This is a genomic window from Bacillus sp. ILBB4, from assembly GCF_035064545.1.
GTDB lineage: Bacteria > Bacillota > Bacilli > Bacillales > Bacillaceae_H > Priestia.
The window spans coordinates 288,015-344,396 of sequence record NZ_JAIQVD010000005.1 but is presented as its reverse complement, the minus strand read 5'-3'; the positions used below and the strand labels follow the sequence as shown (position 1 = coordinate 344,396).

Genomic DNA, 56,382 nt, shown 5'->3' with positions numbered 1-56,382 from the left:
GATCATGAATGGATTACATACAGTCCAGGAGTTGTATTTGCCCTGAGTATGGCTATCCAAGCATTTACGGAACCCGGAGATTCAATTTTAATTCAGCCTCCAGTCTATACTCCATTTTTTAACATGATAAAGGTAAATGATCGAGAAGTTGTTGAAAATCCGTTAAAACTTGCAGGCGATAAATACGAAATTGATTTTGCAGATTTAGAGCAAAAATTTGCAGAAGGCGTAAAATTAATGATTCTTTGCAGCCCTCATAATCCAGTAGGACGCGTGTGGACAAAAGAAGAACTGAAGAAGCTTGCCGATCTTTGTGAAAAATACAATGTATTAATTGTTTCAGATGAAATCCATTCTGATCTAATTTACCTGCCTTATAAACACATTCCCATTAGCATGGTGAGTGAAGATGCAGCCAATCGAACCATTACGTGTATGGCCCCTAGCAAAACATTTAATATACCGGGACTTCAAGCTTCAGCTATTATTATTCCAAACGAGAAACTGCGCACACAGTATGTTCAACAACAGCAAAAACAAGGGTTTTCTAATTTAAACACATTCGGAATAATTGGGTTAGAGGCGGCTTACAGTGAAGGTGAGGAGTGGCTAGAAGCACTGCTTGTATATCTGAAGAAAAATGTAGATCTCGTGACGCGTTTTATAAGTGAAAACTTGCCTGAACTGCGAGTGGTTCAGCCCGAAGGAACTTATTTACTATGGATTGACTGCAACAAGCTGTATTTATCAGAAGAAGAATTACATGAACGCTTATTAGAAAAAGGGAAAATTGCCGTAGAAAAAGGCGAAAAATACAGTTCCACATATGGAAAAGGTTTTATCCGCTTGAACATTGGCTGTTCACATGAACAGCTTCAAGAAGGATTAAATCGCTTAAAAGTAGCTTTAACGTAAAAAACAGCGTTCTTTCCCACGAAAGAACGCTGTTTTTAATGTTTTTTTGAAATAACTCCGCAGGCGATTCGCTTGCCAGAATTACCTGATGGCTCTGTCATTCCGTCATCACCTTGTTCGGTAATAACAAGGGATGAACCATCCATACGCTTAACGAGCGATGTCTTTCCTTCTTTTAACGTGACTTGAGGAACCATATCTGTTCCTGTATACGTCTGATCGTCTTCTACCACAATATTTTTCATATCACCTAAATGCGGTCCTTTTGGATTTAACAGTCCGTGTTTCTTTTTATCAGGATCAAGGTGATTGCCCGCACTTTTAAAGTTAGGAGCTTTGCAAATTCCCATTTCATGAATATGTACGCCGTGTTCGCCAGGTGGAAGTCCGCTTAAATTGTACGTAAACTCAATTCCATCGGCCTGTTCTTTCAACTTGACTGTACCGATGCTATCTCCATCTGCGTTATAGACTTTGACTTCTTTATTGGATATTTCTTTTTCCATACACCCCGTTAACAAGAAAAAAGGCACGGTTCCAATGAGTAGTAGTTTTTTCATGTTGCCCTCCAATCGCATATGCACTAGCGAAAGTTTTAGATGTCTTTCCATAGATTGTCCAGCAACATATTATTTTAAACGCTTACATTTTATTTGCATTTCATTACAGTGATTTCTTATTATCCTGTTCTTTTAGCTTTGCTTCTAACTCCTTCGTTTTTTCTTCTTCTTTTTTCGAAATCTTAATGATTAAACGCCATACTGCAACTGCTGCTAGCACAAAAATCGCCATAGTAGCAAAAGCAGGAATATATTCTCTTTTATCTTCCGGAAAATAAAGCAAAAACATTAAATACATCATGTACAACATCCTTTCATAGAAACGGTAGAGGGTTTTGATTTATACTGGTGATAACAAACACTTTACTTAAAGGAGATCTGGCAATATGACATTTACAATTGGTCAAACCGTTACGGCACTTTATAAAACTGGGAAATACATCGGTGAAATTACACAAGTTCGAGATCTGCATTATGTTGTGCGGATTCAAGCTGTGTTAAAGCATCCAGAACAAGGTGACTTACATAACCCTGGACAAGTGGACGTACCTTTTTTTCACGAGCGAAAAGCACTTGCATTTCGAGAGCAGGCCAATATTCCTCAAAAAATGGTTCATCTCTATGAAGACAGCGTTCCCGATTATAAAAATTCACTAAAAAAAGCGCTTGAATTAAAGATAGCTGAACAACAAGCCAAAGATAGCCCTTTTGCTCAAGCAAGTATTGCCTGTTTAGAAGAGTTAAAAAAAGAGTACGGTATTCATTAAGTAAAAAGCCAAATTCACGTAGAAGTGATTTGGCTTTTATAATGCAAATTTATTTAATACTTTTGAAAAATCGATTCGATCTCCTATGGTCGTTGGCTCTGGTTTTTGAAGGTACCGCTTATCTTTTTCTACAAGCTTAAAGATGTTGAGTGTCGTCATCGCATCATCAAGCGCGCAGTGGTGCTTTCCAGTTCCTTCTTTACCATACTCTTGCACAGCTTTCCAAAGGCCAGTTTGATTTTGATCTCCAAAAAAGCGCTTATACTCCATTGAAAGATCAATTTCTTTACCTGCAAAAGGAAATGGCACCTTATTTTTTTGACAGCACTGCCTTAATACTTTCATATCCATGTTCCCCCATGTAATAATCGTGCTGTGTTTATACATGCCCAGTCGCTGTACAAGCTGCTCTAGCGTAATGCCTTCATTTACTTGATTTTGTTCGATATGGAGAAATGATTTACAGCGCTCAGTTAATTTTGTAAAGTGTGTAGGCTGTACGTAAGAGGAGAAACGATCAATGATTTCTTGATTTTTAACAAACACCAAACCAACTTCAATGATTTCCGGAAAAAAGCCTTTTGGAAAACCCTTATACTCTGGCATTGTAAATTCAAAATCAATGAATAAATACTGAGAGTTCTTATCCAATATTATCACCCCTTTGTAAAATAAACCGCCCTACTATATTAATGCTATTATAGCACGATTGAACAATCGGAAGGTCTATTTTCTGTTCTTATTTTTAATATTATGAATATTCTAGTTGCTGAATAAAAAGAATACTTTACTACTACTATATTCTAGAGCATGTCTCTATGCGCAGGGTAATTGTCACGAATAGACATAATTTCGCTTATTTTTTTACCTATTTTTTCACTTTTTTATGTATCCGCTCTTCCAAATTCTCTTTAAACTCTAACATGAGTGTGTGAGGTGGCTCCTTCTCACTCCAAAAGCATACCTCACACCTTCTAGACTAAGCATTCTTATGTTTAAGCTTTAGGTAGAATAGCAAGCGTACATCTGGATATACAGATTAAATTCTCTTCTTCATCTTGAATTTTCACTTCCCAAACCGCTGTTTTTTTTCCTTTATGTAAAGGAACGCCTATAGCTGTAACGATTCCGTCTTTTTTCCCTTTGATATGATTGGCATTAATTTCTAAACCTACGCAGATTTCTTTTTCGAGATCTACACTTTTAATGGCACCTAGACTAGCCACAGTTTCAGCTAACGCCACCGATGCTCCTCCGTGTAAAAGCCCGAATGGCTGACGCGTTCGCTCATCAACAGGCATCGTCGCTTCGACTCTTTGTTCACTCGCACTAATAATCTCAATTCCTAATGCTTCTAACAGCGTATCTTTTGTTTTCATATCCATACCTCCCTTTGTATCTAGTATACAATAACGGTTTTGCTACAACATATACGAACCCTCTACATATACATAATAAAAATCCGTTTTCTAGGAGGATTCTTATATGAAATCATTTGCTCCCTTGTCTTACTATTGGCCACCGTACTACATGCCTCACCCTTATACATACAGGGTACCTAACTTACCTGAGGCGGACATCGCGACATTTCAGCAATCTCTTAAAGTTATTCCCTCTACCATGCAAAGCGCTACTATATTTATTCAAAGAGCTAATACTTCGCCAAATTTAATAAAAAAAATAAAAGCTGCTGCTCAAGAATCCAAAATGAGTGAAGTAAAAAGACTCATTCTTTCCACTGGTGTTAAGACAAAAATCGATGTTTTTTATACTCCAGACTATATTAAAATTACGTTTATTCATCCCGATAACCAATTTGACTGCTGTCACGTATCGTTAAATATTAGATGGTAAAATACAAGGAAAAAAGTCTTATTTTCTTCAAAAAAAGATGTACATGTTGTTTCGTTCCGAATATTATAATATATGCCATTTTTGTATGTAAAAACAAATTACACGATAATTGTATTTAGGATACAAATATGATATTGTATTTGGAAATATATTTTTTCTTTAGGAGGGATGACATGATGAGACATGTTACGCTAGTAGAAATTTTCACGCATCCTATCGCTCAAAAATATTTAACTCGATCTGGCGTTGCGCATGCTGTATCCGTCGCCTATCATGCGTTTCGTCTATCCGTACAGCATAATGTAAACCCCGATTTAGCTACAAAAGCAGCGCTGCTTCATGATATTGGCCACTACGAATGGTACACAAATGGTCAGTGGGATTATGAGAAGTATCGTCAAAATGATATTCACGCTATTAAAGGGGCTGAACGTGCACATAAATTACTCATTCGTTTAGGTGAGGAACCTCAGGCGGCAAAAGAAATTGCTTTAGCTATTTTACTACACACAGACTCATATTTGCCTGAAGGAACAATTCAACAACGCCCTCTTCAAAAAGTAGTCAAACTAGCTGATGAAGCTGATGAAGAGCCAGGCGGCAAACACCATTACCGTGAAATGGAATATAATCTGGCTGTAAAGAAAATTAAGGAGCTTGATGAGAAAGTGCTTGAACTTCTACATTCCAACCAATTTAAACAGTTAGGCTGACAGGATTAACTCCTTTCATAAGAGTTAATCCTTTTTATTATTTCTCCTCATAATTCCCTGCAAATTACTCATACTACTTATTGATTCTCATTTTTTGTTAGTTAGGAGGAAGAAGAATGTCTAAAAACGCTAGAGGTTACGTGCAAGATTCTTGCACATCATTAAATCAGGCAAAAGCAAGCCTTGAACAAGCTCTTCAAACAGTAGAGAAAGATTCAAATCGTGAACGTATTGAACAATCTCTTCAGGCTGTAGAGCAAGCATTAGGAGCTTGTGACAGCACTGCTTCTACTCTTTCTCAAGCATGAAAAAAGCAGCCGGTTTTGATCGGCTGCTTTTTTTCATTATAGGGCCTCTATTTACAAGATAACCGAGGCAATCCACCCAAAAATAATAAGTGGAATGTTATAGTGAAGAAAAGTTGGTACACACGTATCCCAAATATGATCATGCTGACGATCGACTGCTAATCCAGATGTGGGTCCAAGCGTACTGTCTGAAGCTGGTGAACCAGCGTCTCCAAGCGCTCCCGCTGTACCAACAATACAAATCGTTGCCATTGGACTCATACCAAGTTCTAAGCAAAGAGGAACAAAAATCGTCGCGATAATTGGAATGGTAGAGAAAGAAGAACCAATGCCCATTGTCACTAAAAGCCCGATGACAAGCATAAGAAATGCACCTAGCATTTGGTTGCCGCCAATAAGAGCAACAGAGCCTTTTACAAGCGCTTCTACATCTCCAGTTTCTTGAAGAACTTTTGCAAAACCAGAGGCAGACAACATAACAAATCCGATGAAAGCCATCATTCTCATTCCGTTCGTTAATACTGGATCTGCTTCATTCCACTTCAAAGCCCCGCTGAAGTAAACGACAACAATCCCTGCAAGCGCTCCGAAAATCATAGAATCTACTAAGAGCTGCACAGTTAAAGCCGCTACAATCGCAAGTAAAGCTACAATAATTCCTCTTGTTGTTTAACCTGTACGCTCCTCTGTGCCTTGGTCAATGTTAATGTCTTCATAAGTGCGCGGCTTGCGGTACGAAATAAACACAGCAAACAATAAGCCCACTACCATTCCTAAAGCTGGAAGAGCCATCGCGGTGGTAATATCTCCTTTATCAATTGTTAATCCACTTTCTTTGATGTTAGTAAATAAAATGTCGTGATAAATCTTACCGAATCCTGCCGGCAAATACATATAAGGTGTAACCAATCCAAATGTAATAACGGTTGCGACTAATCGGCGATCGATTTTTAACTGATTAAATACTTTCAATAGAGGTGGAATTAAAAGCGGAATAAATGCAATGTGAACCGGAATAACGTTTTGAGAAAAACATGAAATAATAAGGATGATCAATAAAATCAGTACTTTTGACAGTGACTTCTTTTTCGTTTCTCCTTCTTTCCCTACTATTTTTAACGCTAGCTGAACAACGGCATCAGGCAGCCCTGTCCGCGAAACAGCCATTGCAAATCCTCCAAGCAAAGCATAGCTTAATGCAACAGAAGCACTGTTTCCAAGACCATCTGTGTATATACTTACTGTATCTATGAGGCTGATACCGCCAACAAGTCCTCCAATTAGCGCTCCGACTGCTAAAGAAAAGACAACGTTGATACGCAATAAGCTCAAAATCAGCATCACGAGCACAGCTATTAATACTGCATTCATTTTGAAACCTCCATTTTTCTTTTCACTTTATCTCATTAAAACATTAGAGAGATAAACAACATGTTCATTATATTAGGTATAGAAAAAAAGTCAATCATCTTACTAAATAAACGTTTGTTTAACTTCTCTACACCCTTAACAATATAAGGATTTTTCTAAGTAATCTTTTCTTGCTAAAAAGAAAAAACATTATGTAAACATATTAAAAAGAAGCATCATCGATGCTTCTTTTTACGTTTCTTTCTATCACTGCTATACTTTTTTCATTAATTGGCTTCAAATGAACAAACCATTGTAGCTAGTGTTCGCACCATCACGCCTGTTGCACCTGAAGGTCCTAACTCATGAGAAGCAGCGGATGTTGCAGTTCCAGCAATATCCAAGTGAACCCATGGTGTTTGCTCTGCAAACTCACCAATAAAAGTTCCTGCCATAATTGCGTGCCCCTCTCGTCCAGGAGAGTTATTTAAATCTGCTACCTTACTTCCCCGAACACGCTTTTTGTCTCGTTCTGTAATAGGCAGCTCCCAAATCGGTTCGCCTGTCTCAATGCTCGCTTTCGCTATTTGCTGCAATAAAGCAGAATCATTCGTCATTGCCCCAGTTGTATGTGTACCAAGAGCTACAATTACACCACCCGTTAATGTCGCCACGTCTACTAAATAATTTGCTCCGTGGTGTTTGGCATAGGAGATACCATCAGCTAACGCTAAACGCCCTTCAGCATCTGTATTCAGTACTTCTATTGTCTTTCCATTCATTGCTGTAATTACGTCATCTGGCTTAAAAGCACGCGCGCTAATAACGTTGTCAGTTGATGGAATGACAGCTACTACGTTTTGATAAGGTTTTAATTCTCCAATTGCTTCCATTGCACCAAGAACAGATGCAGCTCCGCCCATATCTGTTTTCATACCTACAATCCCGTCTTTAGATTTGATAGAGTAACCACCTGTGTCAAAGGTAATCCCTTTTCCTACCAACCCAATAACGTCTTCCCATTTTTCTTTTCCTTGATATTTCAGGACAATCATTTTAGGAGGCTCTGCGGAACCTTGATTAACTGCTAACAGCGCGCCCATTCCCAATGTTTCCATCTCTTCTTTTTCTAAAATTTCATATTCAAAACCATATGTATGTGCCATTTCTACTGCATAATTAGCTAAATCTGTAGCCGTTAGCATATTGCTTGGTAAGTTAACAAGGGTGCGCGCTGAGTTTGTTGCTTTTCCATACGTATATCCAACCAAAGCAGATTGTACAACGTCTTTGTAAAAAGAAAACAGTTCAATTTTCTCAAGCTGCTTGTCAGGTTCGTTTGATTTCTTTTTGTAGTTTTCAAACTCGTACATAGCAAGCTGTTGAGCTTCTCCTAATAAAGCTGCAGTTTCTTGCTCTGACCACACTCCTGTATCAAATGTAGAAAGGGCGACCGATGCGTTTGAAATCTTCGCTTCTTTTAACTTTTTAAATAACAGCCCAAAGCTCTCTTTGAGTCCATTTTTAGTTAGCGCTTGCTTTCGTCCGAGTCCCACAAAATAAAGACGTTTTGCTCCTAATTTTCCTAGTGTATGAATCGTTGATGTACGTTTTTCTTGTACACGTATATCCCCTTCTTTAATCAAATGAATGAGCTGTCTACCTAAAGCTTCATCAATTTCTTTTAGAAGGCCTTCAAATTGTTGGTTTTGATTAAATAACCCGATTACGAGCGCTTCTGTTTGATGATCAACACCAAATGTTTCTACATGCGAAAACATAAAATTCCTCCCTTTTACGTATAGAGATTTTATTTTTATTTATCATCTGCTTTGTTTAATCTATTCAGCAAGTGGAATATATATCATATTCACCACTGTTTTCATCTATATACATATGATAGCAGAAATACAATTTTTAATCACAGTTCAAAAACCTTAGTTTCACACATATACTTTCATCTACCGCTTTTTTCATCATACGGGTTTAGCTTTTCAGACATTTTAAGTTGAGGGAGGACGTCTCAATGGATTTATTCTCAAATTTTCCACTTTGGAGTTCATTAATCGCTATTTTCTTTGCTCAATTTATTAAGATTCCCCTTTCTTTTGTAGCTACTAAGAAAATAGACGGCAGCTTATTTTTCAGTACGGGAGGCATGCCAAGCTCTCACTCCGCAGCAGTAACTTCCTTAGCAACTGCCATTGGGCTAGCAGAAGGTCTTAAATCCCCCATTTTTGCTCTCTCCGCTATTTTTGCCATTATTGTCATGTTCGATGCTAAAGGAGTAAGAAGACATGCAGGAGAGCAAGCAACGGTTTTAAATCGTTTGGTTGAAGACTTTCAGCGCGCAGTAAAAGAGGCAAAGCTGTGGACGACCAATGAAGAAGACGAAAAACAAGTGAAGCTAAAAGAGCTGCTTGGACATAAGCCTATTGAAGTTTTCTTTGGGGCCTTAACAGGGATAGCAGTTGCTTTTGTAACGTATTATGTATGGCCATAAAACATAAGAAAACACATGAAGAATTCTTCATGTGTTTCTCGTTTATTTTACCTGCTGGCGAAAAACCTGCATCGACTTCTTTTCATTCAGCATTGTTAACTCTTCTTCAGTTAAGCGGCCGTCCCCTGATTTCACTACATAGACGTTTAATTCTTTTTTACCCCATATGTTGTACACATCGGAAACAGTCTCAAAATATAAATCAAGATGATTGCCTTTAATAGCCCCACCTTTATCTGCTACCACTCCATAGCCATAGCCCGGAATAAACAAGATCGTGCCGATTGGAAATATGGTTAAATCAGCAGCGATGGTTGAATACAAGTCACGTTTTACTTTAACGCCCGAATATGTAATACCATACCCTGGATGATTGGGATTTTTCCCAGTTGATTCGTAACCAGCTGTGTAACCCGTAGCCAATACATTCTTAGTTGGATAACGCGACCAATCAAATGCTTCTTCAATCGTCAGACGCTCTTTGTCATTGCTAGCCGCTTCAGCTCTTAGTGGTTTTAGAAATGATGGCAAGAGCCTTTCATTCATTAGAGGATGCCCTGTACTGTTTATAAAAGGCATATATTTGATGACTGTGGTTATTGGGACGCCGGTAATTGCTTCATATGTTGTAAACAGCGCTCCGACCAGTAGTAGGCACATAATGAATCGCTTTGCTATTTTTCCAATCATTGTGATTTCCACAACTCCTCTCACGAATCTATTTGTTTCCAACATAAAAACAAATTATTCGTTTGCGAGAAGAATTTACATTTAAAACATTTGGTACCCTCTTGTTCGTAAAGATTTAATGGTAATGCCTGAAGCTAGTGCACCTATAAAACCAGCCATTAAAATCGCAATGTCAGCTGTGGCTAAAGATAGCACTTTTGTCCCTAGCTGCTGAAAGGAGTGAGCGGGATGTTGAATGTAATCAACCGCTCTTACATCATCAATAATAAAAATAAAAATCACGGGATAAATAATGGCCATAATCCAAGACATGCGAAGCAGCATATTCAATAAGAAACCGATTCCAAAAAACAAAACAAAAAACAACAAGATGGAGATAATTAGTACAGGCACACTCATTTCCATTGCTTTTCGCCTCCGTTACTCTTTATACTCTCAGTTTACTTAAGAGTAATGAAGGCGTCAATCACAGAAAAGTAAGTTAATACCAAAAAAGCAAAAGGCTTAAAGACCTTTTGCTTTTTGTTCTAAAAGAAATTAAATTTTCCTTTTTTCAATACAAGACCTGCTCCGCCTTGAAGGAAAAGCGAGCGATTATCAACAACTTTTTTCATAAAAGATGCGCTTGAACCAAATAGTTTTCGACCATATACAACGCCAATTGCGTCATCATGCCCTAACGAACATACCGTTCCTTTAATATCTGGTTTGAACTCACTTAATTCTTTTTGACCTTTCATCAAACGGCTAATATTTTCAGCGCAGGTACCGCCTTGCTGCATAGCAATTTGAGCTGTTGGCGGATAAGGACGTTCTGTTTCAGGGTTAATCATTAGTGAACAATCTCCAATAACAAACACATCTTCATGCCCTGGTGCCAGCAAGCTATTGCTTACTTTTACACGCCCGCGCATGTTTTCAAATCCAGCTTTTTCAATCACGTGACTGCCTCGAACACCCGCAGCCCATACAACTGTTGCTGATTTGATTTCTTCTACTTGGTCATCTTTTGATACAATAATCCCTTCTTCTGTACACTCTTTAATCGCTGTTCCGATCTTGAACTCGATTCCTTTTCGTTCTAGTTGTGTTACCGCATATTCTACAAGTTCTGGATCAAAACCTGGCAAAGCCGTAGGCGCTGCTTCTACACAAATAACGCGTACTTTTTCACGCGGAATATCAAACTCTTTGCAAAGCTGAGGGACTCGATTTGCTAATTCTCCCACAAATTCAATGCCGGTAAAGCCAGCACCCCCAACAATAATTGTCAGAAGTTCGTCTCTTTTTTCCACTTCATTGTTGTACGTCGCAAACACATAATCAATATGCTCACGAATTTGACGTGCTGCATTAATGCTCGTAATGGTAAATGCATGTTCTTTTAAACCTTTAATTCCGAAAGTTTCTGCTTCATACCCTAAAGCAACAACTAAATAATCGTACGTTAGCTCACTGTTTTCAAGAAGAACACGCTTTTCATCTAACTTAATATCTACGACCGTGTCTTTGATAAATGTAACCTTATTTGTGTTAATTAAATTTTTAACAGGAACACGAGAGCGATCTTGATGAATTGTACCTGCTGATACTTCATGAAGCCATGTGGTTTCGTAATGGTAATCGTTTTTATTTACCAAAACAATTTCCGCATCACTAGCACCCAGTTTCTTTTGTAAATTAACAATTGTCATAATGCCGCCATACCCGGCACCCAAAATGACGATTTTAGGCTTTTTCATAGGAATGTCATCCACCTTTTTTAGTTATAGTCACAAGTATGTCTTACAAATATAATGATAAGAGCAATTTTATTTGGTTTGCTTTTTTATGTTAGTTTGAGCAAGAACGATCATCGCTATCCATTTATTATTCATATAAGAAAAATAATGTGAATCACTTCACGTTCTTTTTTAAAAAAATACATTTTTTCTGTTTCAAAAAAATGTAAGCATAAGTCCTAGCTTGATTTACACAAACATCTTATGCTTTTTTAATCGGTTTTTCAACCCTTCACTTTGTATTTACAAGCTTTTAAATTTTCAATTACTTTCCTGTATACCCAGTTTTATATTTGACCAAAACGTGTGGTTATGTTAATGATTACAAATACTGATCTTTAAGTTGAGAAAGTTTCTCAAACATTCCAGCGTGTTTTAATGATATTTTATAATTTACTATGCTATCATAAAGTAGAATATGCATTGGCACAGAACAATCTAGAGGTGATTATAAATGAAAGAAGATAAACAAGTATATGATATTACCATCATCGGAGGCGGCCCTACAGGCTTATTTACAGCATTTTATGGCGGTATGCGTCAAGCGAGCGTAAAAATTATTGAAAGCTTGCCACAGCTTGGTGGGCAGCTTTCTGCTTTATATCCTGAAAAATATATTTATGACGTAGCTGGTTTTCCAAAAGTACGGGCTCAAGAATTAGTCAATAACCTAAAAGAGCAAATGGATCAATTTAAACCTGCAGTTGCGCTAGAGCAAGCCGTAGAAAAGGTAGAAAAACAAGCGGACGGTGTATTTCGATTAACTACTAATTCTGAAGTCCACTATTCAAAAACAATTATTATTACGGCTGGAAACGGTGCATTTAAGCCCCGTAAAATCGAGCTAGAAAACGCAGAACAGTTCGAGCAAACGAACCTTCATTATTTTGTGGATGATATGAATAAATTCAAAGGCCGCAAAGTATTAGTATGCGGGGGCGGGGATTCTGCTGTAGACTGGTCTCTTATGTTAGAGCCGATCGCAGAAAAAGTAACGTTAACGCATCGCCGAGACAAGTTCCGCGCTCATGAACACAGCGTAGAAAACTTGCATAATTCATCAGTTGATATTAAAACACCTTATGTACCGGTTGAATTTATTGGAGATGACTGTATTACACAAGTTGTGTTAGAAAACACAAAAGGTGAAGAAAAGACAGTAGTAGACGTAGATGATGTTATTGTAAACTTTGGATTTGTTTCTTCTCTAGGTCCAATTAAAGAATGGGACTTAGATTTAGAGAAAAATGCAATTGTTGTTAACTCAAAGCAAGAAACAAACATTCCTGGCATCTATGCAGCAGGTGATGTCTGCACATATGATGGAAAAGTAAAACTCATCGTGGCAGGATTTGGCGAAGGTCCGACTGCTGTTAATAACGCTAAAGCATACATTGATCCAAAGGCTCGCTTACAGCCTATGCACAGTACGTCAATGTTCTCATAAAAAAAGCAGGCTCTCGCCTGCTTTTTTCATTGCTGGATTGGTGTAACCATTCGATGAATGATTTCACTCATCATTTCCGCATCACTGCTTATTAAACAGATTTCATAAAAGGAATGGTTTCCTTCTTGACTAGTTACGCTCATCCTGTAGGCCTTCAAACCTTCGAGCTTGCTTAAATATTTTACTACCTCTGATTGACCGGCAATACGTTCAATCAGCAGAATATGCTCTCCTTCAACTGCTCCGTAGCTTTCAGCCAGAGAGGCGTTAGCATTTTCATAATAGCGAATGTAAGGTTCAGAATGGTTAAGAGGCGCAGAGGACGAGTTTTGATAACAGGCTTCACCTGAGGAAAAAGGCAAATGTTGAACAAATAAATGCGATTCACTGAAGTGAATACTTTTTGCATCCTTAGACTCCATTTTCCTACTTTCAAGTTTTAACCAGTTTATAAACCCCTTCCATAGAATAGGCAGGGTGTTTTTTTTGCGAAAACTTCCGTAACCTCCTACTTGTTCCGCGTCGTAACGAGTCGCATCTATCAAATCCGTTCATCTCCTCTTTTTTATTGAGTATAAAAAAGACTGATTATTCAGTCAACACATTTGGCAGATGATGTAACATACAAAAATTTCTCACTAAAAAAGCTTTCTTCACCAGATGAGGTGAAGAAAGCTTTTTTATAAAAATATATTTAGCACTCTTCAGGAGCACCTGCGTTGCTTGCTGTACGGAAAGAAGAGCCGCAGCCGCATGCTGCAATGGCGTTTGGGTTATCAATTGTAAACCCTCCGCCTAGCATAGATTGCTTGTAATCAATTTTTACATCTTTTAAAATTGGAGCACTTTCGCTATCTACAAGAATCTTAATGCCATGTTGTTCAAACAGCGTATCGTTTTCATTTACTTCGTGAGCAAAACCCATACCGTAAGAAAGACCTGAACAGCCTCCTCCATTTACATTAACACGTAAATAAGCATTTTCTTCTTCATGTTCTTTCATCATATCTTTTATTTGAAAGCTTGCAGCTTCTGTAATTGTTAGGATATCTTGACTCATTTTTAAACAGACCTCCTTTTTTGTTTAGTATACGACGAAATGGCTGTGACGACAAATCGTCTGCTTCTTCATTTTTTAATAATAATACGTGCCGTCACAAATCACATTGGCTGGACCTGTCATTAATACATTGCCTTTATTTTGCCAAACAATCGTTAAATCTCCTCCAGCGAGGTGTACGACAATAGGAGCATCTTTTTTCGTCTTCTCATTTAACACAGACGAAACAACAGCAGCGCATGCTCCTGTCCCACATGCTTGAGTGATACCCGAACCTCTTTCCCATACACGAAAGTTCAGCTCTCTTTCGTTCACTACCTCGACAAATTCAACGTTCACTCCTTCTGGAAAACGCGAATCTTTTTCAACCACGGGTCCTAATGTAGTAAGAGGCGCTTCTTCAATATCATTTACGTAAAAGACGACGTGAGGATTTCCCATTGATACAGCCGTCCCTTTTAACCGTTCTTTTCCAAATTCCATCTCTTCATTAACGACCTGGTCTTGGCTTGCTCCCGTCATTGGAATTTGTTCTCTAGCTAAAATAGGCGCTCCCATATCGATTGTCACTTCTGGAACTTCATTTCCCTGCGGATGCACCGTTGCTTCTACAACTCCAGAAAGCGTTTCGATAAAAAATCTTTCGCTTGTTACTAAATTATGTTCATATGCATATTTAGCTACACATCTTAAACCGTTTCCGCAGTTTTTTGCTTCCGAGCCGTCATTATTAAATACGCGCATTTTTACATCTGCACGTTCAGATGGACAAATAAGAATCATTCCATCCGATCCAATTCCCGTATAAACATTTGAGACTTTTACAGCAAGCGGTGCTAACTCTTGCTCTTCTATATGTTCTTCAAACATATTTACGTAGATATAGTTGTTGCCAAGTGCATGCATTTTTGTAAACTGAAATTTTTTCATATTATCACCCATTATTTTTTTATGTAGCTCTAGTATAAAGTGATTCTCTTTTGTACACAATAATATCATCCCCCGTTTTTTTAGCTCCTTAATCATAAAGATTAAGGGGTTTTTTATTTTGTCCTCCTTTGGAGTATTAAAAAACAAAAGAAGCATTATGATTGTAAAGAGGATGGTTAAAGCGCAGATATTTGCGCGAAAACGCATAAAAAAGCACGGCAAGACAGCCGTGCTTACATCATCTATTCTATTAGCCTCATGTCCCTCTTCTGATAAAAAGAGATACGACAGCGGGGATAGTTTAAAACATTGGGTTTTCTTCTAAATGAATGTAAATATTATCTACTAACTGTTCAGGTGTTTCCGCTGTAACAATCTCTCCGTTTACCAAGGCAAATAAAGATTGTGAACATTTCCCGCAATAACCTAAACATCCGTATTCAATAATATCTAGATTTGGATCTTTTTCAAGCTTTTCTAAAGCTGTTTGAGAACCACTGGCTAAATTGCTAACGCAAAATTCAATAATTGGCTGTATCACGTTTTTCACCTCTCTACTATTAGTTTATCCTATCTCCTTTCATTTTCAACGTCAACTTTGGAAATTCACATTCATTTTGCGCACGCTTCTTAGCTTCACAGACTTTTTCAACAAAACGTATAAATAAAGCTTTATTACAGGGATAGCTTGAAATTATGTTGAAACATATTGTGGTTTTTTATTAATTTAGTTATACTTTTATGTATAGAAAACCAAACGAGGTTATATTAAATTATTATTTAAGTAAAATATGTTATCTTATATAGCCTTTCATATCTTTTTGGCAACCATCCTTATTAACGGTAATTTGTACTCTCCTATTCTTAAAAGCAAGAATAATAGAGAGAAAACAAAAATGCATGAAGCTAAAGGGGAAATTCACATGAAGAACCTTGTCATACTGGGCGGCGGATACGGTGGTATGCGCGTTTTGCAGCGCCTTTTTCCGAATCAATTGCCTAACGATGTAGAAGTAACGCTTATTGACAAAGCACCTTATCACTCACTAAAAACTGAATTCTATGCACTTGCAGCTGGAACAATCTCTGATCAGCATGTTCGTGTTGCTTTTCCTGAACACCCTCGCTTAAAAATTCGCTACGGCTGTGTAAAACGCATAGACCTGGAAGAGAAATGCGTCTATGTCGATGATCAAATGATCGCTTACGATGACCTGATTGTAGGACTTGGATGCGAAGATAAATATCATGGAGTTCCCGGAGCTCTTGAGCATACATACAGCATTCAATCCATTGATGCTTCACGAGCAACTTATCAGACATTAAACAACTTGCCGGCCCACGCTACTGTTTCAATTGTAGGAGCTGGATTAAGCGGAGTAGAACTAGCAAGCGAGCTAAGAGAAAGCCGCCCGGATTTAAAAATCATCTTATTTGACCGCGGTAAATTAATTTTATCTGCTTTCCCAGAACGTTTAAGTAATTACGTTCAAACTTGGTTTACTTCAAACGGTGTTGAAATCGTAAATAGTGCTAATATTACAAAAGTAGAACCGAACATTCTTTATAATCATGATGAGCCCATTCAAAGCGATGCAATCGTGTGGACAGCAGGTATCCAGCCAAATAAAGTGGTACGCGATTTAGACGTAGAAAAAGATCCTCAAGGACGCGTCGTATTAACGAAATACCATAACTTGCCTGACGATGAAAATGTCTACATTTTAGGTGATTGTGCAAGCCTACCGCATGCACCAAGTGCTCAGCTTGCAGAAGGTCAGGCTGAACAAATTGTGCAAGTACTTCTTCACCGCTGGAAAGGCGAAGCGCTTCCAGATGAATTGCCAACTATTAAATTAAAAGGCATACTTGGTTCATTAGGCAAAAAGCATGGATTTGGCTTAGTTGCCGAACGTCCAATTACAGGACGCGTAGCTCGATTATTAAAATCAGGTATTCTTTGGATGTATAAACACCACAGTGGATAAAATAAAAGCCGTTAGATGACTGACAATCTAACGGCTTTTTTCATTATGATGCGCAGAAACCATACTTCTCCATTTCCTCAAATACGCGCTTTAATTTCGGATTGCCTTCCCCAACAATTTCTCCATTAATAACCACTACAGGATAGAATAAATCTTCTTCAATCACACGCTTGGCAAAGGCTGCTTTTTCCGGATCCGTATGCGGCTCGTTTATATCTACATATGTGATAGCAAACGGTTGGTTCGGATATTTGCGAGAAATCGCTGCCTCTAGCCAATCATAGGTGTCTTTTGAAGACGGCAGATTAACACAGCTTGCACAAACAATTTCAGCTCCATAAATACACACTTCTACCTCAGTTGATTGCATAGCACATCCCCCTTGAATCTTTACATACAAACTGTACGATTATTCACACTTTTACTTCATTATGAATACTATTTTACACAAAACTGATTCATTGCACATCTTTTTCTTTTAAGGTAACATTACGATGTATACTCCGATAGATTTTTCATGAAAGACCGTTTATAATAAGAGTAGAAGAAAGGAGTCGATAGTTATGTCAGAAATGCACGAGCAAGTTCAAGAAGTATTAGAAAAACTTCGTCCGTTTTTACTTCGCGACGGTGGAGACTGTGAGCTAGTAGACGTAGAGGATGGTATTGTAAAGTTACGTCTTTTAGGCGCTTGCGGAAGCTGCCCAAGTTCAACAATCACGCTAAAAGCTGGTATCGAACGTGCCCTTTTAGAAGAAGTACCTGGTGTAGTTGAAGTAGAACAAGTATTCTAATCTCTTTGATTTTATTATAAAAGCAACCTCCCATTTTATTGGGGCTTGCGAATGAAAAATCCTCATTCAAATGAATGAGGATTTTTTTATTAACTCGTTGTGACTTCAGCTTCTACAAATACACCTTTGCGATCAATTTGTAAAACATCTATTTCGCAGTTCGGCAGTAAAGCATACATATGTTCAGCAATCGCTTTTCCTTTTCCTTTTGGTGCTAAACATAATACACTCGGACCGGCTCCGCTTAGTGACACACCGTATGCGCCGAGAGCTTTTGCTTCTTTTCGCACAAGAGAAAGCTCTGGCACTAGCCTCATACGATAAGGTTCGTGATATAAATCTTTCTCCATAAATTCGCCTACCAGAGGTAAATCTTTATTTAACAGGGCCGCTACTAGCATGTTCCCTATTGCCCCAGCTTCTACTGCGTGGCGATAATTAATATCCGAAGGCAGCACATCACGAGCATCGGTTGTTTTTAATTCATATTCTGGAATAGCCATCACGATATCGACATCAAATTCAGGTATTTGAGCAATATATGTTTCATTTTCATGATGGTAACCAACAACGATTCCGCCGTAAATAGACGGGCTGACGTTATCGGGATGTCCTTCCATTAAGCTGCTGATGCGAAGCTTTTCTCTTTTTGATAAACGCAAGTCACACAGTATATTAGCCAGCTCGATTCCAGCTACGATAGCCGATGCGCTGCTTCCAAGTCCCCTTGCTAATGGAATGTTGCTCCAAACAGAGACCTTCGCACTTGGAAGATCAATGTTAAATTGACGAGCCACGTCTTGTGCCACTTCATACATTAAGTTATCTGTACCTGTAGGAATACTTTGCACTTCTTTCGTTTCAGGGATAAAAATCCATTCCTCATGACGCTCTACTGTTAATCTTAAGTAACGAGATAAAGCCACTCCAATGGAATCAAATCCTGGCCCTAAATTAGCAGAGCTAGCTGGGACCGTAATGACAAAACGCTCATTTTCTAGCATGAAGCAACGACACCTTGGATATACTCAAATACCTTTTCTTCATCATTTGGTAAAACCACTGGCTTTACATTATGAGCATCGATTGCTACGTTTGGATCTTTTAATCCGTTACCTGTTAATACAGCTACAACCGTTGAACCCTTTGCAATTTTACCAGAAGCTACATCTTTAAACACACCAGCTATTGAAGCGCAAGAACCTGGCTCTGCAAATACACCTTCTTTGCGTGCAATTGTACGATATGCCTCTAAGATTTGTTCATCTGTTACTTCATCAATTTTTCCGTTTGATTCTTTTGCTGCATTTACAGCATAATCCCAGCTTGCTGGATTTCCGATTCGAATAGCCGTTGCAATTGTTTCTGGATTTTCGATAACTTGATTACGCACGATCGCGGCTGCACCTTCTGCTTCAAACCCGTGCATGTGAGGAAGAGACGTTTGGTGACGCTCACTGTATTCTTTGAATCCTTTCCAGTAAGCTGTAATATTCCCTGCATTTCCCACTGGGATAGCTAAAACGTCAGGCGCTTTTCCAAGCTGTTCACAAATCTCGAAAGAAGCTGTTTTTTGCCCTTCAATACGATATGGGTTTACAGAGTTTACAAGTGCAACCGGTGATGTTTCACTCAGCTTACGAACCATAGAAAGCGCTTGGTCAAAGTTTCCTTCAATTGCTACAATTTCTGCACCATACATAACAGCTTGAGCTAATTTCCCCATCGCAATTTTTCCATTTGGAATAACAACGATACAGCGCATGCCAGCGCGTGATGCATAAGCTGCTGCAGCTGCGGATGTGTTACCTGTAGATGCACAAATAACCGTATTGCTTCCTTCTTCTTTGGCTTTTGCTACAGCCATTACCATTCCGCGGTCTTTAAATGACCCCGTTGGATTTAACCCTTCTACTTTCACATGTAAATCAATGCCTAGCTCTTTTGATAAATGAGCAAGATGAATTAAAGGTGTATTTCCTTCATGTAGTGTAAGCATAGGTGTTTTCTCTGTTACAGGTAAAAACTCTTTATATTCAGCTAATAGACCTTTCCACATCATACTGTGCCAACTCCCTCTACGCGGTAACTGCTTTTTACATTTTCTACAATTGGTAAATCCCGAAGCTGCTGAAGGATTTCCTCATAATCTTTTTGAGATGTTTTGTGTGTAACAACAACAATCTCAGCTAATTCGCTTCCTTTCACAGGAAGTTGAATAATTTTTTCGAAGCTCACGCCACGCTCTGAAAATAGTGTTGTTAATTTTGCAAATGCTCCAACTTGATCTTTAACATGAATACGTAAGAAATGCTTCGAGAACATTTCATCTTCTGCTTTTAACTGTTTTGGATACTGAGGCGTTACCGCACTTTTACCATTCACACCTAAACGCATGTTTTTCATAACACCTACTAAATCTGATACGACAGCAGTGGCAGTTGGCAGGCTTCCTGCCCCCGGTCCATAAAACATCGTTTCTCCAACAGCTTCTCCGTATACATATACAGCATTGTACTCATCGCTTACTGAAGCAAGAGGATGTGTGTCTGCTAAAAGAGTTGGCTGAACACTAACTTCTACATTGTCGCCGTCACGATGTGCATATCCAATCAGTTTCATCGTATAGCCTAATTGTTTACTATATTGCAAGTCTTCTTCCGTTACTTCTGTAATACCTTGAACACGAACATCGTCCAAGTCAATTTTCATTGAAAATCCTAGTGTAGCCAAGATTGCCATTTTGCGAGCAGCATCTAAACCACCTACGTCAGAAGTGGGATCCGCTTCAGCATATCCTAAATCCTGCGCTTCTTTTAACACTTCATCATAAGCACTTCCTTCTTTTGTCATTTTCGTTAAAATGAAGTTTGTTGTACCATTTACAATTCCCATCATTTTGGTAATACGATCAGATGCTAATCCATCTGCTAATCCACGAAGAATTGGAATACCGCCTGCTACACTTGCTTCATAAAATAAATCACAGTTATTTTCAGAAGCTACTGTTAACAATTCTGAGCCGTAAACTGCCATCAAATCTTTGTTTGCCGTTACAACATGCTTTTTATTACGAAGGGCTGTTAAGATATAATCTCTTGTTTCTTCAACGCCACCCATTACTTCAATGACAACGTCAATCTCCGCGTTATGTAAAACGTCTTCAACATTCGTTGTTAATTTATCTTCACTGATTTCTACGTCACGTTTCTTATCAATATCTTTAACTACTACTTTTTTAACTTCTACAGGACACCCGACTTGATGACTTAATTTATCCTGATGATTTTCAATAATTTTGACTACTCCGCTTCCTACCGTTCCTAACCCTAATAATCCTACTGAAATACTTTTTGTCATATTCCTCACCTCTGTGTTCTTTCTACGTATACATTTGTTCTCTTATAGAGGACATTATAGACCTTATTTTTCTTTTTTACAAGGTTTACTTGCCATCTTTTCTCGTAAACTCGTTAAAAAAATTGGTATATAAAGATAAATGTAAATTTTTAAAATATTTCATTTTATTATCATAACATGGCTCTCACTGTTTTTTAATAAAAAAAAGACAATTTCACCGAAATGAAATTGCCTTTTTCTGTTATGATTTTTTCGCAAACGCTTCTTTATTTACAATTGTAATGGGAGACTCATTTGTAAGTACTGCTTTAATGTTTTTAACACATAAAGAAATCATTTCCGTGCGCGTTTCGATACTCGCACTGCCGATATGAGGAAGAGCTACAACATTAGGCAATTGAAGAAGAGGGTGAGAAGCAGAAATAGGCTCTTGATCGAATACATCCAAGCCAGCTCCAGCAATTTCCCCGGATTGAACCGCATGTAACAATGCTTGCTCATCAACCACTGCTCCTCTTGAAGCATTAATAAAAATCGCAGTTGTTTTCATCTGTTCAAATGCTGAAGCATTAAATAAATGTTTGGTTTCGTCCGTTAACGGTGTCAAACAAACAACAAAATCAGATCGTTCAAGCAGCTCATTTAACTCACAGTAAACTGCATTGAGCTTTTTTTCTGCTTGAAGGTTGCGGCTTCGATTGTGGTACAAGATTTCCATATCAAAACCTGTAGCACGTTTCCCAAGCGTCTCTCCAATTTTCCCCATTCCAACAATACCTAATGTTTTATGATGAACATCTCTACCCGCTAACAAAAATGGACTCCAGCTTTTCCACTGATTTTCTTTCACATATCCAGCAGCTTCTACTAAACGTCTAGCTACACTCATTAATAAACCAAACGTTAAATCTGCTGTTGTATCAGATAAAACATCGGGGGTATTAGAAACGATAATTCCTCGTTCAGTTGCCGCTTCTACGTCAATATTATCGAATCCGACCGCCAAGTTAGCTACAAGCTTTAAATGAGGAGCTTGCGTAAGCAATTCACTGTCAATACGATCTGAAAGCATTGTTAATAGAGCATGTGCGTGCTTAGCTTTTTCACAAAGCAGCTCATGAGGGACTGCCTCATCTTCTTTATCCCACATTTCCACATTCGCTACTGCCTTTAAAGGTTCGATTAATTCATTCGGTATTTTTCTCGTAATAAATACAAACGGCTTGTCCATATGTACGCCACCTCTTTATCCTTTTTAAACTGCATGCACAAAAACAAAATAGAAAAACAGGTTTGGATTATCCAACACCTATTTTTCTATTTTATCATATTCTATAGTAATCGCTTTTTAATGAATCCATGTTAATTCAGGAATGTGATAACGAGACGTTGAGATACCCACCGACTGGTAAAAGCGCTTCAGAAAAGCTTCGTAGTGAGAAGAATGAGCTAATACTCCTTCCAGCTTCTCATAATACTTTTGTTTTTGCCGCTCATCTTGTACACTGTAATACCCTTCAATGACCTCAAAATAATGAACGGGAAAAAGAAGTCTAGCATATAACAGTCTCCATGAAAAAGAAGAAAGCGGATTTACCTTTTCGTATTCACTTAAAAACTGATGCATGTGCCTTTCATCGACAGCGTATGTTAATAAATATTGTTCCCTTATATATTCAGCTATATCTCTGCTCGGATGATCAAAGACCCAATCTGCTGGGAGCTTGTAAACGTAGTCTTCCCCCCATGTTTTTTGCCCGAACCGATGATGACAAATCGTCGCAGCGTCAACTGAACGAGGCAAATCGTCAATTTCCGTGTCTACTAGGTATTGAATAGCATTTTCCGTTAATCCTAGGTAATAAGGAAAAGTTTCTAAAAAACGTTTTTCCATCTCTTGATTAGGCAAAGCACGTAATCTTCCATACCAAAATTGCTCCATCTGGTCGAGACGCTTCTCCCACATGGACTTCCATTGCCCTAGCCGGTTTGCTTTTTCCACTTCATAAGGAAACAGCCTCCCTTTTTGATGAAAAACAGCTAGCTCGTGCCCAGGTGAAAAGTTGGGGTTTTTCTCTTCCGCAAGACAGCGGCAAATGATAAATTTTTCAGTTTCAGTTTCTGTAATCATTTCACCATTCAAATTAGGCATAAATGTTGCCACATGGCGATCACCTTGGCCCATCAGAAATTGACTCATTTGATATAGTTCATTTAACTCGTCTTGTTCCATTTGCTTTACATTAATGATTGTATATAAAATATCTCGATACTGGAAACCTTCAAATTTACCAACGGGCATAAATTCATTTGGACGTAATCCGTAATGCTCATAAATGGTTTGTATCATTTTAATCCCTCTCTTCATTCATTCAAGAAATTATATGATGGAAAACAACATTACTTGTCATAATATTTACGGAGGAATGAATAGATTAGAAATACACCATTTATAGTTATTTACTCCGGGTTAGTAGTATGAAACAACTTTAGACTTAAAAATATATAGAAAACAGGTGATGATACTTGGAGAAAAAACATACACAAAGTGAGTTAGAAAAAAAAGCAAGAGAATGGTTAATAGAACGCGGCGTGGCTCTTACAGACATTGCTGAACTGGTCTATTACTTGCAAAAAAAGTATCACCCAAACTTAACAATTGAAGACTGTTTATATAACGTTGAGCGCGTCATTTCTAAACGAGAAGTTCAAAATGCTATTTTAACGGGTATTCAACTAGATGTCCTCACAGAAAAAAAAGTGATTGAGCCGCCTCTGTTGGATATTCTTGAGAAAGACGAAGGTTTATACGGTATCGACGAGATTTTAGCATTATCGATTGTAAATGTGTACGGATCAATCGGCTTTACCAATTACGGGTATATTGATAAACAAAAGCCGGGTATTCTAGAACGATTAAACGATAAATCGACTGGAGAGTGCCACACTTTCTTAGATGATTTAGTAGGCGCAATTGCCGCTGCTGCTTCTAGCCGGTTAGCGCACCGGGCTGCCAGTCAAGAATAGGTTAAAAAACAAAAAAAGCTGTCAATTGACAGCTTTTTAAATTCTCTCCATCCACTCTTTTAGTGAATCTACCGTATAAGTTGGCTTTTTCTCATATCCCTCTAGTAACTCTCTTGTTGTTACCCCTGTATGGACTAATAATGTATCTAAGCCTGCATTCATCCCTGCTAAAATATCTGTATCATAGTAATCACCAATCATGATTGTTTCTTCTTTTGGCGTACCGATGACTTCAAGGGCTTGCTCCATAATAATACTTTCTGGTTTGCCAATAAATACTGGATTTGTTTGAGTAGAAACCGTAATAACGGACGTGATAGATCCATTACCAGGCAGTAAGCCTCTTTCAGTAGGAATCGCAATATCTCCGTTCGTTGAAACAAAAAAGGCGCCGTTTCGAACGTTTAAACATGCTTTTGCTAATTTTTCATATGTAATTTCCTGATCCAAACCAACAACTACGAAATCCGTATCTTCCTCTTCAATGGTAAATCCTTTTTCAAGCAGCGCATGTCGGATTCCTTCTCCACCAATTACATAAGCTGAAGCGTTTGCTTTGCGTTCGTGTAAATAATTAGCTGTTGCCTGGCTCGTTGTAAAAACTTGCTCTTCTGTTGCAGGAATGCCAAATGCCTCTAGCTTTTCAGCTACTTTATCGGGCGTTTTTGTAGAGTTGTTTGTTACAAATAAATAAGGAATTCCTTTTTCCTTTAATTTAATAACAAAATCACGCGCCTCGGCAATTAGCTCTGTTCCTTTGTACATTGTTCCGTCTAAGTCAATCAAATATCCTTTATATTCCTTCATGTTGTGTGATCTCCTTTCAAGTCTCATACTTGAAATCATAGCTTATTTTTTATACAACTACAACTTGCTTGCCTTTAGTTACGAAAAGCAGACACAGGCCCTAACTCTGTCTCTAGATATGTCCTTACGCGCTCTGAAAATGCTGCCAGTACGTCTTTATGCTGCATCACTTTTTGATAAATATCCTGATGATTAACATCCACATATTCTTGAACAAGGGTTTTACGCAATTGAACGATCTCTTTTAATGGCGTTTCTTCCTCTTTTTTAACCACTTTCTCATCAACTAAAATGTCAATGATATCGTCGTAACTGCCTGGATCTCTCATAATAAACCCATCAATCATTGCATTTCCTACATCTAAAACGTTTTCAATTAGAAGGTGTACAATTCTCTCTAATGCCTTTTTCTCTATTTCTGTGTTCCAGCTCGAATGCTCAGCAAACAAGCGAACGTGTTCATCAAAAAAAACAAGCGTGGCTTCTATTTTTTCACGATCTACAAAGTACATATTATTTCCTCCCTAGTTGTCAGCTCTCTATAAATCTTTTTCATAAACAAACGGGGTTCCTGTTCTATTTTATCATGACCCATTATCCATTTGATAAATTCATTTTTGTTTTTGACCTTATTTGATATGATACAAATACAACCTATGAAAGGAGTATACCTATGAGCGAACGCTTTTATCTATATGACGATGTTGTATCTACAAAGACCCGATTTGTCAGCTTTATGGGCGAAAACCAACGATTTGATTTAGCTATTATCCAAACCGACCGTTATTATGGCAAACAAGTTGTTCTTGATATTCAAGGAGGACGCTTTGCCATCATTGGACAAGATGACCTTGAAGAACCAAACTATCTTGAAGAAGTATTTAAATTAAACAGTGAAGACGGTCAGGAACTTCGCGAATTTTTATATGAAATCATCTAAAAAAAAGGCAGCATGAAGGACAATTAGTGTCTTCGGCTTGCCTTTTTTTACTTATGGACTTTTTTTAAGACAAAATACGCACAGCCAAAATTACAATATTCATGTAAATAGTCTTGAAGCGTACTAATCTTCGTATCATACGTTGCCTTTTGATTTCGGTCATCAAAAAAGCCTCGCAGCCGAAGCTGATTGTATCCCCAATCTCCCACAATATAGTCATAGCGGCTCAGCACGTCAATAAAGCGACCTCTAAACGCCTCTTCATTAAATGCCTCGCGCTCATCTTTTAATACTTCATAACAAATATTATTGATACAGACCATTGCTCACACCTCTTCTCTTAAAATTTACCATACCATAATTATGATGATGAAACCATCAATTAACATGAAATTTTTCACGTATAAGCAGCACTCTAATCCTGTAGGAGTTTTATCGGTATACCTACTGATCTTTTATGCTCCACATGAAGGTTCGCCGGTTTACCTGGCGTACGATATTTAACTACAGGAGGTGGAAATGGTGAAGAAATCTATTCTTGGAATCGCTTTGATAACAAGTATTTTAACCATTGGCTGTCAAAATAAAAACACAGCTGAAAATGAAAATTTATCACCAAACAACCCAGATGCCATTAATGTAAACGAGCCTAATCATTATTATAATCCAAATAATAATAGCGGCACAAATTATGGATATGTTCGATACACTAAAAACACAAATGAACAAAATTCCAATATGAACCAAGTAGGAACATTTAATCGAGAAGAAGCAGCCGACAATATTAGTAAACTGAGCACCGCTATACCAAATATTAAGCAAGCCGCTACGCTAGTAACCGATAAAGATGTGCTTGTTGCTTATAAAACAGATGCTAAAAACCGGAATAACGCAGCCGATCAGGTAAAACGTACAGCTATGTCTGCAGTTCCTCGTTATTATCATGTATACGTCTCAGATAATCCGAAACAGATGGACCAAATCGAAAATATCAGTGAAATGAATACGCAAACGAATGATGCTAGAAAACGAATCGATGCTGTTATTCAACAAATGCTGAAATCTCCCCAAGGGCGTAAAATGAACGGCGGAGAAGATGCAAATGGAAGAGAGAAAAACGAATTGAATGAACCGATGACGGACAAATATATGGTGGAATAAACAAAAAAGGTGATGAGCATATCATCACCTTTTTTACCTTATTTGCTTTCTTGCGCTTTGTTTTTTGCAGCAGCGTTAACTTGCTCATCTGCATGGTAAGAAGAACGTACAAGAGGACCTGCTTCAACATGGCTGAATCCTTTTGATAATGCAATTTTTTTTAGCTCTTCGAACTCATTTGGATGGTAATATTTTTGAACTTTTATGTGCTTTTTAGTTGGCTGTAGATATTGGCCTAGCGTCATAATATCTACATTATTCGCACGCAAATCATCCATCGTTTCAATAATTTCTTCTTTTGTTTCTCCTAGACCAAGCATGATACTTGATTTCGTAGGGATATCCGGCTGCATTTCTTTTGCACGGCGAAGGAACTCAAGAGAACGCTCATATTTAGCACGAGCACGAACACGAGGTGTAAGGCTGCGTACTGTTTCAATATTATGATTTAAAATATCAGGACGTGCGTCCATTACAATACGTAAGTTCTCTTCCACACCGCCCATATCAGAAGGCAATACTTCAATTGTTGTGAATGGATTCTTACGACGAATCGCACGAATTGTTTCAGCTAATACGCTTGCTCCTCCGTCTTTTAAATCATCGCGAGCTACTACTGTAATAACCGCATGTTTTAAGTTCATTAGCTGAACAGAATCCGCTACGCGTTCTGGCTCTTCTAAATCTAATTCTGTTGGTAAACCTGTCTTAACCGCGCAAAAACGACAGGCACGTGTGCATACTTCTCCTAAAATCATAAAAGTTGCCGTACGACGAACAGCCCAACACTCATGAATATTCGGACATCTTGCTTCTTCACAAACTGTATGAAGGTTTTTCTCACGCATCATTTTCTTTAAGCCTGTGTAATTTTCGTTTGTGTTTAGCTTAATCTTCAGCCACTCGGGTTTGCGGACATGCTCTTCTTTTGTTGCCATATTATCAACTCCACCAATCTAGAAAATGTCTATAACCTATATGCTTAATTTTAACTACATATTAAAAACATAACTATATGTCACTTTATCATAAAAAAGTGAGATTCGACAAGTTGTCTGCTCTTTATTTTCCTCAGTTTTCTTCTATTTCCCATTCAAATGTGTGCGTTTTCATCCTCCGTATAATTTCCATTTATCTTCTGAATAAAATTCTTTAAAAAAGTTTTGAAGCGATTTCCATTAATTAATATTTATGAAATCTTTTTTCTCGCTGCAAACTAGTATTACACACTATTTTTAGAAAGGGGGAAACACGATGCGCAAAACGATTATCTTACTTTTTATGTTCATGTCTATATTCACAGGATGGCACCACGTAACAGCTGAATCATCAGCAGATCAAGAAAAAATACTTATTCAAAAGAGATTAGAGCTGTATAAACAAATGGAAGCCGCTACTACGATTCCTTGGTATTACTTTGCAGGGATCGACCAGTATGAACGAAATATTCGACGCTCCCATAAAGATATTCCAAGAGAAAAAGGCTCGATCGCCATTTACTATCCTCCAGAAAAATGGTCAGGTTCTTTAAATCCGAATTTGGAAGATACAAACCCACTTACTATTTCTCTGCTCGGGGGAATGGGCAAAGATGGGAACGGAGACAAAAAAGCAGACCAATTTAATGATGAAGATATGCTTTTTACAATGGCAGATTATATTCGGACGTTCGGGGTGTCCGAAGACTATATTAAAATTGCGCTTTGGAACTATTATCACCGGGCTAAAGCAGTTGATATTATTTTAGGGAATGCCAAAATTTTTCGCCATTACGGTCGCATTGATTTAAAAGGTTCTTCATTTCCGGTGCCTCTCCGTGCGAACTACAGTTACAGGAGTACATGGGGAGATGCGCGCGGCTGGGGTGGCAAACGAATTCATGAAGGAACAGACATTTTTGCAGATTACGGAGTTCCAGTAAAATCCCCTTGCTATGGCATTATTGAGCTTAAAGGATGGAATAAATATGGAGGCTGGCGAATCGGTATTCGTGACCTTCATAATAACTATCACTATTTAGCTCATTTAAGCGGATTTGCAAAAAATTTAAAAGTAGGACAAATTGTAGAACCAGGAACACTCATTGGCGGAGTAGGAAGTTCCGGTTATGGACCTCCTGGAACTTCTGGGAAATTCCCTCCTCACTTGCACTATGGAATGTATAAAGATAACGGCAAAAATGAGTGGTCGTTTGACCCATATCCTCAGTTAAGAACGTGGGAACGAAATGATCGTTTAGAACTAAAGAAAAAATAAAAAAACAGGAAGCTGATGCTTCCTGTTTTTTTATCCTGATGCTTTACTTTCTTTTGCTTTTTTCACAGCATGAGCAATACTTGCGGCCAAGCCGCCCCATATGATGACCATCCCTACAACCATCATTGTCATTGAACTTCCATCCATTATTTAGAAACCCCCTTCTCTTTAACTGACAAACGAAGCGTCCCATCTTCCCATCGTGCAAAAGAAAAAGCAATTCCCAAAATAACAGCAAGAGCTGCCACACCCCAACCAAAAGGACCTACCAAAGTCGTTGCATACTGTTCGTAATTTTCCGAAATATTTTTCCTGAAGTTATCAAACATCATGTATCCAAGTACAAGTGGTGTAACTACTCCTAAACATATTTTCCACCATGAACCGATTCGGATATCAGAAACTTCGTTTGCATGCTGCTGAAGGCTGCTCAACTGCTTAAATACCCAAGCAACTAATACAACTTCTACTAAGCCTGCTAGAGCAACTCCGAAGTTATTAATAAAATAGTCGACCACATCTAAGAAATAAAGTCCTCCTTGTGTTGCAAATAATAGCGAGCAAATTGAAGCGATTCCTTCACCTATTAATACAGATTTTGTACGTGAGATAGTAAATTTATCTTGAATGCCTGCTACGAAGGTTTCAATAATTGAAATAAGTGACGTTAATCCTGCTAATGTTAAGGAAGCAAAGAATAACATTCCAAACAGCTGTTTAAACGCTGGAAATTCATTAATAATTTGCGGGAAAACTACAAAGGCTAGTCCTACCCCTCCCTGAACTACTTTATCGATTGGGATACCTTGCTGAGTAGCCATAAAACCTAGTGCGCTAAACACACCGATTCCTGCTAGTAATTCAAACGCTGAATTACCAAATCCAGTAATAAACGCATTATTAGTTAAATCAGATTTCTCTGGAAGGTAACTGGAATAAGTGATCATAATAGCAAAACCAACAGATAAACTAAAGAAAATTTGACCATATGCTGCGATCCAAACCTTTCCATCTCCAATTGCGCTCCAGTTTGGTTTAAAAAAAGCATGCAGACCTTCCATTGCTCCGTCTAACGTAACTGCTCGAATGACAATGACTAAAAATAGAATAATTAGTGTTGGTAGAAAGATTTTGTTTGCGGCTTCAATTCCTTTTTTGATTCCTTTTAATAAGACACCTAATGTCACAATCCATACAAGTACAAGCGGAATTAAAACGTGTAATACGAGGCTTCCTGTTTGTCCTGGTGCTTCAGCTAACTTTAAGTAATCTCCATATAAAAACGCTTCCGTATCGTGTCCCCAGCTTAACTTAAATGAAAAGATAAAATACGACATTGCCCACGCGATAATGACGGAATAGTAAACCGAAATAAAAAAGGAAATAGCTACTTGCCACCAGCCTAGCCATTCAGCCTTGGGGCTTAGTCTTGCTAATGATAAAGGAGAGGAACCTTTATATTTATGTCCAATAGCAAATTCCATGATTAAGATAGGAATTCCTGCCGTCAACAAAGCAAATAAGTAAGGGAGAAAAAATGCCCCTCCTCCATTTTCATATGCAGTGGCTGGAAATCTCCATATATTCCCTAGTCCAATTGCTGAACCTGCTGCTGCTAAAATAAACCCTGCTCTTGATCCCCACTGCGGCCTATTTTCCACTGTAATTCCCTCTCTTTTTATCATACATCAACGAGAATTTTTATAATTTTTAGATTATTATTTCTATAACTTCCTATCTCAAATTATAGAAGGGAGAAAATAGTATGTCAAAATATTTTTTATAGAAAATTCAGACAAATGTTCCAATGAATAAAAGCAGATATGAAAGTATTTTTGAACTTCCGCACCTGCTTTTTAAATAATACTTTATCACGTTAATATAATATTGTTAATTTTTCTTCGGAAGTTCAATTGCCGGAGAAGATGAATTTCCACCGTTAAAATAATCAGGAACATTTCCAGGGATAACAGTTCCTCCTACAGGAATTGTAGCCGTAACGGTTGTTTTTCTCGTTGCAAACGGGATAATGATTTGCATGTTTACTTTTACTTTGATGGATACTTCAAGAAACGCATTATTTATTCCATATTCTTCGATTTTTCGCACTACGTCTGTTTGAACGTCACCAATAGCATGAAATTTAACCGGAATCAGCGGACCTAGATTTCCAAGCAGCGCATTATTAGTTGCTTGCCCAAGAGGAACTTGGTATACAATTCCTTGATTGCGCAGCTTTTCATTTTTTTCAATACGAATATCTGTTGGAAGTTCAAGTGCATCTAAATTCCCTTTCTCTGCCTCTTTTAAATTAGCTTGAACAAATGACGTAGTCTGAGCTCTAACCCGATTTACAAGCGCTGTGTCAATTTTGGCTACTTGACCGTTAGGTGTAGATTCAACTTTAATAACATCTACGTCCAGTTGATCAAGTACCTGTTTATTCACCGCTTTATTAATAACTAAAGTTGCAATCTCTTTTGTTTGTGCTTCAGCATATTTCATTAACGTCGGTTCAATCCCTCTATTAATTAGCCATAATCCTACCCCTGTGGAAAGCATAAAAAAAAGAAAGGTGAGCAACAGAACGTAGCGAAAAGGAAGCGGGCCTTTTCTTGTTAATTTCCGACGAAGTTTAACCAAAAAAAATCCCTCCTTACAAGCTATATGTATGCATGTATAAGGAGGTTCACGCTTCTTTTAAAAAGTTTTATCTTAAATTCCCCACTATATTAAAGCATTTTCAATAAAGCATCTTTGCCAATTGTTCCTTTAAAAATTCCTCTTTTTTCAGCTTCAAGCGTTACAGATTCAAGAGGCGCTTCAAGAAGCTGCTCAATTGTACGTACACCTACAGCTCTTCCAGCTATTATTTGACGATCAGCTAATTTATCATTTAATAGACCTACGTCTAGTGCTCCGCACATAATGTACCCTTTATCTGATGAGATTGTTAACAGAGTTGTTTTTGGCAGCAATACGGTAACTGCATTAAACGTATGACCTTCAATTACGATAGGCGCTAAGGTAATCATAGTAACTCACTCCTTTCTTAATCAATTTATGATTTTGAAAGAAAAAAGTGAGGTTTTACATATACTTTTCTACCTATTTGACGTTTATATTCCTTCTTCCTTATTTATATAAACTTTTATAGGACTCAGTGCTAAAATTCATTAAAAAAATCTAATTGTTTAGGAGCTAAATTTTCATATTCAATATTTAATAAACTCATGAGTTGTTTGGCATTATGTACAGCATCTCCGCCGGAGTTATTATTAAATAACAGGTAAATGTCCTTCGTTTGTTTTTGCAGCTTTTCAAGCCGTTCTTTCCACTCTAGGAGCTCTTTTTCATTGTAACGATACAAAAACCTTACTGCTCGCCAATTGCCTTCTGCGGGCTTATTCCAACCGTGTACGTTTCGTCCGTGAAAACGGATAAGTGTTTTCTGTTTATCTGTAGCATGAATCACAATTGGAATAGATCCTTCTCCTGCCTGCGGTTCATCACAAATACCGTGAATCCACTTCTCTTGTTCCATAAACGTCAGCGTTTTATCATAGAAAAACGGCTTAAACCAAGATTGATTTCGAAACTCAAGCGCTACTGGCAAATCTCCAAACTTCTCGCGGCTATATCTCAAATAGGCTACATTTTCTTTTGTACAGTCAAACCAGGGTGGCATTTGAAATAAAATCATACCAAGCTTATTCGATGTTACGTAAGGCTTCACTGATTCTAAAAATGCATGAAACATTTCTTCTTTGCTATCAAACGGATTTCCTTCTCTCATATGCCCTGTCATACCTTGATAGGCTTTTACCACAAAACGAAAAGATTCCGGTGTATCGTTCACCCATTTTTCTACATTTGATGTTGGTTGAATTGCATAAAAAGATGAATCGACTTCAACAATTGGAAAATGGCCTGCATATACGGCAAGCTTGTCTCTTGATGAAACCCCCGCTTCATATAATGAATCATGATCTCCCCAGCCTGTGACTCCAATATAAATCATGCCACTCCTCCTCTATGTTCTTAGCTTCGCTTTTCTTTATTTTAATACAAACGATACAAAAAAACTCGTTTGCATAAACAGCAAACGAGTTTTGATCTATTATTAACCGATTGAACCTTCCATTTCAAATTTGATTAGACGGTTCATTTCTACTGCATATTCCATCGGAAGCTCTTTTGTAAATGGCTCAATAAAGCCCATTACAATCATTTCTGTTGCTTCTTCTTCAGAAATACCGCGGCTCATTAGATAGAATAATTGTTCTTCAGATACTTTTGATACCTTCGCTTCATGCTCAAGTGAGATGTTGTCATTTAAAATCTCATTGTACGGAATTGTATCAGAAGTTGATTGATTATCCATAATTAGCGTATCACACTCAATGTTCGCACGTGCACCTTCTGCTTTACGGCCGAAGTGTACGATACCGCGGTATGTTACTTTACCGCCTTGTTTTGAAATTGATTTTGATACGATCGTTGAAGATGTGTTCGGTGCTAAGTGAATCATTTTTGCACCAGCATCTTGGTGCTGTCCTTTACCAGCAAGGGCAATAGATAATGTCATACCACGTGCACCTTCACCTTTTAAGATAACAGCTGGATATTTCATTGTTAACTTAGAACCGATGTTTCCATCAATCCATTCCATTGTTGCGTTTGCTTCACAAACCGCGCGTTTTGTTACAAGGTTGTATACGTTGTTCGCCCAGTTTTGAATTGTTGTATAGCGGCAATACGCATCTTTTTTGATGATGATCTCTACAACAGCACTGTGAAGGGAGTTTGTTGTATAAACAGGTGCTGTACAGCCCTCTACATAGTGAACGTGTGAGCCTTCATCAGCAATAATTAACGTACGCTCAAACTGTCCCATATTTTCAGAGTTAATACGGAAATAAGCTTGTAATGGTGTATCTACTTTTACGCCTTTTGGTACGTAAATGAATGATCCACCAGACCAAACCGCCGAGTTAAGTGCAGAGAATTTGTTATCCGTTGGCGGGATAACTTTTCCAAAATGCTCACGGAAAATATCTTCGTTTTCTTTTAGCGCCGTATCCGTATCTTTAAATACGATACCTTGTGCTTCAAGATCTTCTTTCATATTGTGATAAACAACTTCAGATTCGTACTGAGCTGATACACCCGCAAGATACTTTTGCTCTGCTTCAGGAATACCTAGTTTATCAAACGTTTGTTTAATTTCTTCAGGAACTTCATCCCAAGAGCGTTCAGACTTCTCAGATGGTTTTACGTAGTACGTAATTTCATCAAAGTCTAAGCTTGCCATGTCTCCGCCCCACTGTGGCATTGGCATGTTGTAGAAGTGCTCTAGAGATTTCAAACGGAAGTCAAGCATCCATTGTGGTTCCTCTTTCATACGAGAAATTTCTTCTACGATTTCTTTTGTTAAACCGCGTTTAGAGCGGAAAATTGATACGTCTTTATCGGAAAATCCATATTTATAATCGCCGATTTCTGGCATTTTTTTAGCCATCTTTTATTACCCCCTACTTGATAGGATTGGGAATGAATGAAGATCTTATTTTTGTTCGTTAAGACCTTTTTCCATCGCTTTCCACGCTAGTGTTGCACATTTAATACGCGCAGGAAATTTTGCTACACCTTGAAGTGCTTCAATATCTCCTAAATCTATACTATCATCATACTCTTTACCTTGCATCATGTCAGAGAAGATATGGGCCATTTTAAACGCTTTGTCTACTTCTTGACCTTTAATTGCTTGTGTCATCATTGAAGCTGATGACATTGAAATTGAACATCCTTCACCTTCGAACTTTGCATCCGCCACTTTGCCGTCCTCTACTTTTAAAGAAAGTTCAATGCGGTCTCCACACGTCGGGTTATTCATATGAATGTTCACAGTATCTTCATTCAACGTTCCACGATTACGCGGGTTTTTATAATGGTCCATAATTACTTGACGATAGAGAGTATCTAAATTATTAAAAGCCATTTGTAAAATACTCCTTCGTTTTTATTAATGATGATACCAATTTATCTACTTCTTCTTCCGTGTTATACAAATAGAAGCTTGCACGTGCAGTAGAAGATACGTTTAAATATTTCATCAGCGGCTGCGCACAGTGATGACCTGCACGAATCGCAATTCCATCAGCGTCTACTACTGTTGCAACGTCGTGCGGATGCACATCTTCAATATTAAACGTCACAACACCCGCTCGCTCTTTCGGTCCGTAGATCGTAATTCCATCTACTTGCGATAAGCGATCCAGTGCATACTGCGCTAACTTGTGCTCATGTGCTTGAATATTATCTAAACCAACTTCTTCTAAGAAATCAATCGCTGCACCTAAACCAATTGCACCTGCAATGATTGGCGTACCCCCTTCAAATTTCCAAGGAAGTTCTTTCCACGTTGATTCGTATAGGTTTACGAAGTCAATCATTTCGCCGCCAAACTCGATTGGTTCCATTTTTTCAAGAAGCTCTTTCTTTCCATAAAGAGCGCCGATTCCAGTCGGCCCGCCCATTTTATGTCCAGAGAAAGCAAAGAAATCACAGTCTAAATCTTGTACATCCACCTTCATATGAGGCGTACTTTGTGCACCATCCACAACCATTACTGCACCGTTAGCATGTGCAATTTCTGCAATCTCTTTTACTGGGTTAATTGTACCCAATACGTTAGATACTTGCATGATCGATACAATTTTGGTGTTAGATGTAATCGTGCTTTTTACCTCTTCTAGTGAAAGTGCATGATCTTCTGTTAATGAAATATATTTTAACGTTGCACCTGTTTCCTTGGCAACTTGCTGCCAAGGAATGATGTTGCTGTGATGCTCCATATAAGTAATCACAATTTCATCACCAGGTTTGAGATTAGCACGGCCATAGCTTGCAGCTACTGTATTAAGAGCTGTCGTTGTACCGCGCGTAAAGATAATCTCTTCCGTTGATTTTGCATTAATAAACTTACGAACCTTTTCACGAGCGCCTTCGTATCCGTCTGTTGCTCTTGTACCAAGCGTGTGAACACCTCGGTGTACGTTTGAGTTATATTCTTTATAATACTTCTCAATTGCTTCAATTACAGCAAGCGGCTTTTGTGAAGTTGCTGCACTGTCTAAATAAACGAGTGGGCTGCCATTTACCTCTTGGTCTAAAATAGGAAATTGTTTACGAATATCAGAGATATTCATTATCGAACTTTCCTTTCAATTAAATCTGTTAATTGCTTTTTAACCGTTTCGATTGGCAACTCGTTTACAACTGGTGCTAAGAACCCGTGGATAACTAGACGTTCTGCTTCTGTTTGCGGAATACCGCGGCTCATTAAGTAGTAAAGCTGAATTGGATCTACGCGTCCAACAGATGCAGCGTGCCCTGCTGTTACATCGTCTTCATCAATTAGAAGAATTGGGTTTGCGTCTCCACGTGCTTTTTCACTTAACATTAACACACGAGATTCTTGCTCAGCGTTTGATTTAGACGCACCGTGTTCAATTTTACCGATACCGTTAAAGATTGAAGACGCGCTTTCTTTCATAACGCCGTGTTTTAAAATGTAGCCTTCAGAATGTTTTCCAAAATGTACGATACTTGTTGTTAAGTTTTGAGACTGCTCTCCACGTCCAACTGTTACCGTTTTTGTATCTCCATATGAACCGTCGCCCATTAGATACGTTGTATTTTCTGAAACTGTATTTCCTTCACTCATTAAGCCTAAAGCCCACTCAATGCGACCATCTTTGCCCGCTACGCCGCGGCGGTTCACATAAGTAGTTGTACCTTTAGCTAAGTAGTCAACAGCCCCAAATGTTACTTTCGCATTGCTGTTGGCAAATACTTCCGTCACGATATTGACAACACCGTTTGACTCTTCAGCAGTAGCAATGTAGTTTTCTACATATGTTACTGAGCTGTTGTCTTCAGCTACAACAATTACATGGTTGAATAAAGCAGCTTCTTCATCTTCACGGACAAATACAGCTTGAAGCGGCTCTTGTACTTCTACATTTTTAGGAACGTATACAAATACACCGCCGTTTAATAACGCTGCGTTTAATGCAGTTAAACGGTGCTCATCTACTTTAACTCCGTCTTTCATGAAGTACTTCTCAACAAGGTCGCTATGCTCTTTAGCAGCTGTTTGAATATCTGTGAAGATAACGCCTTGAGACTTTAGCTCTTCTGTTAATGTTGAATATGCTGCTGTTTGGTCACGCTGAACATATAGATTTTTAACAGCTTCTGTATCAATCAATGCTTTAACCACTTCTGGAAGCTCGTCTACAGATGAGATTGTGCTTGCCTGTGAAGTGTGCTTGTCAAATGCAGTAAAGTTCCATTTCGAAATGTTTGTTTTATCTGGCTTTGGAAGTGCAAGATCTTCTGCTTTCGCAAGAGCTTGTAAGCGAAGATCTAGCAGCCAACTTGGTTCATTAGCTTCTTTTGAAAAGCTGCTGATGTACTCTTGATCAAATGGTAATTTCGTATCAATAGTCATAGAGATCCTCCTAACTCTTAAGCTTCTTGCTCTACAGTTTCGTCTTCAATACCTAATTCTTGTTTGATCCAGTCATAACCTTCTGCCTCTAGACGCTGTGCTAATTCTGGTCCGCCTGATTTCACAACGCGACCTTGCATCATAACGTGAACTTTATCTGGTGTAATGTAGTTTAGTAAACGTTGGTAGTGAGTAATCATTAAGCAACCAAACTCGCTGCCGCGCAGTTCATTAATACCTTTTGATACAACTTTTAACGCATCGATATCTAAACCAGAGTCGATTTCATCTAAAATTGCAATTCCTGGTTGAAGCATCATTAATTGAAGAATTTCATTACGTTTCTTCTCACCGCCAGAGAAACCTTCGTTTAGGTAACGCTGAGCCATGTCTTGATCCATTTCTAAGAAATCCATGTTTTTGTCTAATTGACGGATGAATTTCATTAGTGAAATTTCTTCGCCTTCTTCACGACGAGCATTAATTGCTGAACGTAAGAAGTCTGCATTTGTTACCCCGCTGATTTCACTTGGATATTGCATAGCTAGGAATAGACCTGCACGAGCGCGCTCATCTACTTCCATCTCAAGTACATCTTCGCCGTCTAGCGTGATGCTTCCTTGTGTAACCTTGTATTTAGGATGTCCCATGATTGCTGAAGATAATGTTGATTTACCAGTACCGTTTGGTCCCATGATTGCATGGATTTCGCCGCCCTTAACTTCTAAATTAACACCTTTTAAAATTTCTTTACCTTCAATTGCAACATGAAGATCTTTAATTGTTAAAGTTGACCCTGCCATATTAAAACCTCCAGTTATAGACGTATATAGTAAAAAACGATATACCTATATCTTTTTAATTATTCTCATTTTATTCTCATTACAATCTTATAACAAATGAAAACTTATAGCAACCTTTTGACCCAAAAGGTTTTAAACCATTATGTACGTTTTTCAAGACTAAATCCACTCATAAAAAAGTTGCCTTAAAAGACTCCATAGAGCCTTCTAAGACAAGCTTTTTTACCCACTTTATTTACTTAGTGCGTTTGGCTAGTCAGTTCTGAAATACACTCTTGGACAAGCGTAACGGACTGACTCATCGCTGCGCCTCCGCCAAATGCTGCTGACACTCCGCATGCTTCTAAAATTTCTTGCTCAGTTGCACCTTGATCAATGCAGCCTTTTGTATGATAAATCATACAGTACTCGTCTTGAGCTACTACGCTGATTCCTAACGCGATTAACTGCTTTTCTTTTTTAGAAAGAGAACCTTCTCCAAAACATGCTTCAGTAAACGCATTAAACGTTTTTGTTACTTCCGGCAATTTTTCACTAAATTTCCCAACACCCATTTTATAATCATGAAGTGCTTGCTCAGTTGAATGACGTGCTTCTTGCTGCATAACGTCAGCTCCCATCATCAGTAAAGTTTTCACGGTTAGTATGCGTGAGAAAAATAAGAGTTATTCGTTTTCCCGCATACAAAAAAAGCACTTGCCCAGAGTGGGCAAGCGCTTTTCTTTTATTATTTATTTACCGGCAGTACTCCGCCTTTGTATTTTTCTTTAATGTAGTCTTGAATTTCTTTAGAGTGAAGAACTTTCACTAAAGCTTTCACTGTATCTTTATTTTCGTCGCCTTTGTGAACCGTAATGATGTTTGCATAAGGGTTATTTTCTTTACTTTCCACTGCGATTGGATCTTTTACTGGATCTAAGCCAGCATCGATAGCATAGTTAGCATTGATAACAACAGCGTCACCTTCATTATTTTTGTACATTTGAGGTAACAATCCGCCTTCAACATCGGCTTTAAATTTTAAATTCTTCGGGTTTTCTACGATATCTTTAATTTGTGCATCTATTTTCTTTACGCCTGGTTTTAATTTGATTACGCCGGCTTTTTCAAAAATCGATAAAATACGTCCTTGCTCTGCTACTGCATCACGCATAATAACTGTGCCGTTTTTCGGAAGATCTTTTAAGCTTTTGTATTTTTTAGAGTAGATACCGATTGGTTCAATGTGAATGGCACCGGCACTTACAAAATCATACCCTTTTTCACCCTTGTGATCTTTTAGCACTGAATTCATATAAGGAACGTGCTGGAAGTAGTTTGCATCAATTTCATTGTTTGCAAGAGCTGTGTTCGGTAAGATGTAATCTTGGAATTTTTTAATTTCCAAGTCGATTCCTTGTTTTTCTAAAATCGGTTTTGCTTGTTCTAAAATTTCAGCATGAGGCGTATTAGATGCACCCACAACAATTTTCTTTTCATCTTTTGATCCATTGTTAGATCCACATGCAGCTAATCCTACTACTAGCGCAGATGTTAGTGCTAAAGCCGAAAGCCATTTTTTCATAATAAATAATCCTCCCTTTATCTTTTATCAATTTTTGCAGTAATCGCATCTCCAATAAGTTGGATAATAAATACAATAATCAAAATTAAGATCGTAGCAGCTAGCGTTACATCATTATGACTGCGCTGGAATCCTTCTAAATATGCAAGATTCCCGAGACCTCCAGCTCCAATCACACCCGCCATTGCCGTATAGCCGACTAACGCAATCGTCGTTACCGTCAAACCAGAAATTAAAGCTGGCAGCGATTCAGGTAACAGCACTTTAAAGATAATAGTGCTTGTTGTTGCTCCCATTGATTTAGCAGCTTCAATAACACCTTTATCAATTTCACGCAGACCAATTTCTACAAGACGCGCGTAAAATGGTGCTGCTCCAACAATTAGAGCAGGTAACGCTGCATTAGCGCCTAAAATACTTCCTACCAATGCTTTGGTAAATGGAATCAGTAAAACAATTAAAATAATGAATGGAATGGAACGAAAGATATTTACAACTGCTGACACAATGGCATATAAAGGTTTGTTTTGCCAAAGCTGTCCTTTGGACGTTAAAAATAAAAGCAAGCCTAATAAAATACCTAGAACAAACGTGGCTATAACTGAAATAGCCGTCATATATAGTGTTTCATTTGTCGCTTGAATAAAATCATCTAAAATAACGTTTGGAAATAGTTTCTCAAGCATTTGTCATTACCTCCACTTCTACCTGCTGCTCATGAATGTATGCAATGACTTTTTCAACTTCTGTTAATTCTCCGTCTAAATGAACGAACAACGTTCCGTATGAACCTGTTTGTGTATGAGAAATCTTTCCTTGCAAAATATTAATCGTTACATCAAACTGTTTTAAAATCGTTGTAATGAGCGGTTGCTCTGCTTTTCCGCCAACAAACGTCAGCTGAATAATTTGCCCGCTTGGATATAACTCCTGTACTTGTTCAATTGTTTCAAACGTTTCTTCTGGTTCAGAAATCTGTTGAACGAATCGTTTTGTAATCGGCTGCTTAGGTTTTCTGAATACTTCTAGCACTTGTCCTTCTTCTACCACTGCCCCATTTTCCATAACGGCTACCCGATGACAAATTTTACGAATAACGTGCATTTCATGAGTAATCAATACAATGGTTAACCCTAGCTTCTCATTAATATCTACTAACAGATCTAAAATGGAATCTGTCGTTTGAGGATCAAGCGCTGATGTTGCTTCATCACACAGCAATACTTTTGGGTTATTGGCTAGCGCTCGAGCAATACCAACACGCTGCTTTTGTCCACCGCTAAGCTGTGATGGATAAGCATTTTCACGCCCTTCAAGCCCGACTAGCTTGATAAGCTCGTCTACTCGTTTCATTCTTTTTTCTTTTGAGATCCCTGCTATTTCTAACGGAAAGGCAATATTTTCTCGCACCGTACGCGACCACAAGATATTAAAGTGCTGAAACACCATACTGATTTCTTGTCTAGCTTTTCTGAGTTTTCCGCCTTTAATTTTTCCAATATCATTACCTGCTACTTCGACCGTTCCTGTCGTTGGTGTTTCTAACCCGTTTAGCAAGCGAATTAATGAACTTTTCCCCGCTCCGCTATAACCAATAATTCCGTAAATTTCACCTTGGTTAACGGTTAGATTCACATTATCAACAGCTGTTACTTGACCGCTTTTAGCCTGATAAATTTTTGTAACGTCTGTTAATGTAATCATATTTCTTCACCTTCTTTAGTAAAAACTTAATTATGTTAGGTTGCCCTATAGGATGAAAAAGCCGTAAAACAATTTTCCTCATTAAAAAAGCCTCTCTGCGCATGACAGAAAGGCTCGATATTTAATCCTTTCTCTCATCTTTCAAAGCGCATAGCTTTGCAGGAATTGGCACCATTTCAGTTAGTCTGACGGTTGCCGGGTTTCACAGGGCTCAGTCCCTCCACCTCTCTTGATAAGAGTTCGCAACAATTATTTTGTTTTTGGGAAATATTCATTCATTTATGAACATTCATGAGTGTGATTTTAGCATGTGTCAGATAGGCTGTCAACAGATTTTGTTCTTGGGATAATATCCCAAGATTTCAACAGCCCCAACGGTTTGCTCTCTTTCAATTTCTTCATTTTAAACAAACGTTTGATTATCGAAGCTCTTCAAGTACGTGCTCGATAGAATGAAACGCATAGAGTTTTTTTACCATTTCGCCATTTTTCACTTCAATCAAACAAGGTACACTTTCAATTGAAAATACTTCTGCTTTTGAAGGCATATAATTTAAATTGCTCATTCCGATGGTCACACCGGGCAGCATCGCTTCTGCTACGGTTAACATTTTTTTTGCCAGCTGACATGTCCCGCAAAAAGGTGTATGGAAAAAGATAAACGCTCTTTGTCCTTCTTTTAACTGATCGTCAAGCTGTTTTTCGCTCCATTCTTGCATGTTGCTCATTCCTTTTATGTTAAAAATTCTGCATTAACATCGATATTGGCACTCAGTAATACTGTTGCTATGTGATGTCTAGGGGCGGCAGCAACCTCTCGGTACATTTTATCAATATATAGATGCTCTGCTTCCGGAAGCTCTCGTTTAAATTGTTTTCTTAGCTTATTCCCTGAATCATCAGAGTCAACGAGTATGTATACCTCTTTGTTAAACGTAAAGTCAATAATTTCATCCAGCTTTGATAAACTAATTGTACCGTTTGTACAGATAATTTCAATTGGTTCTCGAATGATATCTTGGATACGTTTTTTATCTGATTTTCCTTCGACAATAATTACTTTTTCGATTTCAATTAGCCCCATTTTCATCACCCATAATCGTCAGTTGTATAGTAACATCATTTCTTTATGCTATACAATATTCGTTAATGTATCACAGTTCACCTGTTTTTTAAAAGAAATTTGCAAGAAAGAACTGTTTTAAAAGGCAGCTTAGGCCATATTGTTTCCATAAAACAAGAAAAACAGCGGCAGTTGCCACTGTTTAGCACCATCCTGCTTCTTCGTCGCAGTCTGTATATTTTTGCGTTTCACCTTGCTTTTGTACATCCGTATATTGGTAGAACTTATTATTTTCTTGCGAATACCCTTCTTCAAAGCGGTATTCATTGCCGCTTGTTCCGTAACTAACTTCACCAATTGGCTGCTTATCAACATATAATTTCATGCCGCCGTCATGAAATTTAGCTGTAACGCGATCTGTAACGTCCATTTTTTGTTTTTCAAACATAAAAAGACACTCCTTTAGCTTGTTTACTAATAGAGTGTCCAGTCAAAAACTTTTCATAAAGACAATTTATGGAGGAATATTATCCTTCGTTTGTCATTTCTTCGTATTGCTCTGCTGTCATTAGCTTGTCTACTTGAGAAGCATCAGACGGTTTGATTGTAATCATCCATGCTTCTTCGTATGGAGATTCATTAACAAGCTCAGGGCTATCGCTTAAGTTGTCGTTGACTGCTACAACTTCACCGCTAATTGGTGCATAAAGCTCAGAAACTGTTTTTACTGATTCAACGCTGCCAAACGGCTCGTCAGCTTCTACTGTTGCTCCTACTTCTGGCAGTTCAACGAATACGATGTCGCCAAGCTCAGCTTGAGCGAAATGCGTAATACCTACGCGGACAACGTCTCCTTCTGTTTTTACCCATTCATGCTCTTCAGAATAACGCAAATCTTTTGGTGTACTCATCTTAATCCCTCCAAAATATGTATCGTAATTTGTTTATATAAAAAGCGCCTTCAACGTGGAGAACACTTTCTACAACCTAAAATAACTTCCTATTAACAGTGTAACGTAAAAGGTAAAAATTTTCTATTTGAAAACTTACTTCCACACGTCCTCAAACTGCTCTTCTTTGAAGCCAAGCGTTACTTTTTGTCCATCTGTTAGCAGCGGACGTTTAATTAACATGCCATCTGACGCAAGAATAGACAGAAGTTCGTCTTCACTCGCACTGCTTACTTTATCTTTAAGCCCTAATTCGCGATACTTTTTACCGCTTGTATTAAAGAATTTTTTTAATTCTAAGCCGCTGTTCTGATAATAAGATTGCAGCTGCTCTTTTGTTGGCGGGTTTTCTACAATATGAATTTCTTCATACGCTACTCCGTTATCATCCAGCCACTTCTTTGCTTTTCGGCACGTACCACACTTTGGATATGAATAAAAAAATAATGACATTTCGTCAACCACCCTTTATTTTAAGCTTTTTTCGTATTTTAACACATCCTTTATCATTTACCTAGATAGAGGCTTCTTAAACAAAAAGAAGCTCGCGAAGCGAGCTCCTTTTCCCTTAAACTGTGAACTTCTCTACTTCTAAAAGCGTTTTTGCAATCTCGCGCTTTACGCTAATCACATTGATTGGTGTATAGCGCGTTAACTTGCGAAGAGACGAAAGCATGACTCTAAGCGTATCACCTTGTTCAACGCCAATTAACGTTTCTTTTGCATCTGCTTCAATTCGATTAAATGCTTCTTGGCAAAATACTTGCGTATATTTTACTTTCAAGCTGTTTTGATCTGCACCTGTTTTGGAAATGGCTTTTTCAGTACGTAAAACAGTGGATTCCATTGCATATACGTTACTAATCATATCGGAAATATTAACGAGAATTTCTTGTTCTTTCTCTAATTCTTTACCATACTTCTGTGCAGCTAGACCTAAAAGCAAGAGCGCAATTTTCTTCCCATTTTGCACAAGCATTTTTTCTTGATCTAACGGCTCATTTCCTACTTCCTGCGGCATAAGCATCATCAATTCTTCTTGAAGCGTTTGTGCTTTTTGAAGCAGCGGAAGCTCTCCTTTTAGCGCTTTGCGTAAATATGTGCCTGGTACTAAGAGTCGATTAATTTCATTTGTTCCTTCAAAAATACGGTTAATGCGAGAATCACGATACAGGCGCTCAATTTCATACTCGCTCATAAAACCATAGCCTCCGTGAAGCTGCACCCCTTCATCTACGATGTAGTCAAGAGATTCCGTGGCAAACACTTTGTTTAATGAGCATTCAATGGCATATTCAGCAATGGAAGCGGCAATTTGTTTTCCGTCTTTTTGCTGTTCTTCTGAAAGCTGGCCCATATGGTCTTCAAAAAGTCCTACCGTACGATAGACGGAGCTTTCAGTTGCGTACAATTTAGAAGCCATTGTTGCTAACTTTTCTTGGGTTAATGAAAATTTAGCAATGGGCGTTTTAAACTGCTGACGCTGTTTAACATATTGAGACGTAATTTCTAACGCACGTTTACCTGCTCCAACTGCTCCAACTCCAAGCTTATAGCGCCCAATATTTAAAATGTTAAACGCAATCACATGGCCTTTTCCAATTTCACCTAACACGTTTTCTTTTGGAACAAGCGCATCTTCAAGAATCAACGTTCTTGTTGATGAACTCTTGATTCCCATCTTCTTTTCTTCCGGTCCAACCGAAACGCCTGGGAATTGGCGTTCAACGATAAAAGCAGAAAATTTATCGCCGTCGATTTTCGCATACACCACGAACACATCAGCAAATCCGGCATTCGTAATCCACTGCTTTTCTCCATTTAACACATAGTGTGTGCCTTCGGCGTTAAGGCGAGCTGTTGTGCGAGCACCGAGGGCATCGGAACCAGAACCAGGTTCTGTTAACGCATATGCGGCTATTTTTTCCCCAACTGCTAAAGCAGGTAAATATGCTTGTTTTTGCTCTTCTGTTCCAAATAAGACGATTGGCAATGACCCAATTCCTACGTGAGCACCATGAGTGATGGAAAACCCGCCTGCTCGAGACATTTTTTCAGCAATTAAAGCGGAGGTAATTTTATCCAAACCGAGTCCGCCGTATTCTTCCGGTACATCTGCACCAAGTAACCCTAATTCACCAGCTTGTTTTAATAACTTGACAGAACGGTCAAACTCATGCTTTTCTAAATATTCCACTTGTGGAAGGACTTCATTTTCTACAAATTCATCTGTCGTTTTGGCAATCATCTTTTGTTCAGATGTATAATCCTCCGGCGTGTAGACGCGGCTTGCATCGCCTTCTTCAATTAAAAAGCTTCCACCTTTAATCATTTGTTTTGTTTTATTTGACATGTTCATATCCCCCTTTGAAATGATTATGCTAACAATTCAAATACACCAGCAGCTCCCATTCCTCCGCCAATACACATCGTGACAATTCCAAACTGCTCATTTCGACGCTTCATTTCGTGCATTAAGCTAAGAGTCAGCTTAGCTCCGGTACAGCCTAATGGATGACCTAAGGCAATAGCGCCTCCGTTTACATTTACTTTATCTTCATTAATATTTAATTCACGAATAACACCAAGTGCTTGAGAAGCAAATGCTTCATTTAATTCAAACAATCCGATATCAGAAAGCTCCAGCCCTGCTAGTTTAAGAGCTTTAGGGATGGCAGCTACCGGGCCAATCCCCATTACTTCAGGCGGAACTCCTCCAACTGCAAATGAGCGAAACTTAAGCAAAGGCTTTAACCCTTCTGCTTCAGCTTGTTCTTTATCCATTAGAAAAACGGATGCAGCTCCGTCACTTGTCTGCGAAGAGTTTCCAGCTGTTACGGATCCTTTAACCGAAAAAGCTGGACGAAGTTTCCCTAATACATCCGCAGTTGTGCCAGGACGAACTCCTTCATCTTGAGAGAACATCAGCTTTTGTTCACGGAGCTTATTGTTTTCATCCACTTTTCGAAGCGTCACTTCCACCGGAACAATTTCGTCGTTAAACTTCCCTTCTTGAAGTGCTTTTGCTGCTTTTTGATGGCTGCGTACAGCAAACGCGTCCTGGTCTTCACGTGAAATGCCGTATTTCATGGCCACTTGTTCTGCTGTATGTCCCATGCCCATATAATATTCCGGCGCATTTTCAACCAGCTGAACATTCGGACGCGCTACGTTTCCAAACATCGGAACAAAACTCATTGATTCTGCTCCTCCAGCTAACACTGCTTTGGCTTGCCCTAGCATAATTCGTTCTGCACCATAGGCAATACTTTGCAAACCTGATGAACAATAACGATTAATCGTTATTGCTGGCACCGTATAAGGCAAACCCGCAAGAGCGCCAATATTTCGAGCCATATTCAAACCTTGTTCTGCTTCAGGCATCGCACAACCAATAATTAAATCATCAATTGGTCCTTCGTATCCTCCTGCTCGGCGAAGAGTTTCTTTAACCGCAATGGCCCCCAAATCGTCCGGTCTAACACTTGCCAGTGAACCTTTTTTTGCTTTTCCAACCGGTGTCCTAGCACCTGCTACAATAACTGCTTCTCTCATTTTTTCTCCCCCTTAATTACGCAGTGGTTTTCCTTTAACTAACATGTGCTGCATACGTTCTTGAGACTTCGCTTCTCCAACAAGGCTTAAAAATGCTTCTCTCTCTAAGTCCAGTAAATACTCTTCATCAACTTCCGAACCAAACGCTACACGTCCTCCGGCTAACACAAATGCTAACTTACTAGCAATTTTATAATCATGTTCTGATATATATCCTGAATACTTCATGGATTGGGCTCCTAGCAGCAACGTTGCATATCCTGTTTCTCCAACCACAGGAATCTTAGTTCTTACAGGTGGTTTATAGCCCGTGTCATGTAAAGCAAGGACTGAGTTCTTCGCATCATTCAGCAAGTGATCTCCGTTTACGCTGATGCCATCATGGCGGTTTAAAAAGTTTAGCTGTCTAGCTTCTGCAGCAGAAGTAGATACTTTTGCAGTAGCAATTGTTTCAAATGTTTTATTGGCAATTTGCTGGAGATCGAGCGTTATACCGTTAGGTAAACCATTTAGCTGTTTGATATAAAGCTCCTTATTACCTCCTCCACCAGGAATGAGTCCGACTCCTACTTCTACAAGGCCCATGTAAGTTTCAGCAGAAGCTTGGATTTTAGCTGACGGTAAGCAAATTTCTGCTCCGCCTCCGAGAGTCATCGCAAATGGAGCTGCAACAACCGGCTTTTCATTATATTTCACCTTCATCATTGCCTGTTGAAATTGTTTAATAACAAATTCAATTTCAAAATAATTGTCATCTTGTGCTTCCATTAAAATCATAGCTAAGTTAGCGCCAACGCAGAAATTTTTCCCTTGATTTCCTATGACCAGCCCTTTATAGTTCTTATTCACTTCTTCAAGAGACTGATTTAATAAGCTAATAATGTCTAGCCCGATTGCATTGTTAGGAGAGGTGAACTGCAGGCACGCCACATCATCTCCTAAATCAATTAAACTCGCTCCGCTGTTTTCTAAAATGACATTATTTTGAGAACGTAAAGATGACAGGTGAATCACCTTTTTATTTTCTTTTACTGCTTTATACTCATCATCTTCGTAGTAAAGCGTTTGACCTTCCATTTCTTTATAGAAGCTTGTAAATCCATTTTCCTGCATTTGTTTTACCCATTGCGGAACTGCTAAGCCAGACTGCTCCATCTTCTCAATTGACTTTTCTAAACCAATTGCATCCCACGTCTCAAAAGGACCCATTTTCCAACCAAATCCCCACTTCATAGCTTGATCAATGGCCACGATATCGTCGGCGATTTCATTTTTTAACTGTGCTGCATATACAAGAACGGGACTGATCACATTCCAAAGAAGCTGGCCGGCACGATCATCCGAATATACAAGCGCTTTCATTTTATTTTGCAGCCCTTTTGCCTGCTTGCTTAATTCGGTAGAAGCTGTTTTTAACTTCTTTCTCTCGACGTATTGAAGTGTACTAGGATCAAGTTCCAAAATTTCCTTTCCTTTCTTCAAAAAGAAGCCTTGCCCCGACTTGCTTCCCAGCCAGCCATTTTCCTGCATTTGTTTCATAAATAAAGGGACATCGAACACTTCTTTTTCTTTGCCTTCTACTTTGTCAAATACATTGTTGGCCACATGAATAAATGTGTCTAGTCCCACTACGTCTAACGTTCGAAACGTTGCGCTTTTTGGTCTTCCAATTAAGGGGCCCGTCACAGAGTCAACTTCTCCCACGCTGTAATTACCTTTTAACATTTCTTGAACGGTCACAAGTAAACCGTACGTACCGATACGGTTGGCGATAAAGTTAGGCGTATCTTTTGCAATAACTACTCCTTTACCTAATACATCTTCACCAAACGTTTTCATATATTCAACAATTTCTGATTTTGTGTCATGAGTTGGAATGATTTCTAATAACTTTAAATAACGCGGTGGATTAAAAAAGTGCGTTCCTAAAAAATGCGCTTTAAAATCTTCTGAGCGTCCTTTAGCCATTTCGTGGATCGATATTCCTGAAGTATTTGAACTTACAATACTTCCTTTTTTTCGTACACTGTCAATTCTTTCAAACAACTGCTGTTTAATATCAAGACGTTCCACTACTACTTCAATAATCCAATCACAGTCGCTTAACTGCTGTAAATGATCTTCAAGATTTCCTGGAGTAATTAACGATAGTGATGACTTCGACGTTAAAGGCGCCGGTTTTTGCTTCGTTAATTTAGCTAGAGCAGTTGTACTCAACCGATTTCTCACTTGCCTATCTTCAAGCGTTAGCTGCTTTTTTTCCTCGTCTGCTGTTAATGAAGTTGGAACCACGTCTAGCAAAAGCGTTGGAATTCCTACATTTGCTAAATGAGCTGCAATTCCAGAGCCCATAACTCCTGAACCTAAAACGGCGGCTTTTTTTATGTTCATAATTATCCCCACATCCCCTTTAATATATTGAATGAATGGTCATTCATTTTATGCGTAAAAAAAGAGAGTCACTGTTAATCTCTGTTTTTACTATAAAACATTTTTTAAATTTTCGCAATATATTCACAATATTATCTCTAACTATTTTTAATGTGTTTGGTTATCTTAATACACAGGAGGTGATTTTGTGAGCAAATTAAAGAAGGATCCATCGTCAGCAGGCGTAAGCGCAGCAAGCGTTAAAGGAAATGCTGGACCGGTCAATGAACCGCACGGACGCGGCAAAAAGACATCTCAAAACCAACAGTACACAAAGCATAACACTCAAGGACATTAACCTCAAAATCGAACATGAGTAATCGAATCATGTTCGATTTTTGATTATTTCTTACTTTGTCATCACGACCATTTCATTATTATTTTTTTACAATTCCTTTTAAGACAAATGCGACATTTGCAGGTCTTTCTGCAAGGCGCCTCATAAAGTACCCATACCAGTCCGTTCCATAAGGAACGTACACTCTCATTTTATATTGTTCTGCTACGAGCTGAACTTGCCTTTCTGATCGAATGCCGTATAGCATCTGAAATTCAAACTGATTCATTGAAATTCCATGCTTTTTAACAAACTCTTTTGCATACTGAATGATTCGTTCATCGTGAGTAGCAACTGCTGTGTAGTGACCGTTTAATAAGTGGAGTCCAATTATGTTTTTGAAGTTTTCATCTACGTCTTCTTTATCAGGAAACGCCACGTCTGCTGCTTCTTTGTACGCCCCTTTCACTAACCTTAATTTAGGAGCATAAGCATCTAATTCACGGACGTCACTTTCTGTTCGATATAAGTATGCTTGAAGCACCGTCCCTACGTGTTCATACTCATTTTTTAATTGTTTAAATAGCTTAATCGTCTTGCTGCATCGCTTATAGTCCTCCATATCAATCGTCACAAATACGCTATATTTTTCCGCTTCTTCAAGAATACGCCGCATATGATGAAGTGCCAAATCCTCTGAAATATCCAGTCCCATAGACGTTAATTTTAAAGAAATTTCTGAATCTAATCTTTCTTTGTGTATAAGGTGAATGGCCTTTATGCATTGAGCTGCAGCATGATCAACTTCAGCTTCACTTTCCACAAACTCGCCAAGATAATCAATCGTTACTTTTAATCCCTGTTCATTTAACTTTTTTATCACACTAACAGCTTCATCGATGGTTTCCCCTGCAACAAAACGTGCTGCTCCAAAACGTAAGCCATAGCGCTTAGCCAGCTTTGTTAACTTTTTGCTTTTTGATAACAATAAAAAAAAGTTTCTTATCGTTTGTTCCAAAGCAACCCCCCGCCTTCACTTGTCATACGCCTCACAAAATTTATTTAATTATCATTAATTTTACCATTTTTTAAACTAGATAGATAGGCACCCTTTATTAACGTATGCATACAAAATCAAAAAGCGACCGAGAGCTTTTTGATAAAAAAACATCCATCAGCTTTGTGATGAATGTTTTTATTCTGGTTTTCGCTGTGACGCTCGATGCGCTTCATTCAGCTCTTTTATTTCCTTCACAATCTCGACCATTTCCGCTTTTGCTTCTGGATATAATTGATTCCAATGCTTTGTTAAAGGCGGCATGGATTTTGAGATATGGTTGTAAAGTGCCCACATTTTCACTTTTTCCTGCAGCTGTTCGTCACTTTGACCAACCATTAGTTCCGTATACTTTTCAATCAAACCGTCGAATTGCTCTTGAAAGGTTTTACTCATGCACAATCACTCCTTTCTTTGGTTTACAAATAACCGGACACGTTCGACAATAAGTCTTTTTATCTCCTGTTTGGTAAGACAAACAGCACGTTTGCCGACCTCTTATCTCCTGCTTTTGCTTCTCTACATATGGAGGAAGTGAACTGTACCTAGCAAACGGATTATGATGGTATGAACCAAAGTGATGACCCTCAGCTTCTTCCAACACGTATCGTAAATTCTTTTGTACTTGCACATTTTCTATTTCTTCATTTGCCAAAAGCAAATCATAAAGCCAGTGGATATAAACAGCTACGTTTTCCCATAGAGTCAGCTTCGAGATTTTTGTCACTTTACGCAGCGATGACCATATCGGCTCAATCTGATGAGCAAACAATTCATCAAGAAGTTCATCAAGAAGAATTTTCCGATTGTCCTCTGTTACTTCTTTCGTCTCAATTTCTGAGATAAACACTTTTGGGAGCCACATCGTTTCAGCGTCTTCTGTATGCAACGAAACATTTTTAGTCGATGCGTTTATCTTTTTTTGAAACACAATAAATGAATACAAAGCCGCCACCACAACAAAGCTATACCGTTTCGCTAACATGGAAGCAGCTGCTCTCAAGTTATCAGCCTCCATCGTCTGTTGAATCCACAGCAGCTGCATCCTCAGCGTGCTTTCGTCCATGCAGCTGGAGGGAGACAACCTATACAGCGAGTTATCTTTAAACGTACAGCGGAATTTTTCTGCTAACTCGCTTTGCTCTTTCTTATTGAGCATGCTGCGTTTCAACGCGCAGCTTATTCACAATACATCGTCCGCGCCCATGAGGAATACAAAGAGGCGTTCCAAATAACGGATCCACCGTCACTTCACAGTTCATATTAAAGACTCGCTGTACTAAATCGCAGTTAATGACTTCTTCTGGTCTTCCCTCTGCATAGATTTTTTTATCTTGAAGCGCCACAATATGATGAGCATAGCGGCAGGCTAAGTTTAAATCATGCAGCACCATTACGATGGTACGATTTTCTTTTTCATTCAGTTCAAACAACAAGTCCAAGATCTCAATTTGATGCGTCATATCTAAATACGTTGTCGGTTCATCAAGTAAAATAATATCCGTATCTTGTGCTAATGTCATAGCAATCCATGCGCGCTGACGCTGTCCTCCAGAAAGCGAATCAACTTGACGATCAGCCAAGTCTGCTAACCCTGTTGCTTCGAGTGCATTTTGTACTTTTTCTTCATCTTCTTGAGACCACTGACGGAACCAATTTTGATACGGATAGCGCCCTTGTTTAACAAGCTGAAGCACTGTCAACCCTTCAGGTGCAACAGGACCTTGCGGAAGGATTGCTAGCTGCTTTGCAATTTCCTTTGTCGGAAGAGAGGAAATTTTAGAGCCTTCTAGTAAAATAGAGCCGGCATGTGGCTTTAATAATCTTGCTAGTGAACGCAGCAGCGTAGATTTTCCGCATCCATTACTGCCGATAAAAACCGTAATCTCACCCTTTGGGATGGTAACGTCAAGCTCATCTATAATCATCGCTTCTCCATATGATAATGTTAGCGATTTTGTTTCTAACGAATGCATGCGAATCGCTCCTTCTACAAAGAATGCTATACGTTTCTTTGTTTGTATAGTAAATAAATGAAGTACGGTGCGCCAATTGCAGCTGTAAATACACCTGCTGGCACTTCGATTGGCAAGAAAAATGTTCGGCCAATTAAATCTGCTGCTGTGATTAAAATCGCTCCGATTAGTGCCGATAGCGGTATTAAAGCTCCGAATGAAGAACCTACCAGCTTTCGGGCAATATGTGGAGCAAGCAATCCTACAAAGCTAATTCCGCCGGCAAATGCAACGGCGCTTCCTGTTAAAGCTGTACTCATCAGCAATAGTGCCAAACGATTTTTTTGAACGCGACTTCCAACGCTAGTCGCAATTTCTTCACCTAATTCTTGAACATTTAAATTTCGAATCATTAAAATCGTGATTATAACTAGCCCTATTGTAACAGGAACTAGTATGGAAACACTGGCCCAATTTGAGCCATACACCGTTCCTGTGATCCAAATATTTGCCTGACTGGCGCGATAGATAGGACCCATAATCATAAACAGCGTGGTCATAGCTTTCGTTAACGCTGTTAATCCAATTCCTATTAATACTAGTGTAATAGGAGAGACGCCATTTTTCCAGGCAAACACATAAAGTAAAAGCGCCACTGCCACTGCACCTAAAAATGCGCTAACAGGCATCCAATTAATACTTACGGTTAACGAGTTGCTTTTATCACTAAATAGTGTCAAAAATAACACTACACCGACTGACGCTCCTCCTGTTAATCCAATTAAGTCTGGTGAAGCAAGCGGATTTCTCACAAGCCCCTGCAAGATAGCGCCTGCAATAGCTAGGCAAATACCGGCACAAATGGCAACAATAATGCGTGGAAGTCTGAAAGATGTAACAACTAATCGTTCAAACTCCAATCCATGACCCGCTAAAATTTTAATCACACGAAGTGGATTAATAAATAAGTCACCCGTACCTGCACTCAATAAAAAGAGAGCAACAAGTGCAGCTGAAAATCCAATAATGATCAGAGCTGCTTTTATGTTAACCAAAAATGAAATTCTCTTTAAGCGAAGAGATAAGTATGTTTTCATGACGCCTTTGCCCCTTTCCTTGCCATATAGATAAAGAAAGGTGTACCAATAACAGCAGTCATGACTCCAACAGGGATTTCTTGAGGCATAATGACATACCTGGCCGCAACATCGGCTAATAAAATTAAGATCCCGCCGGCAACCGCGCTATAGGGAAATACCCAACGATAATCTTGTCCTACAATTGCTCTTACAACATGAGGAACAATAATTCCGACAAAGCTGATCGGACCGGCTACTGCAACGGCTCCACCAGCTAAAATGGCAATAATGATGCCGCTTATAATTTTGACAAGAGCCGTTCTTTGACCTAATCCTTTAGCTACATCTTCACCAATCGTTAAAATATTAATTTTTGAAGCGATAAAAAACGTGACAATGATTGCTGGTACTATATAAGGCAGTATGCCATACAGCATTTCCACCTTGCGTCCTTGCACAGATCCAGCCAGCCAAAAGAGAACTTGATCAAGTGAAGATTCATCCACAGCCAGCAGTCCTTGTGTTAAAGAAGAGAAAAAGGCTGCAATAGCCGCTCCTGCGAGCGTCAATTTAATAGGCGTTAATCCTTCTTTTCCGATGGACCCAAGAAAATAGACAACCACTACGGTTAATGCCGCTCCTACAAATGCAATCCATGTAAAAGCTTGAAGTGAATTGACCGAAAAAATCATCACTGCAACAACAATAAAAAAGCTGGCCCCAGCGTTCACACCAATAATATCCGGTGAAGCAAGTGGGTTTTTCGTTAACGCCTGCATCATTGCTCCTGCAATTCCTAAACAAATACCTACCACAGCACCGATTATAGCGCGCGGCAATCGAATATTTTGAATAACTATGTGCTCATTCGAACCGTTAAACGCTTGAAAAGCTTCAAATGCTGTCTTGATACTTGTATCTGTGTATCCGAGTACGATACTTAATCCAATACAGATTAAAAGCAGCATGATTCCAATGATGAGCCCCATTACTTTCATTTGAACACTGCGTAGCATCATTTTCATTGCTCTCCTCTAAGATGATTCCTATATATATCTAACCTTTAGTTTAGGAAACATTGAAAAAAGTGTCAATGATTTTGAGAATCATTTTCAATTTTTAATTGACACCGCTTAAAAGTTAGAATATTATCTTAATTGTTAATGAAAATCATTATCACTTAAGAGGGGGAAGAGATGTGAATACATATTCTAAAGGCAAGTTGTCATATTTGTTATCCATTCTTACCATTATGACACTGCTTGTGCTGGCAGCCTGCGGTAATTCAAACAGCGCTGACGGCGATAAAAAAGAAAAAACGGAAGGTTCTGGCGAAACTTATACAGTAAAGCACGCAATGGATAAAACAGAGATTAAAGGAACACCTAAACGAGTGGTCGTTTTAACAAACGAAGGTACTGAAGCTCTTCTTGCAATGGGTGTAAAGCCTGTGGGTGCTGTTCAATCATGGTTAGGAAATCCGTGGTATGACCATATTAAAGGTCAGATGAAAGGCGTTAAAAGTGTAGGTACAGAAAGCGAGCCAAGCTTAGAAGCAATCGCAGCTTTAAAACCTGACTTGATTATCGGAAATAAAATGCGCCAAGAAAAAGTATACGATCAGCTGAGTCAAATTGCTCCGACTGTCTTCTCTGAAGAACTGCGCGGAGACTGGAAATCAAACTTTAAGCTATATGCAAAAGCTGTAAATAAAGAAGAAAAAGGTAAAGAAGTATTAGCGGACTACGACAATCGCGTAGCTGATTTAAAGAAACGTCTGGGTAATCAGTTAAAACAAAAAATCTCAGTTGTACGCTTTACAGCTGGAGACGTTCGTATCTATCATAAAGATTCGTTCTCAGGCGTTATTTTAGATCAGCTTGGCTTTGCTCGCCCTGAATCTCAAGACAAAAATGATTTTGCTGAAATGAATGCAACAAAAGAACGCATTCCGGCAATGGACGGCGATCAGCTATTCTACTTCTCTTATGAAACGGGAGACGGCGAAGCAACAAAGCTTGAAAAAGAATGGATAAACGATCCGCTTTTCAAAAAGTTAAAAGTAGCTCAAGAAGACCATGTTCATAAAGTAGATGATGCTACTTGGAATACAGCAGGCGGTGTGTTAGCAGCTAATATCGTACTTGATGATATTGAAAAAATCTTCTTAGATAAAAAACAATAATAATATGAAAGAAAGAGCTTCGACGAATCGA

65 protein-coding genes, 1 pseudogene and 1 riboswitch (1 of these 67 cut by a window edge) are annotated in these 56,382 nt (G+C 38.6%); of the genes and pseudogenes, 15 read left to right on the top strand and 51 right to left on the bottom strand.

Features of this window, described 5'->3' with window-relative positions:
- A protein-coding gene (locus LAV82_RS22650) for a MalY/PatB family protein (protein ID WP_499716911.1) crosses the window boundary here: on the top strand, window positions 1–915 show its 3' portion. Its footprint begins 258 nt before the window's first position; 915 of the gene's 1,173 nt are visible here — the last part of the coding sequence; its start codon lies beyond the left edge, outside the window; its stop codon occupies window positions 913–915.
- Window positions 916–950: 35 nt separating this feature from the next.
- On the opposite strand, the gene LAV82_RS22645 is transcribed toward LAV82_RS22650, so the two are convergent.
- Entirely contained in the window at window positions 951–1,475 is a 525-nt protein-coding gene (locus LAV82_RS22645; protein ID WP_013059604.1) for a superoxide dismutase family protein, read from the bottom strand.
- 103 nt (window positions 1,476–1,578) lie between these two features.
- On the bottom strand, window positions 1,579–1,776 hold the full coding sequence (locus LAV82_RS22640) for a hypothetical protein (protein ID WP_078082210.1): 198 nt from the start codon (window positions 1,774–1,776) through the stop codon (window positions 1,579–1,581).
- Between the two features lie 85 nt (window positions 1,777–1,861).
- Here LAV82_RS22640 and kapB point away from each other — a divergent pair, with 85 nt between their 5' ends.
- Window positions 1,862–2,242 carry a kinase-associated lipoprotein KapB gene (gene kapB, locus LAV82_RS22635; protein ID WP_013059606.1) on the top strand — a complete coding sequence of 127 codons (381 nt, stop codon included), beginning with the start codon at window positions 1,862–1,864 and terminating at the stop codon, window positions 2,240–2,242.
- Between the two features lie 36 nt (window positions 2,243–2,278).
- On the opposite strand, the gene kapD is transcribed toward kapB, so the two are convergent.
- Window positions 2,279–2,893 carry a 3'-5' exonuclease KapD gene (kapD, locus tag LAV82_RS22630; protein ID WP_013059607.1) on the bottom strand — a complete coding sequence of 205 codons (615 nt, stop codon included), beginning with the start codon at window positions 2,891–2,893 and terminating at the stop codon, window positions 2,279–2,281.
- 344 nt (window positions 2,894–3,237) lie between these two features.
- Window positions 3,238–3,621 (bottom strand): hotdog fold thioesterase, encoded by a 384-nt coding sequence (locus LAV82_RS22625; RefSeq protein WP_013059608.1) that lies wholly within the window; start codon window positions 3,619–3,621, stop codon window positions 3,238–3,240.
- A gap of 106 nt (window positions 3,622–3,727) precedes the next feature.
- Between LAV82_RS22625 and LAV82_RS22620 the strand changes: the two genes are divergently transcribed.
- The 3 genes from LAV82_RS22620 (at window position 3,728) to LAV82_RS22610 (ending at window position 5,117) form a co-directional block, all read left to right on the top strand.
- Window positions 3,728–4,096: a YuzC family spore coat inner layer protein gene (locus LAV82_RS22620; protein WP_013059609.1), complete on the top strand. Its 369-nt coding sequence runs from the start codon at window positions 3,728–3,730 to the stop codon at window positions 4,094–4,096.
- Window positions 4,097–4,272: 176 nt separating this feature from the next.
- Window positions 4,273–4,809 carry an HD domain-containing protein gene (locus LAV82_RS22615; protein ID WP_075421610.1) on the top strand — a complete coding sequence of 179 codons (537 nt, stop codon included), beginning with the start codon at window positions 4,273–4,275 and terminating at the stop codon, window positions 4,807–4,809.
- A 116-nt stretch (window positions 4,810–4,925) separates the two neighbouring features.
- Window positions 4,926–5,117 carry a hypothetical protein gene (locus LAV82_RS22610; RefSeq protein ID WP_013059611.1) on the top strand — a complete coding sequence of 64 codons (192 nt, stop codon included), beginning with the start codon at window positions 4,926–4,928 and terminating at the stop codon, window positions 5,115–5,117.
- Between the two features lie 51 nt (window positions 5,118–5,168).
- Here LAV82_RS22610 and LAV82_RS22605 read toward each other — a convergent pair.
- Both LAV82_RS22605 and LAV82_RS22600 read right to left on the bottom strand, forming a co-directional pair.
- Window positions 5,169–6,488 (bottom strand): annotated as a pseudogene (locus LAV82_RS22605) (Na+/H+ antiporter family protein).
- Between the two features lie 266 nt (window positions 6,489–6,754).
- Window positions 6,755–8,248, bottom strand: coding sequence for a leucyl aminopeptidase (locus LAV82_RS22600; RefSeq protein ID WP_499716910.1), 1,494 nt, complete (start codon window positions 8,246–8,248; stop codon window positions 6,755–6,757).
- A gap of 245 nt (window positions 8,249–8,493) precedes the next feature.
- On the opposite strand from LAV82_RS22600, the gene LAV82_RS22595 reads away from it, so the two are divergent.
- Window positions 8,494–8,970 carry a divergent PAP2 family protein gene (locus LAV82_RS22595; protein ID WP_013059614.1) on the top strand — a complete coding sequence of 159 codons (477 nt, stop codon included), beginning with the start codon at window positions 8,494–8,496 and terminating at the stop codon, window positions 8,968–8,970.
- A gap of 42 nt (window positions 8,971–9,012) precedes the next feature.
- On the opposite strand, the gene spsC is transcribed toward LAV82_RS22595, so the two are convergent.
- The 3 genes from spsC to LAV82_RS22580 form a co-directional block, all read right to left on the bottom strand.
- Window positions 9,013–9,660, bottom strand: a complete 648-nt coding sequence (gene spsC, locus LAV82_RS22590) for a stationary phase survival protein SpsC (protein WP_013085320.1) — start codon at window positions 9,658–9,660, stop codon at window positions 9,013–9,015.
- Window positions 9,661–9,741: 81 nt separating this feature from the next.
- Window positions 9,742–10,065 carry a YuiB family protein gene (locus tag LAV82_RS22585; protein ID WP_013059616.1) on the bottom strand — a complete coding sequence of 108 codons (324 nt, stop codon included), beginning with the start codon at window positions 10,063–10,065 and terminating at the stop codon, window positions 9,742–9,744.
- Window positions 10,066–10,187: 122 nt separating this feature from the next.
- Entirely contained in the window at window positions 10,188–11,402 is a 1,215-nt protein-coding gene (locus LAV82_RS22580) for an NAD(P)/FAD-dependent oxidoreductase (protein ID WP_025752690.1), read from the bottom strand.
- A 493-nt stretch (window positions 11,403–11,895) separates the two neighbouring features.
- On the opposite strand from LAV82_RS22580, the gene LAV82_RS22575 reads away from it, so the two are divergent.
- Window positions 11,896–12,888, top strand: a complete 993-nt coding sequence (locus LAV82_RS22575; protein ID WP_211078551.1) for an NAD(P)/FAD-dependent oxidoreductase — start codon at window positions 11,896–11,898, stop codon at window positions 12,886–12,888.
- A gap of 26 nt (window positions 12,889–12,914) precedes the next feature.
- On the opposite strand, the gene LAV82_RS22570 is transcribed toward LAV82_RS22575, so the two are convergent.
- The 4 genes from LAV82_RS22570 to LAV82_RS22555 form a co-directional block, all read right to left on the bottom strand.
- A complete protein-coding gene (locus LAV82_RS22570) occupies window positions 12,915–13,433 on the bottom strand; it encodes a hypothetical protein (protein ID WP_013059619.1) in 519 nt (172 codons plus the stop codon).
- Between the two features lie 149 nt (window positions 13,434–13,582).
- On the bottom strand, window positions 13,583–13,948 hold the full coding sequence (locus LAV82_RS22565; protein WP_013059620.1) for a HesB/IscA family protein: 366 nt from the start codon (window positions 13,946–13,948) through the stop codon (window positions 13,583–13,585).
- A gap of 75 nt (window positions 13,949–14,023) precedes the next feature.
- Entirely contained in the window at window positions 14,024–14,878 is an 855-nt protein-coding gene (gene dapF / locus LAV82_RS22560; protein ID WP_499716909.1) for a diaminopimelate epimerase, read from the bottom strand.
- Between the two features lie 301 nt (window positions 14,879–15,179).
- Window positions 15,180–15,419: a YuzB family protein gene (locus LAV82_RS22555; RefSeq protein ID WP_013059622.1), complete on the bottom strand. Its 240-nt coding sequence runs from the start codon at window positions 15,417–15,419 to the stop codon at window positions 15,180–15,182.
- A gap of 382 nt (window positions 15,420–15,801) precedes the next feature.
- Between LAV82_RS22555 and LAV82_RS22550 the strand changes: the two genes are divergently transcribed.
- Window positions 15,802–16,866, top strand: a complete 1,065-nt coding sequence (locus LAV82_RS22550; protein ID WP_013059623.1) for an NAD(P)/FAD-dependent oxidoreductase — start codon at window positions 15,802–15,804, stop codon at window positions 16,864–16,866.
- 43 nt (window positions 16,867–16,909) lie between these two features.
- On the opposite strand, the gene LAV82_RS22545 is transcribed toward LAV82_RS22550, so the two are convergent.
- A complete protein-coding gene (locus LAV82_RS22545) occupies window positions 16,910–17,236 on the bottom strand; it encodes a YuzD family protein (RefSeq protein ID WP_013059624.1) in 327 nt (108 codons plus the stop codon).
- Window positions 17,237–17,429: 193 nt separating this feature from the next.
- Between LAV82_RS22545 and LAV82_RS22540 the strand changes: the two genes are divergently transcribed.
- The gene (locus LAV82_RS22540; protein ID WP_013059625.1) at window positions 17,430–17,660 is read left to right on the top strand and encodes a NifU family protein; all 231 of its coding nucleotides are present in this window, start codon (window positions 17,430–17,432) and stop codon (window positions 17,658–17,660) included.
- A gap of 89 nt (window positions 17,661–17,749) precedes the next feature.
- Here the strand turns inward: LAV82_RS22540 and thrB are convergent, their stop codons facing one another.
- From thrB to yutH, 5 genes are all read right to left on the bottom strand, one after another.
- Window positions 17,750–18,664 carry a homoserine kinase gene (thrB, locus tag LAV82_RS22535; RefSeq protein WP_499716908.1) on the bottom strand — a complete coding sequence of 305 codons (915 nt, stop codon included), beginning with the start codon at window positions 18,662–18,664 and terminating at the stop codon, window positions 17,750–17,752.
- Window positions 18,658–19,719 carry a threonine synthase gene (gene thrC / locus LAV82_RS22530; protein WP_025752680.1) on the bottom strand — a complete coding sequence of 354 codons (1,062 nt, stop codon included), beginning with the start codon at window positions 19,717–19,719 and terminating at the stop codon, window positions 18,658–18,660. Before thrC ends, thrB begins: the two co-directional genes overlap by 7 nt.
- On the bottom strand, window positions 19,719–21,020 hold the full coding sequence (locus LAV82_RS22525; RefSeq protein WP_013059628.1) for a homoserine dehydrogenase: 1,302 nt from the start codon (window positions 21,018–21,020) through the stop codon (window positions 19,719–19,721). Before LAV82_RS22525 ends, thrC begins: the two co-directional genes overlap by 1 nt.
- Window positions 21,021–21,261: 241 nt before the next feature.
- Window positions 21,262–22,251: a 2-hydroxyacid dehydrogenase gene (locus LAV82_RS22520; protein ID WP_013059629.1), complete on the bottom strand. Its 990-nt coding sequence runs from the start codon at window positions 22,249–22,251 to the stop codon at window positions 21,262–21,264.
- A 117-nt stretch (window positions 22,252–22,368) separates the two neighbouring features.
- Window positions 22,369–23,370: a spore coat putative kinase YutH gene (yutH, locus tag LAV82_RS22515; protein WP_013059630.1), complete on the bottom strand. Its 1,002-nt coding sequence runs from the start codon at window positions 23,368–23,370 to the stop codon at window positions 22,369–22,371.
- Window positions 23,371–23,546: 176 nt separating this feature from the next.
- Here yutH and LAV82_RS22510 point away from each other — a divergent pair, with 176 nt between their 5' ends.
- Window positions 23,547–24,047, top strand: coding sequence for a phosphatidylglycerophosphatase A family protein (locus LAV82_RS22510; RefSeq protein ID WP_013059631.1), 501 nt, complete (start codon window positions 23,547–23,549; stop codon window positions 24,045–24,047).
- Between the two features lie 36 nt (window positions 24,048–24,083).
- Here LAV82_RS22510 and nucF read toward each other — a convergent pair whose 3' ends face one another.
- Both nucF and LAV82_RS22500 read right to left on the bottom strand, forming a co-directional pair.
- The gene (gene nucF / locus LAV82_RS22505) at window positions 24,084–24,854 is read right to left on the bottom strand and encodes a 5' nucleotidase NucF (protein ID WP_013059632.1); all 771 of its coding nucleotides are present in this window, start codon (window positions 24,852–24,854) and stop codon (window positions 24,084–24,086) included.
- A gap of 74 nt (window positions 24,855–24,928) precedes the next feature.
- Entirely contained in the window at window positions 24,929–25,366 is a 438-nt protein-coding gene (locus LAV82_RS22500; protein ID WP_013059633.1) for a DUF86 domain-containing protein, read from the bottom strand.
- A gap of 161 nt (window positions 25,367–25,527) precedes the next feature.
- Here LAV82_RS22500 and LAV82_RS22495 point away from each other — a divergent pair, with 161 nt between their 5' ends.
- Complete coding sequence (locus LAV82_RS22495) at window positions 25,528–25,794, top strand: DUF3055 domain-containing protein (protein WP_013059634.1); 267 nt, start codon at window positions 25,528–25,530, stop codon at window positions 25,792–25,794.
- Between the two features lie 47 nt (window positions 25,795–25,841).
- Here the strand turns inward: LAV82_RS22495 and LAV82_RS22490 are convergent, their stop codons facing one another.
- Complete coding sequence (locus tag LAV82_RS22490) at window positions 25,842–26,117, bottom strand: YutD family protein (protein WP_013059635.1); 276 nt, start codon at window positions 26,115–26,117, stop codon at window positions 25,842–25,844.
- A 196-nt stretch (window positions 26,118–26,313) separates the two neighbouring features.
- Here LAV82_RS22490 and LAV82_RS22485 point away from each other — a divergent pair, with 196 nt between their 5' ends.
- Complete coding sequence (locus LAV82_RS22485) at window positions 26,314–26,955, top strand: YhcN/YlaJ family sporulation lipoprotein (RefSeq protein WP_211078554.1); 642 nt, start codon at window positions 26,314–26,316, stop codon at window positions 26,953–26,955.
- A gap of 38 nt (window positions 26,956–26,993) precedes the next feature.
- Here the strand turns inward: LAV82_RS22485 and lipA are convergent, their stop codons facing one another.
- Window positions 26,994–27,893, bottom strand: coding sequence for a lipoyl synthase (gene lipA / locus LAV82_RS22480; protein WP_499716907.1), 900 nt, complete (start codon window positions 27,891–27,893; stop codon window positions 26,994–26,996).
- Between the two features lie 316 nt (window positions 27,894–28,209).
- Between lipA and LAV82_RS22475 the strand changes: the two genes are divergently transcribed.
- Window positions 28,210–29,211, top strand: coding sequence for a M23 family metallopeptidase (locus LAV82_RS22475; protein WP_013059638.1), 1,002 nt, complete (start codon window positions 28,210–28,212; stop codon window positions 29,209–29,211).
- A gap of 30 nt (window positions 29,212–29,241) precedes the next feature.
- On the opposite strand, the gene LAV82_RS22470 is transcribed toward LAV82_RS22475, so the two are convergent.
- The 22 genes from LAV82_RS22470 to LAV82_RS22365 all read right to left on the bottom strand — a co-directional run bounded on the left by LAV82_RS22470 (window position 29,242) and on the right by LAV82_RS22365 (window position 49,762).
- A complete protein-coding gene (locus tag LAV82_RS22470) occupies window positions 29,242–29,358 on the bottom strand; it encodes a methionine/alanine import family NSS transporter small subunit (RefSeq protein ID WP_107918137.1) in 117 nt (38 codons plus the stop codon).
- Window positions 29,358–30,872, bottom strand: coding sequence for a sodium-dependent transporter (locus LAV82_RS22465; RefSeq protein ID WP_499716906.1), 1,515 nt, complete (start codon window positions 30,870–30,872; stop codon window positions 29,358–29,360). The genes LAV82_RS22470 and LAV82_RS22465 overlap by 1 nt, the downstream gene beginning before the upstream one ends.
- 229 nt (window positions 30,873–31,101) lie before the next feature.
- Window positions 31,102–31,854: a sporulation protein YunB gene (gene yunB / locus LAV82_RS22460; protein ID WP_013059640.1), complete on the bottom strand. Its 753-nt coding sequence runs from the start codon at window positions 31,852–31,854 to the stop codon at window positions 31,102–31,104.
- Window positions 31,855–31,943: 89 nt separating this feature from the next.
- Entirely contained in the window at window positions 31,944–32,246 is a 303-nt protein-coding gene (locus LAV82_RS22455; protein WP_013059641.1) for a YunC family protein, read from the bottom strand.
- Between the two features lie 131 nt (window positions 32,247–32,377).
- A complete protein-coding gene (locus LAV82_RS22450) occupies window positions 32,378–33,232 on the bottom strand; it encodes a DUF72 domain-containing protein (protein ID WP_013059642.1) in 855 nt (284 codons plus the stop codon).
- 102 nt (window positions 33,233–33,334) lie between these two features.
- Complete coding sequence (sufB, locus tag LAV82_RS22445; RefSeq protein WP_013059643.1) at window positions 33,335–34,732, bottom strand: Fe-S cluster assembly protein SufB; 1,398 nt, start codon at window positions 34,730–34,732, stop codon at window positions 33,335–33,337.
- A gap of 45 nt (window positions 34,733–34,777) precedes the next feature.
- A complete protein-coding gene (sufU, locus tag LAV82_RS22440) occupies window positions 34,778–35,212 on the bottom strand; it encodes a Fe-S cluster assembly sulfur transfer protein SufU (protein WP_211078557.1) in 435 nt (144 codons plus the stop codon).
- On the bottom strand, window positions 35,202–36,422 hold the full coding sequence (locus LAV82_RS22435) for a cysteine desulfurase (RefSeq protein WP_013059645.1): 1,221 nt from the start codon (window positions 36,420–36,422) through the stop codon (window positions 35,202–35,204). The genes sufU and LAV82_RS22435 overlap by 11 nt, the downstream gene beginning before the upstream one ends.
- Window positions 36,422–37,729: a Fe-S cluster assembly protein SufD gene (gene sufD, locus LAV82_RS22430; RefSeq protein WP_014457887.1), complete on the bottom strand. Its 1,308-nt coding sequence runs from the start codon at window positions 37,727–37,729 to the stop codon at window positions 36,422–36,424. The genes LAV82_RS22435 and sufD overlap by 1 nt, the downstream gene beginning before the upstream one ends.
- Window positions 37,730–37,746: 17 nt before the next feature.
- Entirely contained in the window at window positions 37,747–38,532 is a 786-nt protein-coding gene (sufC, locus tag LAV82_RS22425) for a Fe-S cluster assembly ATPase SufC (RefSeq protein WP_211078558.1), read from the bottom strand.
- A gap of 239 nt (window positions 38,533–38,771) precedes the next feature.
- The gene (locus LAV82_RS22420) at window positions 38,772–39,137 is read right to left on the bottom strand and encodes a carboxymuconolactone decarboxylase family protein (protein WP_211078559.1); all 366 of its coding nucleotides are present in this window, start codon (window positions 39,135–39,137) and stop codon (window positions 38,772–38,774) included.
- Between the two features lie 122 nt (window positions 39,138–39,259).
- Window positions 39,260–40,096 (bottom strand): MetQ/NlpA family ABC transporter substrate-binding protein, encoded by an 837-nt coding sequence (locus LAV82_RS22415; protein ID WP_013059649.1) that lies wholly within the window; start codon window positions 40,094–40,096, stop codon window positions 39,260–39,262.
- A 17-nt stretch (window positions 40,097–40,113) separates the two neighbouring features.
- Window positions 40,114–40,782: a methionine ABC transporter permease gene (locus LAV82_RS22410; protein WP_013085342.1), complete on the bottom strand. Its 669-nt coding sequence runs from the start codon at window positions 40,780–40,782 to the stop codon at window positions 40,114–40,116.
- Entirely contained in the window at window positions 40,775–41,800 is a 1,026-nt protein-coding gene (locus tag LAV82_RS22405) for a methionine ABC transporter ATP-binding protein (protein ID WP_013059651.1), read from the bottom strand. The genes LAV82_RS22410 and LAV82_RS22405 overlap by 8 nt, the downstream gene beginning before the upstream one ends.
- Window positions 41,801–41,931: 131 nt before the next feature.
- Window positions 41,932–42,039, bottom strand: a riboswitch (SAM riboswitch).
- 180 nt (window positions 42,040–42,219) lie between these two features.
- Window positions 42,220–42,519, bottom strand: coding sequence for a thioredoxin family protein (locus LAV82_RS22400; protein WP_013059652.1), 300 nt, complete (start codon window positions 42,517–42,519; stop codon window positions 42,220–42,222).
- A gap of 14 nt (window positions 42,520–42,533) precedes the next feature.
- Window positions 42,534–42,884 carry a toprim domain-containing protein gene (locus tag LAV82_RS22395; protein ID WP_013059653.1) on the bottom strand — a complete coding sequence of 117 codons (351 nt, stop codon included), beginning with the start codon at window positions 42,882–42,884 and terminating at the stop codon, window positions 42,534–42,536.
- A gap of 181 nt (window positions 42,885–43,065) precedes the next feature.
- The gene (locus LAV82_RS22390; protein ID WP_013059654.1) at window positions 43,066–43,311 is read right to left on the bottom strand and encodes a YusG family protein; all 246 of its coding nucleotides are present in this window, start codon (window positions 43,309–43,311) and stop codon (window positions 43,066–43,068) included.
- A gap of 79 nt (window positions 43,312–43,390) precedes the next feature.
- A complete protein-coding gene (gcvH, locus tag LAV82_RS22385) occupies window positions 43,391–43,774 on the bottom strand; it encodes a glycine cleavage system protein GcvH (RefSeq protein ID WP_013059655.1) in 384 nt (127 codons plus the stop codon).
- 135 nt (window positions 43,775–43,909) lie between these two features.
- Window positions 43,910–44,266: an arsenate reductase family protein gene (locus tag LAV82_RS22380; RefSeq protein WP_013059656.1), complete on the bottom strand. Its 357-nt coding sequence runs from the start codon at window positions 44,264–44,266 to the stop codon at window positions 43,910–43,912.
- A gap of 115 nt (window positions 44,267–44,381) precedes the next feature.
- Complete coding sequence (locus tag LAV82_RS22375; RefSeq protein WP_499716905.1) at window positions 44,382–46,166, bottom strand: acyl-CoA dehydrogenase FadE; 1,785 nt, start codon at window positions 46,164–46,166, stop codon at window positions 44,382–44,384.
- A gap of 23 nt (window positions 46,167–46,189) precedes the next feature.
- Window positions 46,190–47,368, bottom strand: coding sequence for an acetyl-CoA C-acetyltransferase (locus LAV82_RS22370; protein WP_013059658.1), 1,179 nt, complete (start codon window positions 47,366–47,368; stop codon window positions 46,190–46,192).
- 12 nt (window positions 47,369–47,380) lie between these two features.
- Window positions 47,381–49,762, bottom strand: a complete 2,382-nt coding sequence (locus tag LAV82_RS22365) for a 3-hydroxyacyl-CoA dehydrogenase/enoyl-CoA hydratase family protein (protein WP_211078659.1) — start codon at window positions 49,760–49,762, stop codon at window positions 47,381–47,383.
- A gap of 184 nt (window positions 49,763–49,946) precedes the next feature.
- Between LAV82_RS22365 and LAV82_RS22360 the strand changes: the two genes are divergently transcribed.
- Window positions 49,947–50,096 carry a YuzL family protein gene (locus LAV82_RS22360; RefSeq protein ID WP_013059660.1) on the top strand — a complete coding sequence of 50 codons (150 nt, stop codon included), beginning with the start codon at window positions 49,947–49,949 and terminating at the stop codon, window positions 50,094–50,096.
- A gap of 79 nt (window positions 50,097–50,175) precedes the next feature.
- Here the strand turns inward: LAV82_RS22360 and LAV82_RS22355 are convergent, their stop codons facing one another.
- The 6 genes from LAV82_RS22355 to LAV82_RS22330 all read right to left on the bottom strand — a co-directional run bounded on the left by LAV82_RS22355 (window position 50,176) and on the right by LAV82_RS22330 (window position 55,185).
- Complete coding sequence (locus LAV82_RS22355; protein WP_013059661.1) at window positions 50,176–51,093, bottom strand: proline dehydrogenase family protein; 918 nt, start codon at window positions 51,091–51,093, stop codon at window positions 50,176–50,178.
- 177 nt (window positions 51,094–51,270) lie between these two features.
- Window positions 51,271–51,528, bottom strand: coding sequence for a YusU family protein (locus LAV82_RS22350; RefSeq protein ID WP_013059662.1), 258 nt, complete (start codon window positions 51,526–51,528; stop codon window positions 51,271–51,273).
- Window positions 51,521–52,291 (bottom strand): IucA/IucC family C-terminal-domain containing protein, encoded by a 771-nt coding sequence (locus tag LAV82_RS22345; RefSeq protein WP_499716904.1) that lies wholly within the window; start codon window positions 52,289–52,291, stop codon window positions 51,521–51,523. Before LAV82_RS22345 ends, LAV82_RS22350 begins: the two co-directional genes overlap by 8 nt.
- Window positions 52,281–53,108 (bottom strand): ABC transporter ATP-binding protein, encoded by an 828-nt coding sequence (locus LAV82_RS22340; protein ID WP_499716903.1) that lies wholly within the window; start codon window positions 53,106–53,108, stop codon window positions 52,281–52,283. The genes LAV82_RS22345 and LAV82_RS22340 overlap by 11 nt, the downstream gene beginning before the upstream one ends.
- 26 nt (window positions 53,109–53,134) lie before the next feature.
- Window positions 53,135–54,184, bottom strand: coding sequence for a FecCD family ABC transporter permease (locus LAV82_RS22335; protein ID WP_499716902.1), 1,050 nt, complete (start codon window positions 54,182–54,184; stop codon window positions 53,135–53,137).
- Window positions 54,181–55,185, bottom strand: a complete 1,005-nt coding sequence (locus LAV82_RS22330) for a FecCD family ABC transporter permease (protein WP_013059666.1) — start codon at window positions 55,183–55,185, stop codon at window positions 54,181–54,183. Before LAV82_RS22330 ends, LAV82_RS22335 begins: the two co-directional genes overlap by 4 nt.
- A gap of 179 nt (window positions 55,186–55,364) precedes the next feature.
- On the opposite strand from LAV82_RS22330, the gene LAV82_RS22325 reads away from it, so the two are divergent.
- Window positions 55,365–56,351 carry an ABC transporter substrate-binding protein gene (locus LAV82_RS22325; protein ID WP_081252119.1) on the top strand — a complete coding sequence of 329 codons (987 nt, stop codon included), beginning with the start codon at window positions 55,365–55,367 and terminating at the stop codon, window positions 56,349–56,351.
- The last annotated feature ends 31 nt before the right edge of the window (window positions 56,352–56,382 follow it).

Excerpts from the sequence above, each read along its gene's own strand:
- LAV82_RS22610 (WP_013059611.1), top strand. The coding sequence starts at position 4,926 with ATGTCTAAAAACGCTAGAGGTTACGTGCAAGATTCTTGCACATCATTA.
- LAV82_RS22330 (WP_013059666.1), bottom strand. The coding sequence starts at position 55,185 with ATGATGCTACGCAGTGTTCAAATGAAAGTAATGGGGCTCATCATTGGA.
- LAV82_RS22455 (WP_013059641.1), bottom strand. The coding sequence starts at position 32,246 with ATGATTACCTTAGCGCCTATCGTAATTGAAGGTCATACGTTTAATGCA.
- LAV82_RS22615 (WP_075421610.1), top strand. The coding sequence starts at position 4,273 with ATGAGACATGTTACGCTAGTAGAAATTTTCACGCATCCTATCGCTCAA.
- LAV82_RS22565 (WP_013059620.1), bottom strand. The coding sequence starts at position 13,948 with ATGAGTCAAGATATCCTAACAATTACAGAAGCTGCAAGCTTTCAAATA.
- LAV82_RS22490 (WP_013059635.1), bottom strand. The coding sequence starts at position 26,117 with ATGGTCTGTATCAATAATATTTGTTATGAAGTATTAAAAGATGAGCGC.
- LAV82_RS22520 (WP_013059629.1), bottom strand. The coding sequence starts at position 22,251 with ATGGACAAGCCGTTTGTATTTATTACGAGAAAAATACCGAATGAATTA.
- nucF (WP_013059632.1), bottom strand. The coding sequence starts at position 24,854 with ATGAAGGAATATAAAGGATATTTGATTGACTTAGACGGAACAATGTAC.
- LAV82_RS22450 (WP_013059642.1), bottom strand. The coding sequence starts at position 33,232 with ATGATTTATATTGGAGTCACAGGCTGGGGAGATCATGATTCATTATAT.
- LAV82_RS22620 (WP_013059609.1), top strand. The coding sequence starts at position 3,728 with ATGAAATCATTTGCTCCCTTGTCTTACTATTGGCCACCGTACTACATG.
- LAV82_RS22575 (WP_211078551.1), top strand. The coding sequence starts at position 11,896 with ATGAAAGAAGATAAACAAGTATATGATATTACCATCATCGGAGGCGGC.
- LAV82_RS22545 (WP_013059624.1), bottom strand. The coding sequence starts at position 17,236 with ATGCAATCAACTGAGGTAGAAGTGTGTATTTATGGAGCTGAAATTGTT.
- LAV82_RS22420 (WP_211078559.1), bottom strand. The coding sequence starts at position 39,137 with ATGCAGCAAGAAGCACGTCATTCAACTGAGCAAGCACTTCATGATTAT.
- spsC (WP_013085320.1), bottom strand. The coding sequence starts at position 9,660 with ATGATTGGAAAAATAGCAAAGCGATTCATTATGTGCCTACTACTGGTC.
- LAV82_RS22485 (WP_211078554.1), top strand. The coding sequence starts at position 26,314 with ATGGTGAAGAAATCTATTCTTGGAATCGCTTTGATAACAAGTATTTTA.
- LAV82_RS22395 (WP_013059653.1), bottom strand. The coding sequence starts at position 42,884 with ATGGGGCTAATTGAAATCGAAAAAGTAATTATTGTCGAAGGAAAATCA.
- LAV82_RS22580 (WP_025752690.1), bottom strand. The coding sequence starts at position 11,402 with ATGAAAAAGCCTAAAATCGTCATTTTGGGTGCCGGGTATGGCGGCATT.
- LAV82_RS22600 (WP_499716910.1), bottom strand. The coding sequence starts at position 8,248 with ATGTTTTCGCATGTAGAAACATTTGGTGTTGATCATCAAACAGAAGCG.
- sufU (WP_211078557.1), bottom strand. The coding sequence starts at position 35,212 with ATGGCTTTTAATAATTTAGATACTCTCTATCGTCAAGTAATTATGGAC.
- LAV82_RS22375 (WP_499716905.1), bottom strand. The coding sequence starts at position 46,166 with ATGTCAAATAAAACAAAACAAATGATTAAAGGTGGAAGCTTTTTAATT.
- kapB (WP_013059606.1), top strand. The coding sequence starts at position 1,862 with ATGACATTTACAATTGGTCAAACCGTTACGGCACTTTATAAAACTGGG.
- LAV82_RS22350 (WP_013059662.1), bottom strand. The coding sequence starts at position 51,528 with ATGAGTAAAACCTTTCAAGAGCAATTCGACGGTTTGATTGAAAAGTAT.
- LAV82_RS22475 (WP_013059638.1), top strand. The coding sequence starts at position 28,210 with ATGCGCAAAACGATTATCTTACTTTTTATGTTCATGTCTATATTCACA.
- thrC (WP_025752680.1), bottom strand. The coding sequence starts at position 19,719 with ATGTGGAAAGGTCTATTAGCTGAATATAAAGAGTTTTTACCTGTAACA.
- LAV82_RS22640 (WP_078082210.1), bottom strand. The coding sequence starts at position 1,776 with ATGATGTATTTAATGTTTTTGCTTTATTTTCCGGAAGATAAAAGAGAA.
- LAV82_RS22335 (WP_499716902.1), bottom strand. The coding sequence starts at position 54,184 with ATGAAAACATACTTATCTCTTCGCTTAAAGAGAATTTCATTTTTGGTT.
- LAV82_RS22525 (WP_013059628.1), bottom strand. The coding sequence starts at position 21,020 with ATGACAAAAAGTATTTCAGTAGGATTATTAGGGTTAGGAACGGTAGGA.
- LAV82_RS22540 (WP_013059625.1), top strand. The coding sequence starts at position 17,430 with ATGTCAGAAATGCACGAGCAAGTTCAAGAAGTATTAGAAAAACTTCGT.
- yutH (WP_013059630.1), bottom strand. The coding sequence starts at position 23,370 with ATGATACAAACCATTTATGAGCATTACGGATTACGTCCAAATGAATTT.
- LAV82_RS22550 (WP_013059623.1), top strand. The coding sequence starts at position 15,802 with ATGAAGAACCTTGTCATACTGGGCGGCGGATACGGTGGTATGCGCGTT.
- lipA (WP_499716907.1), bottom strand. The coding sequence starts at position 27,893 with ATGGCAACAAAAGAAGAGCATGTCCGCAAACCCGAGTGGCTGAAGATT.
- LAV82_RS22435 (WP_013059645.1), bottom strand. The coding sequence starts at position 36,422 with ATGAATATCTCTGATATTCGTAAACAATTTCCTATTTTAGACCAAGAG.
- dapF (WP_499716909.1), bottom strand. The coding sequence starts at position 14,878 with ATGAAAAAATTTCAGTTTACAAAAATGCATGCACTTGGCAACAACTAT.
- sufD (WP_014457887.1), bottom strand. The coding sequence starts at position 37,729 with ATGACTATTGATACGAAATTACCATTTGATCAAGAGTACATCAGCAGC.
- LAV82_RS22645 (WP_013059604.1), bottom strand. The coding sequence starts at position 1,475 with ATGAAAAAACTACTACTCATTGGAACCGTGCCTTTTTTCTTGTTAACG.
- sufB (WP_013059643.1), bottom strand. The coding sequence starts at position 34,732 with ATGGCTAAAAAAATGCCAGAAATCGGCGATTATAAATATGGATTTTCC.
- LAV82_RS22585 (WP_013059616.1), bottom strand. The coding sequence starts at position 10,065 with ATGGAAATGAGTGTGCCTGTACTAATTATCTCCATCTTGTTGTTTTTT.
- LAV82_RS22470 (WP_107918137.1), bottom strand. The coding sequence starts at position 29,358 with ATGGATGGAAGTTCAATGACAATGATGGTTGTAGGGATGGTCATCATA.
- LAV82_RS22400 (WP_013059652.1), bottom strand. The coding sequence starts at position 42,519 with ATGCAAGAATGGAGCGAAAAACAGCTTGACGATCAGTTAAAAGAAGGA.
- LAV82_RS22410 (WP_013085342.1), bottom strand. The coding sequence starts at position 40,782 with ATGCTTGAGAAACTATTTCCAAACGTTATTTTAGATGATTTTATTCAA.
- thrB (WP_499716908.1), bottom strand. The coding sequence starts at position 18,664 with ATGCTAGAAAATGAGCGTTTTGTCATTACGGTCCCAGCTAGCTCTGCT.
- sufC (WP_211078558.1), bottom strand. The coding sequence starts at position 38,532 with ATGGCAGGGTCAACTTTAACAATTAAAGATCTTCATGTTGCAATTGAA.
- LAV82_RS22625 (WP_013059608.1), bottom strand. The coding sequence starts at position 3,621 with ATGAAAACAAAAGATACGCTGTTAGAAGCATTAGGAATTGAGATTATT.
- LAV82_RS22340 (WP_499716903.1), bottom strand. The coding sequence starts at position 53,108 with ATGCATTCGTTAGAAACAAAATCGCTAACATTATCATATGGAGAAGCG.
- gcvH (WP_013059655.1), bottom strand. The coding sequence starts at position 43,774 with ATGAGTACACCAAAAGATTTGCGTTATTCTGAAGAGCATGAATGGGTA.
- LAV82_RS22370 (WP_013059658.1), bottom strand. The coding sequence starts at position 47,368 with ATGAGAGAAGCAGTTATTGTAGCAGGTGCTAGGACACCGGTTGGAAAA.
- LAV82_RS22390 (WP_013059654.1), bottom strand. The coding sequence starts at position 43,311 with ATGTTTGAAAAACAAAAAATGGACGTTACAGATCGCGTTACAGCTAAA.
- LAV82_RS22380 (WP_013059656.1), bottom strand. The coding sequence starts at position 44,266 with ATGTCATTATTTTTTTATTCATATCCAAAGTGTGGTACGTGCCGAAAA.
- LAV82_RS22500 (WP_013059633.1), bottom strand. The coding sequence starts at position 25,366 with ATGTACTTTGTAGATCGTGAAAAAATAGAAGCCACGCTTGTTTTTTTT.
- LAV82_RS22595 (WP_013059614.1), top strand. The coding sequence starts at position 8,494 with ATGGATTTATTCTCAAATTTTCCACTTTGGAGTTCATTAATCGCTATT.
- LAV82_RS22495 (WP_013059634.1), top strand. The coding sequence starts at position 25,528 with ATGAGCGAACGCTTTTATCTATATGACGATGTTGTATCTACAAAGACC.
- LAV82_RS22405 (WP_013059651.1), bottom strand. The coding sequence starts at position 41,800 with ATGATTACATTAACAGACGTTACAAAAATTTATCAGGCTAAAAGCGGT.
- LAV82_RS22345 (WP_499716904.1), bottom strand. The coding sequence starts at position 52,291 with ATGCTCAATAAGAAAGAGCAAAGCGAGTTAGCAGAAAAATTCCGCTGT.
- LAV82_RS22415 (WP_013059649.1), bottom strand. The coding sequence starts at position 40,096 with ATGAAAAAATGGCTTTCGGCTTTAGCACTAACATCTGCGCTAGTAGTA.